General features: G+C 61.6%; 53 protein-coding genes (2 of these 53 running past the window's edge). 22 read left to right on the top strand and 31 right to left on the bottom strand.

The genetic code is table 11. The features are described from left to right. The 11 genes from mcpP to OGV19_RS08955 all read left to right on the top strand — a co-directional run. Window positions 1–1,370: the 3' portion of a methyl-accepting chemotaxis protein McpP gene (mcpP, locus tag OGV19_RS09005; protein ID WP_264313063.1), read on the top strand. The gene continues 265 nt to the left of window position 1, outside the view; only the last 1,370 of its 1,635 coding nucleotides appear in the window; the start codon falls outside the window, past its left edge; the stop codon is at window positions 1,368–1,370. A 114-nt stretch (window positions 1,371–1,484) separates the two neighbouring features. Further along, window positions 1,485–2,051 (top strand): nicotinamide riboside transporter PnuC, encoded by a 567-nt coding sequence (pnuC, locus tag OGV19_RS09000; RefSeq protein WP_264313062.1) that lies wholly within the window; start codon window positions 1,485–1,487, stop codon window positions 2,049–2,051. Continuing rightward, window positions 2,048–2,599 carry an ATP/GTP-binding protein gene (locus OGV19_RS08995; protein ID WP_264313061.1) on the top strand — a complete coding sequence of 184 codons (552 nt, stop codon included), beginning with the start codon at window positions 2,048–2,050 and terminating at the stop codon, window positions 2,597–2,599. Before pnuC ends, OGV19_RS08995 begins: the two co-directional genes overlap by 4 nt. 298 nt (window positions 2,600–2,897) lie before the next feature. Further along, complete coding sequence (locus OGV19_RS08990) at window positions 2,898–3,335, top strand: functional amyloid chaperone FapA (RefSeq protein WP_264313060.1); 438 nt, start codon at window positions 2,898–2,900, stop codon at window positions 3,333–3,335. Between the two features lies 1 nt (window position 3,336). Beyond that, a complete protein-coding gene (locus tag OGV19_RS08985) occupies window positions 3,337–3,909 on the top strand; it encodes a fibril amyloid subunit FapB (protein ID WP_264313059.1) in 573 nt (190 codons plus the stop codon). A gap of 51 nt (window positions 3,910–3,960) precedes the next feature. Continuing rightward, window positions 3,961–5,268 carry an amyloid-like fimbrin subunit FapC gene (locus OGV19_RS08980; protein ID WP_264313058.1) on the top strand — a complete coding sequence of 436 codons (1,308 nt, stop codon included), beginning with the start codon at window positions 3,961–3,963 and terminating at the stop codon, window positions 5,266–5,268. A 64-nt stretch (window positions 5,269–5,332) separates the two neighbouring features. After that, entirely contained in the window at window positions 5,333–6,013 is a 681-nt protein-coding gene (locus OGV19_RS08975) for a fibril amyloid maturation endopeptidase FapD (protein ID WP_264313057.1), read from the top strand. Window positions 6,014–6,058: 45 nt separating this feature from the next. Beyond that, window positions 6,059–6,817: a fibril amyloid subunit FapE gene (locus OGV19_RS08970; protein WP_264313056.1), complete on the top strand. Its 759-nt coding sequence runs from the start codon at window positions 6,059–6,061 to the stop codon at window positions 6,815–6,817. A 46-nt stretch (window positions 6,818–6,863) separates the two neighbouring features. Then, window positions 6,864–8,144, top strand: a complete 1,281-nt coding sequence (locus OGV19_RS08965; RefSeq protein WP_264313055.1) for a fibril amyloid transporter FapF — start codon at window positions 6,864–6,866, stop codon at window positions 8,142–8,144. Window positions 8,145–8,282: 138 nt separating this feature from the next. Further along, entirely contained in the window at window positions 8,283–10,484 is a 2,202-nt protein-coding gene (locus tag OGV19_RS08960; protein WP_264313054.1) for an LTA synthase family protein, read from the top strand. 96 nt (window positions 10,485–10,580) lie between these two features. Then, complete coding sequence (locus OGV19_RS08955) at window positions 10,581–11,309, top strand: DUF899 domain-containing protein (protein WP_264313053.1); 729 nt, start codon at window positions 10,581–10,583, stop codon at window positions 11,307–11,309. A 47-nt stretch (window positions 11,310–11,356) separates the two neighbouring features. On the opposite strand, the gene ureG is transcribed toward OGV19_RS08955, so the two are convergent. From ureG to xerC, 9 genes are all read right to left on the bottom strand, one after another. Next, window positions 11,357–11,980 (bottom strand): urease accessory protein UreG, encoded by a 624-nt coding sequence (ureG, locus tag OGV19_RS08950; protein WP_010953755.1) that lies wholly within the window; start codon window positions 11,978–11,980, stop codon window positions 11,357–11,359. 11 nt (window positions 11,981–11,991) lie between these two features. Beyond that, on the bottom strand, window positions 11,992–12,666 hold the full coding sequence (locus tag OGV19_RS08945; RefSeq protein ID WP_264313052.1) for an urease accessory protein UreF: 675 nt from the start codon (window positions 12,664–12,666) through the stop codon (window positions 11,992–11,994). Beyond that, window positions 12,666–13,211 (bottom strand): HupE/UreJ family protein, encoded by a 546-nt coding sequence (locus OGV19_RS08940; protein ID WP_264313051.1) that lies wholly within the window; start codon window positions 13,209–13,211, stop codon window positions 12,666–12,668. The genes OGV19_RS08945 and OGV19_RS08940 overlap by 1 nt, the downstream gene beginning before the upstream one ends. Before the next feature lie 18 nt (window positions 13,212–13,229). Beyond that, on the bottom strand, window positions 13,230–13,733 hold the full coding sequence (gene ureE / locus OGV19_RS08935) for an urease accessory protein UreE (protein WP_264313050.1): 504 nt from the start codon (window positions 13,731–13,733) through the stop codon (window positions 13,230–13,232). Between the two features lie 10 nt (window positions 13,734–13,743). After that, complete coding sequence (ureC, locus tag OGV19_RS08930) at window positions 13,744–15,447, bottom strand: urease subunit alpha (protein ID WP_264313049.1); 1,704 nt, start codon at window positions 15,445–15,447, stop codon at window positions 13,744–13,746. Continuing rightward, window positions 15,444–15,761, bottom strand: a complete 318-nt coding sequence (locus OGV19_RS08925; RefSeq protein ID WP_264313918.1) for an urease subunit beta — start codon at window positions 15,759–15,761, stop codon at window positions 15,444–15,446. The genes ureC and OGV19_RS08925 overlap by 4 nt, the downstream gene beginning before the upstream one ends. 19 nt (window positions 15,762–15,780) lie before the next feature. Then, on the bottom strand, window positions 15,781–16,083 hold the full coding sequence (locus OGV19_RS08920; protein ID WP_264313048.1) for an urease subunit gamma: 303 nt from the start codon (window positions 16,081–16,083) through the stop codon (window positions 15,781–15,783). 10 nt (window positions 16,084–16,093) lie between these two features. Beyond that, the gene (locus OGV19_RS08915; protein ID WP_264313047.1) at window positions 16,094–16,927 is read right to left on the bottom strand and encodes an urease accessory protein UreD; all 834 of its coding nucleotides are present in this window, start codon (window positions 16,925–16,927) and stop codon (window positions 16,094–16,096) included. A gap of 246 nt (window positions 16,928–17,173) precedes the next feature. Beyond that, window positions 17,174–18,088: a site-specific integrase gene (gene xerC, locus OGV19_RS08910; RefSeq protein WP_264313046.1), complete on the bottom strand. Its 915-nt coding sequence runs from the start codon at window positions 18,086–18,088 to the stop codon at window positions 17,174–17,176. Between the two features lie 215 nt (window positions 18,089–18,303). Between xerC and OGV19_RS08905 the strand changes: the two genes are divergently transcribed. After that, window positions 18,304–19,485 carry an NnrS family protein gene (locus tag OGV19_RS08905; protein ID WP_264313045.1) on the top strand — a complete coding sequence of 394 codons (1,182 nt, stop codon included), beginning with the start codon at window positions 18,304–18,306 and terminating at the stop codon, window positions 19,483–19,485. Here the strand turns inward: OGV19_RS08905 and OGV19_RS08900 are convergent. From OGV19_RS08900 to OGV19_RS08860, 9 genes are all read right to left on the bottom strand, one after another. Next, window positions 19,482–21,743, bottom strand: coding sequence for an ATP-dependent DNA helicase (locus tag OGV19_RS08900; protein ID WP_264313044.1), 2,262 nt, complete (start codon window positions 21,741–21,743; stop codon window positions 19,482–19,484). The genes OGV19_RS08905 and OGV19_RS08900 overlap by 4 nt on opposite strands. After that, a complete protein-coding gene (locus tag OGV19_RS08895; protein ID WP_264313043.1) occupies window positions 21,740–23,389 on the bottom strand; it encodes a VRR-NUC domain-containing protein in 1,650 nt (549 codons plus the stop codon). The genes OGV19_RS08900 and OGV19_RS08895 overlap by 4 nt, the downstream gene beginning before the upstream one ends. Before the next feature lie 116 nt (window positions 23,390–23,505). Beyond that, window positions 23,506–24,813, bottom strand: a complete 1,308-nt coding sequence (locus OGV19_RS08890) for an MFS transporter (protein ID WP_264313917.1) — start codon at window positions 24,811–24,813, stop codon at window positions 23,506–23,508. Between the two features lie 99 nt (window positions 24,814–24,912). Continuing rightward, the gene (locus OGV19_RS08885; protein ID WP_264313042.1) at window positions 24,913–26,130 is read right to left on the bottom strand and encodes a fumarylacetoacetate hydrolase family protein; all 1,218 of its coding nucleotides are present in this window, start codon (window positions 26,128–26,130) and stop codon (window positions 24,913–24,915) included. Between the two features lie 26 nt (window positions 26,131–26,156). Continuing rightward, window positions 26,157–27,227, bottom strand: a complete 1,071-nt coding sequence (locus OGV19_RS08880; protein ID WP_264313041.1) for an Ldh family oxidoreductase — start codon at window positions 27,225–27,227, stop codon at window positions 26,157–26,159. 16 nt (window positions 27,228–27,243) lie between these two features. Continuing rightward, the gene (locus OGV19_RS08875) at window positions 27,244–28,824 is read right to left on the bottom strand and encodes an aldehyde dehydrogenase (NADP(+)) (protein ID WP_264313040.1); all 1,581 of its coding nucleotides are present in this window, start codon (window positions 28,822–28,824) and stop codon (window positions 27,244–27,246) included. 35 nt (window positions 28,825–28,859) lie between these two features. Continuing rightward, window positions 28,860–30,401 carry a D-arabinonate dehydratase gene (locus OGV19_RS08870; protein WP_264313039.1) on the bottom strand — a complete coding sequence of 514 codons (1,542 nt, stop codon included), beginning with the start codon at window positions 30,399–30,401 and terminating at the stop codon, window positions 28,860–28,862. Between the two features lie 164 nt (window positions 30,402–30,565). After that, window positions 30,566–31,531: a LysR family transcriptional regulator gene (locus tag OGV19_RS08865; RefSeq protein ID WP_264313038.1), complete on the bottom strand. Its 966-nt coding sequence runs from the start codon at window positions 31,529–31,531 to the stop codon at window positions 30,566–30,568. A 34-nt stretch (window positions 31,532–31,565) separates the two neighbouring features. Further along, window positions 31,566–32,513: a LysR family transcriptional regulator gene (locus tag OGV19_RS08860; RefSeq protein ID WP_264313037.1), complete on the bottom strand. Its 948-nt coding sequence runs from the start codon at window positions 32,511–32,513 to the stop codon at window positions 31,566–31,568. 101 nt (window positions 32,514–32,614) lie between these two features. On the opposite strand from OGV19_RS08860, the gene OGV19_RS08855 reads away from it, so the two are divergent. Next, window positions 32,615–33,928: an L-fuconate dehydratase gene (locus OGV19_RS08855; protein ID WP_264313036.1), complete on the top strand. Its 1,314-nt coding sequence runs from the start codon at window positions 32,615–32,617 to the stop codon at window positions 33,926–33,928. 66 nt (window positions 33,929–33,994) lie between these two features. Further along, window positions 33,995–35,296, top strand: coding sequence for an MFS transporter (locus OGV19_RS08850; RefSeq protein WP_264313035.1), 1,302 nt, complete (start codon window positions 33,995–33,997; stop codon window positions 35,294–35,296). 46 nt (window positions 35,297–35,342) lie between these two features. On the opposite strand, the gene OGV19_RS08845 is transcribed toward OGV19_RS08850, so the two are convergent. The 3 genes from OGV19_RS08845 to OGV19_RS08835 form a co-directional block, all read right to left on the bottom strand. Beyond that, the gene (locus OGV19_RS08845) at window positions 35,343–36,707 is read right to left on the bottom strand and encodes a GntR family transcriptional regulator (RefSeq protein WP_264313034.1); all 1,365 of its coding nucleotides are present in this window, start codon (window positions 36,705–36,707) and stop codon (window positions 35,343–35,345) included. Next, on the bottom strand, window positions 36,707–38,089 hold the full coding sequence (locus OGV19_RS08840) for a hypothetical protein (RefSeq protein ID WP_264313033.1): 1,383 nt from the start codon (window positions 38,087–38,089) through the stop codon (window positions 36,707–36,709). Before OGV19_RS08840 ends, OGV19_RS08845 begins: the two co-directional genes overlap by 1 nt. A 492-nt stretch (window positions 38,090–38,581) precedes the next feature. Next, window positions 38,582–39,607: a zinc-dependent alcohol dehydrogenase family protein gene (locus OGV19_RS08835; protein ID WP_264313032.1), complete on the bottom strand. Its 1,026-nt coding sequence runs from the start codon at window positions 39,605–39,607 to the stop codon at window positions 38,582–38,584. Window positions 39,608–39,811: 204 nt separating this feature from the next. Here OGV19_RS08835 and OGV19_RS08830 point away from each other — a divergent pair, with 204 nt between their 5' ends. The 3 genes from OGV19_RS08830 to OGV19_RS08820 all read left to right on the top strand — a co-directional run bounded on the left by OGV19_RS08830 (window position 39,812) and on the right by OGV19_RS08820 (window position 42,363). After that, entirely contained in the window at window positions 39,812–40,726 is a 915-nt protein-coding gene (locus OGV19_RS08830) for a LysR family transcriptional regulator (RefSeq protein WP_264313031.1), read from the top strand. 151 nt (window positions 40,727–40,877) lie between these two features. Then, entirely contained in the window at window positions 40,878–42,149 is a 1,272-nt protein-coding gene (locus OGV19_RS08825) for a tyrosine-type recombinase/integrase (protein ID WP_253102484.1), read from the top strand. Further along, window positions 42,046–42,363, top strand: coding sequence for a DMT family transporter (locus tag OGV19_RS08820; protein ID WP_262923577.1), 318 nt, complete (start codon window positions 42,046–42,048; stop codon window positions 42,361–42,363). Before OGV19_RS08825 ends, OGV19_RS08820 begins: the two co-directional genes overlap by 104 nt. A gap of 459 nt (window positions 42,364–42,822) precedes the next feature. Here OGV19_RS08820 and OGV19_RS08815 read toward each other — a convergent pair whose 3' ends face one another. The 6 genes from OGV19_RS08815 to proV form a co-directional block, all read right to left on the bottom strand. Then, the gene (locus OGV19_RS08815; protein WP_253105212.1) at window positions 42,823–43,968 is read right to left on the bottom strand and encodes a succinylglutamate desuccinylase/aspartoacylase family protein; all 1,146 of its coding nucleotides are present in this window, start codon (window positions 43,966–43,968) and stop codon (window positions 42,823–42,825) included. After that, on the bottom strand, window positions 43,965–45,080 hold the full coding sequence (locus tag OGV19_RS08810) for a Rid family hydrolase (protein WP_253105215.1): 1,116 nt from the start codon (window positions 45,078–45,080) through the stop codon (window positions 43,965–43,967). The genes OGV19_RS08815 and OGV19_RS08810 overlap by 4 nt, the downstream gene beginning before the upstream one ends. Before the next feature lie 131 nt (window positions 45,081–45,211). After that, entirely contained in the window at window positions 45,212–46,021 is an 810-nt protein-coding gene (locus tag OGV19_RS08805; RefSeq protein ID WP_253105218.1) for a maleate cis-trans isomerase family protein, read from the bottom strand. Window positions 46,022–46,074: 53 nt separating this feature from the next. Then, entirely contained in the window at window positions 46,075–47,094 is a 1,020-nt protein-coding gene (gene proX, locus OGV19_RS08800; RefSeq protein WP_264313030.1) for a glycine betaine/L-proline ABC transporter substrate-binding protein ProX, read from the bottom strand. 77 nt (window positions 47,095–47,171) lie between these two features. Further along, the gene (gene proW, locus OGV19_RS08795) at window positions 47,172–48,272 is read right to left on the bottom strand and encodes a glycine betaine/L-proline ABC transporter permease ProW (RefSeq protein ID WP_264313029.1); all 1,101 of its coding nucleotides are present in this window, start codon (window positions 48,270–48,272) and stop codon (window positions 47,172–47,174) included. 85 nt (window positions 48,273–48,357) lie between these two features. Further along, on the bottom strand, window positions 48,358–49,602 hold the full coding sequence (gene proV, locus OGV19_RS08790; RefSeq protein ID WP_264313028.1) for a glycine betaine/L-proline ABC transporter ATP-binding protein ProV: 1,245 nt from the start codon (window positions 49,600–49,602) through the stop codon (window positions 48,358–48,360). A gap of 181 nt (window positions 49,603–49,783) precedes the next feature. Between proV and OGV19_RS08785 the strand changes: the two genes are divergently transcribed. The 4 genes from OGV19_RS08785 (at window position 49,784) to OGV19_RS08770 (ending at window position 53,064) form a co-directional block, all read left to right on the top strand. Then, window positions 49,784–50,710 carry a LysR family transcriptional regulator gene (locus OGV19_RS08785; protein ID WP_253105235.1) on the top strand — a complete coding sequence of 309 codons (927 nt, stop codon included), beginning with the start codon at window positions 49,784–49,786 and terminating at the stop codon, window positions 50,708–50,710. A 316-nt stretch (window positions 50,711–51,026) separates the two neighbouring features. After that, window positions 51,027–51,410, top strand: coding sequence for a hypothetical protein (locus tag OGV19_RS08780; protein WP_264313027.1), 384 nt, complete (start codon window positions 51,027–51,029; stop codon window positions 51,408–51,410). Between the two features lie 285 nt (window positions 51,411–51,695). Continuing rightward, window positions 51,696–51,926 carry an integrase gene (locus OGV19_RS08775; RefSeq protein ID WP_264313026.1) on the top strand — a complete coding sequence of 77 codons (231 nt, stop codon included), beginning with the start codon at window positions 51,696–51,698 and terminating at the stop codon, window positions 51,924–51,926. Between the two features lie 553 nt (window positions 51,927–52,479). Further along, entirely contained in the window at window positions 52,480–53,064 is a 585-nt protein-coding gene (locus OGV19_RS08770; RefSeq protein ID WP_264313025.1) for a nucleotidyltransferase family protein, read from the top strand. A 111-nt stretch (window positions 53,065–53,175) separates the two neighbouring features. Here the strand turns inward: OGV19_RS08770 and OGV19_RS08765 are convergent, their stop codons facing one another. The 4 genes from OGV19_RS08765 to OGV19_RS08750 form a co-directional block, all read right to left on the bottom strand. Further along, window positions 53,176–53,559: a VOC family protein gene (locus OGV19_RS08765; protein WP_264313024.1), complete on the bottom strand. Its 384-nt coding sequence runs from the start codon at window positions 53,557–53,559 to the stop codon at window positions 53,176–53,178. A 93-nt stretch (window positions 53,560–53,652) separates the two neighbouring features. Beyond that, window positions 53,653–54,771, bottom strand: coding sequence for an S-(hydroxymethyl)glutathione dehydrogenase/class III alcohol dehydrogenase (locus OGV19_RS08760; RefSeq protein ID WP_264313023.1), 1,119 nt, complete (start codon window positions 54,769–54,771; stop codon window positions 53,653–53,655). 48 nt (window positions 54,772–54,819) lie between these two features. Beyond that, entirely contained in the window at window positions 54,820–56,145 is a 1,326-nt protein-coding gene (locus tag OGV19_RS08755; RefSeq protein ID WP_264313022.1) for a zinc-binding metallopeptidase family protein, read from the bottom strand. A gap of 10 nt (window positions 56,146–56,155) precedes the next feature. Next, entirely contained in the window at window positions 56,156–57,184 is a 1,029-nt protein-coding gene (locus tag OGV19_RS08750; protein WP_264313021.1) for a ring-hydroxylating dioxygenase ferredoxin reductase family protein, read from the bottom strand. A gap of 427 nt (window positions 57,185–57,611) precedes the next feature. On the opposite strand from OGV19_RS08750, the gene OGV19_RS08745 reads away from it, so the two are divergent. Continuing rightward, on the top strand, window positions 57,612–57,671 hold the 5' end (the start) of the coding sequence (locus OGV19_RS08745) for a Rieske 2Fe-2S domain-containing protein (protein ID WP_264313020.1). The gene runs 1,044 nt beyond the window's last position; 60 of the gene's 1,104 nt are visible here — the first part of the coding sequence; its start codon is at window positions 57,612–57,614; the stop codon falls past the right edge of the window.

The following is a 57,671-nucleotide window of genomic DNA, read 5'->3' as shown; positions in this document are numbered from 1 at the left end:
ACCACGACGACTACTTCTGGATCAACGACCTGGGGCCGAAGATGATCATGCATCCGGCCAACCCCAAGCTCGACGGCCAGGACCTGTCAGCCATCCGCGACCCCGACGGCTTTGCCGTGTTCAACGAAATGGTCAGCCTCGCCCACAGCCAAGGCGCCGGGCCGGTCAACTATCGCTGGCCCAAACCCGGTGCCAGCGAACCGGTGGCCAAGACCTCTTATATACAGCTGTTCAAGCCGTGGGGCTGGGTCATCGGCTCAGGTGTGTACATCGATGATGTGCAAGCCGAATTTGCCCGGCAGTTGCGCGACGCCTCGCTGGTTGGCCTGGGCATCGCCCTGCTGATGGCCCTGGTGGTCATGCTGATTGCCCGCAGTATCGCCCGCCCCTTGCAGGAGGCCGTGCAGGCCATGGGGAACATCGCCAGCGGCGAAAGCGACCTGACCCGGCGTCTGGACACCCACGGCCGCGATGAAATCACCCACCTGGGCGAGCACTTCAACCGCTTCAACGGCAAGCTCCAAGGGGTGGTCGGCCAACTGCAGGGCGCCGCCCACGACCTGGCCCGGTCCGCCGGGCATGTCGGCGACAACGCCGGCGCCGCGCAGCAGCACAGCGCCCAGCAGTCGCAGCAGATGGACCAGGTCGCCACCGCCGTCAACGAAGTGACCTATGCCGTACAGGACGTGGCCAAGACTGCCGAGCAGGCGGCGGGGGAAATGCGCGCGGCACAAGAACAGGTGCAGCATGGCCAACAGGCCATTCACGGCAGCCTCGAACAGATCGATCGCCTGTCACTGACCATCGACCAGGCAGTCCAGGTGATTCGTGACCTGGCCGGGCACAGCACGCGCATTGGTGGCGTGCTCGACGTGATCCGCTCCATTGCCGAGCAGACCAATTTGCTCGCCCTCAACGCGGCAATCGAAGCAGCCCGCGCCGGCGAGCAAGGCCGTGGCTTTGCCGTGGTCGCCGACGAGGTACGCCTGTTGGCCCAGCGCACCGCCCAGTCCACGGCCGAGATCCACACCATGATCGAGCACCTGCAAGGCCAGTCGGATGCGGCAGTGCGGGCGATCGACACCAGCAGCGAGGCCTCGCGCCAGACCGTCGAGCAGGCCCGCGAGGCCGGCGCCAGCCTGGATGCCATCAGCCAGGCGCTGCACAACCTCACGGCGCTCAATGCGTCCATCGCCAGTGCTACCTTGCAACAGTCGCATGTGGTCGAAGAGATCAACCGCAATGTGCTGGACACCGCAGGCTTGTCCCAGCAGACCGCTGAGGCAGCGCGCCAGTCGAGTGATGCAGGGGTGGCACTGGGCCGGTTGAGCGAAGAGCTGGAGCAACTGTTGCGCCAGTTCCGGGTGTAATCCCCTGTAGGAGCGGCCTTTCGCGACGCAAGGCCGCTCCTACACCCGTACTACTCCTTCGATTATCGACAAGCTACAATCGCGCCCCTCTTCTCGCCTCTCCAAGGATCGCCGATGTCCGGCCTTGAACTCATCGCCGCCGTACTCGGCGTCACCGCTGTCTGGCTCACCGTCAAGCAGAACGCCTGGTGCTGGCCGATCGGGCTGGTCATGGTATCGATTTATGGCTGGCTGTTCTTCGAGGTGAAGCTGTACTCGGGCATGTTGCTGCAAGTGGCCTACGCCCTGTTGCAGTTGTATGGCTGGTGGCAATGGAAGCGCCCAGGCCGTGCGCACGATGCCCGTCAGGTGACACGCCTGCAAGCACGCGCGCTGTGCACCGGGCTCGCACTGGGCGCACTGCTCAGCCTGACCCTGGGTGCGGCCATGGCCAACTGGACCGATGCCGCCCTGCCCTGGCTGGACGCCACCCTGACCGGCTTCAGCCTGGTCGCGCAACTGTGGATGGCACAGAAGCGCCTGCAATGCTGGCCGTTGTGGTTTGTGGTAGACATCGTCTATGTCGGCCAGTACCTGCATCAGCAGCTGTATTTCACCGCCGGCTTCTTTGCAGTCCTCACCCTGATCGCAGTGCGCGGCTGGTTGGAATGGCGCCGTGACCCCGCGCTGGTGCACGCATGAAGGTGCTGGTGCTGTGCGGGCCGGAATCCAGCGGCAAGAGCTGGCTCAGCGGTGTGCTGCAGGCGCACTTCGGTGGGGTGGTGGTCGCCGAATACGTGCGTCATTTCATTGATCAGGAAGGCCGCGATACGTGTTACGCCGACATCCCAACCATCGCCCGCGGCCAGCTTGAGTGGGAAGACCGCGCTCGCGCGCAAGCGCCTGAGCTGTTGATCCTCGACACTCACCTGCTCAGCAACATGCTGTGGAGTCGCGCCCTGTTCGACGACTGCCCCGCCTGGCTGGAACAGGCTTTGCTTGCCCGGCACTACGACCTGCATCTATTACTGAGCCCGCAAGACGTGGACTGGGTTGCCGATGGCCAGCGTTGCCACCCTGATATCAGCGATAGACAGCGCTTTTTCGACGACAGCCTGCGCTGGTTGCAGCGGCACCAGCAAAGGGTTCAGGTGATTAATGGCAATTGGCCGCAACGCCAGTTGCAGGCGCTGCAAACAGTCGCTACGCTGCTTGATAGCGATACGCCAGCCTGCCCGACTGAGTGTTAATTCACTGACACACTCAGGTGGGTGATAGCCCCCGCAAATGCGGGGGTTCCCCCCATTTCGGGGGCAGTGTCAAGTCAGTGAAACACCCTTGCAAAAATCCCTCCAGGCTGGGCCCACACAGGCTTCGGCCCCTCAGCGCTCGATGATCTGTATCAGCCTTGATACAGAAAACGCGGCACACGGCCAGTGCATTCGCATAACCATTTGATTTAAAAACAAAAGCCAAACACGGCACAGCTTCTGCTCTCTTCTTCGCATCGCTGAATCGGACCAGCACGCCAAAGAAGGAATTGCCGTCGTGGGGATACTTGATAAACGCGTCTATCGCCTCTTGCTACTCGGTTGCGTTCTAGGGTCAGGGCTGACCCAGCCTGTTCAGGCCGAAAACGGCATCATCATCATTACCCGCGATGTGCAGACGCGCAACGCGACCATCCCGCCGATGATTCCCGACCCAAGCCCGACCACCGTCAATGCCAACCCCTCTGCGCAGATCCTCAGGCAGACCCATGAATTGAGCGATGGTGACTTTGCCAGCATCAGCAGCGGTGCCGGCATCAGCGCCCTGGTCAATCAGCAGACCAACAACCTGGGCGGCAATCTGACCCATCAGACGCAGCTGCCCAACCTCGCCGGTGGACGTGGTTCAGGTTCAGGCAACGGCATCTCCAACATGGTCAACTCAAGCGTCCAACGCGGCCTGGCCCCACTGCAAATCCTGACCGGAGGCAAGTGAGATGAGGCACACCCTGCTGCTTCTGGCCACGCTCTGCAGTGCGCCAGCCTTCGCTCAATCCCCCGTGATCAACAACGCCGACATCGACAGCTCGGGCAGCCGTTACCAGGGCAACCTCACGGTCAACCAGGCGGCCGGCGACCTGCAGCAGCAAGCCAACGCCCGGGCCATCGCCGTGGGCCATGAGGCCAGCGCCACCACACAGATACGCCAACGGCTCGGCACCCCTGTCGACGGCGCCATGGATGCCACCTCCAGCATCCAGGGTAACGCTTTCAGCCAAGGCAGCGGCGCTCTGGGGGTCAACCAGAGCGCGGGTGCCGGCACCCAGCAAGCCAACGCACTGCGCATCAGCCTCAGTACTCAACCGCAAAGCATCGACGACAGCGTCCTCATGCAACAGAACGTGGCGCTGCTCAACAACTCCGATCCAACTGACGCTGCACCCGGCCATCGCCAGGTCACCACCAGTGACCAGGCATTCACCGGTAGCCGTGGGGTGATTCAGTTGAATCAGAGTGCCGGGGTGGGAAACCGAATGGCCAACACCTTGAGCATACGGGTCGCGGATTGACCCAAACAGTTAAGAACAACACTTAACCTAAATAAAGTACGGAGAATCACCATGAAACCCTCGATGGCAATAAAGCCTCTGGTTTTCGCAATTGCTGCGGTCATGGCTGTTGCTGTACAAGCTGGGCAAAACGATCGGCGCAATGACCATCACAATGGCCACCATAACAACGGTCATCACACGCCTCCACCCACCAAGATCCCTGTGTATGCAACGGCCAATGCCCTCGATAGCCAGAGCAGCACCGACAACACCATCACCAACCAAGGCACCATCAATGAAGCCGAAATGAGCAGCTCGGCGACCGGTGCCAGCGGCAACGTTGGGGTCAACGTGGCAGCCGGTAATGGCAACCAACAGGACAACGCTGCAGCCATTGCCAACGCATCTTCCGAGTCGAGCCTGGATAACAGCTTCGTGTTCGGGACTGCCGAAGCAACTGCCGATGTCCGCCAGTTCAGCGATGGCAACCGGGTGGACAACTGGTCTACCCAATCCTCTGCGGTGATGAGCGGTTCGGGTGATGGCGCCTCCGGCAACGTCGGCGTCAACATTGCGGGCGGCGACCTCAACCAACAGAAAAACACCATGGCGATCGCCAACACCAATGCGCCATTGGGCAACGCCACCGCCACCGCCTCTGCCGAGCAGAACGGCCCAGGCCTGATCGTGAACAACAGCGCCGACCGCACCTACCGTGTGGATACGCTGACGTTTACCACTACGGCCAGCGGTAACGCCTCTCGCGAAAAAAATTCGAACCTGAGCGTCGACAAGAGCTCTTCTTCGAGCTTCAACGTCAGCGGCTCTAACAGCTGGGATGCCAGCGGCTCAAAAAGCGCCAACGCCAGCGGATCTCGTAGCAAGGATTCGAGCTCGAGCTACACCGCTTCTCTGACCGCAACCCTGGACGCTGCGGCTAATGCTTCGCACACCGTCACCACTGATGATGGCCGTCGTGAGCGCACTCGCAGTGAAACTGTCGATGCTTCGCTCAACGCTTCGCTCGACGCAACCATCGACAAATCGCACGAGAAATCGTCCAGCTCTTCGTTCGAGAAGTCCTATGACTCTTCGTTCGAAAAAGCCTTCGACTCCTCGTTCGAAAAATCGGGCAGCAAATCCAAGGAATCGTCCAAAGATGTCGTGAAAAGCTACAGCGAAAGCAGCTCTTACGACCTCAGCAACACGGTTTCCTTCCAAGTGCTGACCCCAACCGGCTGGGCCAACCCTGTGACCAACACTGCAACCCTGAGCGGTTCGGTGAACGGTGGCAGCGGCAACCTGGGCGTCAACGTGGCTGCCGGTGTGGGCAACCAGCAAAGCAACTCGCTGGCCATCTCCAACACCTCGTTCTAACGGCTGTAGCCTGGAGGCCCCCTGCGGGGGGCCTTTTTCAACCAGAACAAGAAGGCACCCGATCATGCGTATTTTCGCCTTGGCGTTTTTGCTGTGCCTGGCCAGCGTGAGCGAAGCTGCACAAATGCCACTGTCCGTGCTGCCGGGCGGCGCGGTGGTGTTCAAACCCATCCAGAGCGTACGCGAGCGCAAGTTCGCCGACCTGGTGCAACAGAAAACCGACTTCAGCTGTGGCGCAGCCTCGCTGGCAACCATCCTGCGTCAAGCCTACTGGCTGGACGTGGACGAACAACAGATCATCGAAGGCATGCTGGCGCACGCGGACCAGGACCTGGTACGCACCCAAGGCTTCTCCATGCTCGACATGAAACGCTACGTAGAAAGCCTGGGGATGCGCGCCCGTGGCTACCGGGTGGCGCCGGATACCTTGAACAGCATCCGCATTCCGGTCGTGGTCCTGATGGACATCCGTGGCTACAAGCATTTCGTGGTCATGCAAAAGGTCGACAAAGGCTGGGTGTATATCGGTGACCCGGTACTGGGCCACAAGCGCTTCAAGGTCGAGGACTTTCTCAAAGGCTGGAACGGCATCATCTTCGCCGTGATCGGCCAGGGTTATGACAAGAACAACGCCTTGCTCGACCCGCCTCTGCCACTGACTGCCAAGGGCCGCGTCAACAATTTCGCCCCGGTGCAGGATGCAGAGCTGATGGACTTCGGCTTCATTAAAAGTGACTTTTTCTAACGACTCTTCTAACGATTTGGGAGCACGACGCTCCGGGAGCATCCAATGAAGACTCCATTCTGGCTAGCCGTGGCATGCCTGGCCGCCAGCCTGCCAACCCATGCAGAGACGTTCAAGCCCATCGAGCTGAAGGATCAAGAGTTGGCGAACCTGCGCGGTCGTTATGTGATGCCGGGACGGATCGTGAGCTTTGGCATCGTCATGACCAGCACCTGGCAAAATGCCAAGGGTGACGTGATCGGGGCGTCTTCCACGCTGCAAGTGCAGCAGAACACCGTCAAACCACAGTTCTATGTGTCGATGATTGACGAAAAAGGCACGGGCGCCGCGCAATCGCAAAGCGCCAGCAGCGTGGCCGGCACCGGGACGGTCACCGGCGGTAGCGGGCTCAGCAGCACCGAGGGCGTGACCCAGGTTGTGCGCGCAGCAGGTGACAACAATACCGCCTACAACAATGTCGATATCAACGTCACCAAGGCCAACCAGGCGCCAGCAGCGCAGCCGCAGGGCCAGGCCCTGACCGCAGGCTCGACCTTGGTCGGCGAAAACGGCGCGGGCGCATTGAGCGTTTCGTCGACCGGCGTGGGTGTGCAGCTCAACATCACGGCCGCCAACAACCAGGGCAGTACCGTGCAACGCCTGGCCCAGGGGGGCCTGATGCAGAACGCAACGTTGCTCGGCAATGGCAACCAGGTCAGCAACCTCACTTCCCTCAATGTTGTCATGCGTGAAAACGTGCCTACGGCCGCATCGCTGAACGGTAGCCTCGACCAGCTCAAAGGTCTTCGCACTCTGGGATACTGATCTACGCTCAGTCTCATCAAAAGTAGTCGGAAGGGACGGCAAATCCATGCACCGATCGTTAACGTTCAGAGCTTTTGTCTGTTTGACTACCTTGGCCCCAGCCACATCCCTCTATGCAGCTGTCGATCCGCAGGTCGAAGCACTCAAACAAGAACTGATGGCGTTGAAACAGCGCTATGAGGCACAGCAACAAGCCTTGATGGTGCTTGAACAACGCGTTCGCCAGGTCGAGGAGACACCTGCGGCGCCTGCCCCCAAACGCCTCACCAGGTCCCCGGCCGAAACGGTCCAGGGCGGCCAGACCGTCGCTGCAGGGGCGCCAGGCACCACCGGCAGCTCCTATGGCCAATCGCTCAAGGACGGCTCAGAGCCCGCGCAAAGCGTGTCCAACCTGTATGACGAGGCCAGCGGCTTTTTCGGCGGCGGCAAGTTCAGTTTCGAAACCGGCGTCACCTACACCCACTACGACACCCGCGCACTGGTGCTCAATGGCTTCCTTGCGCTGGACTCGATATTCCTCGGCAACATCAACCTCGACCGTATCAAGGCGGACAACTGGACCCTGGACCTGACCGCCCGTTACAATCTGGCGCAACGCTGGCAGTTCGACATCAACGTCCCGGTGGTCTACCGCGAATCGACCTACTCATCGGGCGGTGCAGGGGGTGCGGCTCCGGTTACCACTGACGAAACCGTCACCCGTGACCCAGAAATCGGCGATATCAACGTGGGCGTCGCCTACAAATTCATGGATGAGTCGGAGAACTGGCCCGATGCGGTGGCGACACTGCGGATCAAGGCGCCAACCGGCAAGGACCCATATGGCATCAAGCTGCGCGAGGTACCGGGCAACGACAACTTGTCGGTGCCAGAAAGCCTGCCGACAGGCAACGGCGTCTGGGCGATCACGCCGGGCATCTCGCTGGTCAAGACCTTCGACCCCGCCGTGCTCTTCGGCAGCCTGTCCTACACCTACAACATGGAGGACTCGTTCAGCGACATCAGCCCCCAGGTCAACAGCAAAGTGCCGGGTGACGTGAAACTGGGTGATTCCTGGCAAATTGGCGCCGGTATCGCCTTTGCCTTGAACGAGAAGATGAGCATGTCGTTCTCCTTCTCCGACCAGTTCGCCCGCAAAAGCAAGATCAAGCCCGATGGCGGCGACTGGCAGTCGATCAGCAACAGCGACTACAACGCAGCCAACTTCAACATCGGCATGACCTTCGCGGCGAGCGACAACCTGACCATTGTCCCCAACCTTGCCATTGGTCTCACCGACGATGCGCCAGACTTCTCCTTCAGCCTCAAATTCCCTTACTACTTCTGACCCGTACCCTTCAGCCGGGCTTGCGCAAGCAAGCCCGGCTTTTGGTTACCAGCCTTGTAGCCGACCGCGTTCCCCGCCTCAGCCTGTTATCATTGCGCACAGATGCATGACGATTTAATGGCAAAAGGGAAGTTTTCTGTGAAGAACCTGTTCGACCACCCACGTACCCGGCTCGCCGCTTTGGCGGGCTTGGTGCTGGTGATCCCACTGGGTACGCGCGCCATGCTGGGTTGGTCCAACCCGCTCGGTTATCTGTCCGACCTCGCCCTCGGCAGCCTGCTGGTCTTGCTGCTGCACCGCCGGCCGTGGTGGCTGGCTTTACCGGTCTTGCTGGCCTGGGCCGCACTCTGGGTGGCCTCGGCCGAGCTGGTGAGCGCGGTGGGCAGGTTGCCCACCAGTGCCGACCTCGGCTACCTCGCCGACCCACAATTCATGGAGAATTCGACCGGCGGCGGCCTGGCCCACGGCTGGTTGCCCGGTGCCCTGGCGGTTGGCCTGCTGGCCTGGTTGCTCAGTGTCTGGCGCAGCCGCGGCCAACCTGCCTCTGCCTTGCCGCGCAAGGCCTGGGCGATCCCACTGCTGCTGTTTGGCGTGCATTGGGGCAGCCAGCACCTGGCCCCCTCCGACGCCGACCAGTGGCGACAATACAACCTCTCCCATCAGCTGCTTTCTGCCGGTGTCGGCAACCTGCAACGCCAGGTGCAGGGCTGGTCGGGCCAGGAGCACGTGATACCGCCGCTGTCCAGCAGCGGCCTGACCCAATCCGACCTGCACGGCCAGAAGCTGCTCAAGGCACCGGGCAGCGCCCGTAACCTGTTGGTCATCACCGTCGAAGGCATCCCAGGCGCCTACATTCGCCCCAACCGCCAGGCACTGCACAGCCGTTTCGACGAAGATCTGATGCCAAAGCTCAGCCATTGGGCCGAGCGTGGCATGAACACCCCGGACTACGTGCTGCATACCCACCAGACCATCCGTGGGCTGTACGCGATGCTCTGCGGCGACTACGACAAGCTGGCCAACGGCACCCCCAAGGGCGTCGAACTGCTGACCCAGAACGAACGCAACCAGGCCTGCCTGCCGGCGCAGTTGCGCCAGGCCGGTTTCACCACCCACTACCTGCAAGGTGCCGGCCTGCGCTTCATGGCCAAGGACCGCATCATGCCGCACATCGGTTTCGACTCGGTGCACGGCCTGGAATGGTTCCGCAACAAGAACTACCTGGACTTCCCGTGGGGCAAGGACGACCGCGCCTTCTTCGAAGGTGCCCTGGACTATGTCGGGCAGCTTCGCAAACAGGACAAACCCTGGATGCTGACCCTGCTCACCGTGGGCACCCACCAGCCCTATTCGGCACCGGCGGAGTACCTTGAGCGCTATGACACACCCAAGCAGGCGGCGGTAGCCTACCTGGACGACGCCATCGGCGCGTTTCTGGACAACCTCGAACGCCAGGGTGTGCTCAAGGACACCCTGGTGGTGGTAACCTCCGATGAGTCCCACGGCATCGACGGTGTACGCCTGGCGTCTTCCTGGGGCTTCAACCTCACCCTGGCGCCGGAGCAGGCGCAACTGCCGCACATCAAGCGTGGCACCTATGGCCATATCGACCTGACCACCTCCCTGCTCGACTACTTCGCCTTGCCGATCCCGGTCGCGCTCGGCGGTCGCTCGCTGTACCGCGATTACGACAGTGGCCGCGAGATGATCTCGTACACCAACGGTATGCTGCGCTACCACGACGGCCAGGGGGTGTTCACCGAATGCGATTTCCAGCAACGCTGCCGGCGTTATGCCAGCGAGGGGTTCATCGCCGACCAGGCACGCTACCTCGGCCCCGGTGCAAACATGCTCGGCCAGCAAATCGTCAGCCTCGCCGGTGTACTCGACCAGTCGCTGTTGCAGACGCCGCTGAACCTGCGCTACCAGTTCGGCGGCCCTTCGCCGATACAACTGCGCAAGCGCATTCACGATGACTGGGCCGACAACCTGATCGGCGCACAGTACCTGGAAATGCCCGAGGGTTCGCATACCCGGGTACGGGTCAAGGTGCGTTCACTGGATCCCCGGCGCGCGGCCTATATCAAGCTCAAGGCCAAGCAACTAGAGCAGGACGTACCGCTGGGGCTGCCTGAAGAGATCCGGGTGACTGCGGACCAACCGCTGGAGATGGAGTTCGGCTTCGATAACCCGACCGAGCGCAAGGCGTTTTCCTTCCATTTGCTGGGGTACGGCGGCGGTGCGGTCGAGGTCAGTGACTTCAGTGTGATTACCGCGTTGCCAGGGGATAACGAAGCGTCGGATGAGTTGGCCGAAGGGCATATTGCTCATTCGGGCTGACGGCAAGCCCACCGTTCATCGCTCGGCCATCGCTGCCTGTCGATCCGGCCGAGCCCTGCTCGACTAGTGCTGAATCCCTTAGGTGGAGTCAGCACCATGAGCACGCGTGAAAACAGGCATGAGGTGGTACCCCGCAGCCAGTGGCTGGCCGCACGCCGGCAACTGTGGCTGCATGAAAAAGCCTTTACCCATCAACGCGACGAACTGGCCGCAGCCCGTCGTGCCCTGCCCTGGGTCAAGGTTGAACACCCTTATCGCTTCCAAGGGCCGGAGGGCACGCTGAGCCTGGCCCAGCTGTTTGCCGGGCGCAGCCAGCTGCTGCTCTACCACTTCATGTTTGCCGAAGGTTGGAGCGAAGGGTGCCCGGGCTGTTCGTTCCTGGCCGACCATTTTGACGGCGCGAACCTGCACCTGGCACACCACGACGTGTCACTGGTGGCGGTATCACGGGCGCCGTACGCCGAGTTCCAGGCGTTTCGCCAACGCATGGGTTGGCAGTTCCCGTGGTACTCGTCCGCAGGCAGTGGGTTCAACGAAGACTTTGGCGTCAGCGTGGGCACCGAGGGCCTTCGGCAGTACAACTATGAACCCTATGAGGGCAACGAAAGCGAGCTGCCTGGGCTGAGTGCGTTCTATCGGGACGAAGACGGCAGCGTGTTCCACACCTACTCGACCTATGCCCGGGGGCTGGACATCCTGGTCAATACCTACAACTTCCTCGACATTGCGCCCTTGGGGCGTAACGAAGCCGGAACCATGGACTGGGTGCGGCACCATGACCGTTATGAAGGGCAGCCCGATAAAGCGCATTGCTGCCATGACTGAGAAGGTTTTGCCTGCCTTGGGGCTGCTCTATGCAGCCCCAGGTTTTTTTAACCCCGTACGCCAAGCATCCCGCGTTCGACGATAAAATCGATCACCGCCTGCAGCCCTTCGCCCTTCTTCAGGTTGCTGAACGTCCAGGGCCGCTGTGGGCGCATGCGCTGGGTATCGCGTTCCATCACCTCCAGCGACGCGCCGACATAAGGTGCCAGGTCGGTCTTGTTGATCACCAGGAAGTCGGACTTGGTAATGCCGGGCCCGCCCTTGCGCGGGATCTTTTCACCCTCGGCGACATCGATAACGTAGATGGTCAGGTCGGCCAGCTCCGGGCTGAAGGTGGCACTGAGGTTGTCGCCACCGCTCTCGACGAAAATCACTTCAAGGTTGCCAAACTTACGCGCCAGGGCTTCTACCGCCGCCAGGTTCATCGAGGCATCTTCGCGGATCGCCGTGTGCGGGCAGCCACCGGTCTCGACGCCGACAATGCGCTCGGGCTCAAGGGCGCCCGCTTCGGTGAGGATGCGCTGGTCTTCCTTGGTGTAGATATCGTTGGTCACCACAGCGATCTGGTAGTGGTCGCGCATGGCCTTGCACAGGGCTTCGAGCAGCGCGGTCTTGCCAGAGCCCACCGGGCCGCCGACACCGACGCGCAGGGGTTGTTGATAGCTTTGCATGAAGGCAGTCCTCAAGATCGGAACAAACGGGTGTATTGGGTTTCATGACGCGATGACGCGATGGCCAGCAAGGGCAGGCCACCACCAAGTTGGTCGTCGCCCAGGGCCAGTGCGTGGTCAAGTACGGCGGGCAGCGCCTGGCCAAGGTCACGCAGCAAGGTTTGCGCCGCCTGCTGGCCGAACGGCACCAGCTTGACCCCGGCCATGACCGCACCCTCAAGCCAGGCAAAACCAAGGCCCAGCGCCAACTGACGCAACGGGATCGACCAGTAGGTGCCGAGCCAGGCCATGCCGCCCAACTGGCTAAGTTCGAGGCTGGCACGCCAGGCGGGGTCCTGCCCCAGCTGCCAGCCATCGAGCAGACGTGCCAGCGCCGCGCCACGCTGTTGTTCTTCCAGGCGCAACTCGGCGGTTTCGCGGTTGGCCAGCAGAAAGCGGCTCCAATGGCTGAAGGCTTCAGCATCTGCCGCCTGGCAGGCACGATACAGGCGCGCCAGCACCGGCCAATCGACCCCGCCCAGGGTGTCGTGCAACTGCTCGCGCTGCCAGGCGCTGAAGCTAGCGATATCCCGTACCCAGCCCGCTTCGACCGCCCACTCGAGGCCTTGCGAGTAGGTGAACCCACCTACGGGCAACCCGGGGCTGGCCAATTGCAGCAGGCGCAGCAGCGCCAGGTCGCTGTCCATCAACCGGCCAGTACCAGTGCGGCGCCGGCCAACAGGCCACCACCAAAGGCCTTTTGCAAGCCGCTGTGACGGCGCAGCAGGCAACCCACCGCGAACCCGGCCAGCAGCAGCAGGCCACTGACGGTGACAAAGCCCGCACTAAACTGCCAGAACGCGCTAGGCGTGGCCTCTACGCCATGCGCCCAACCGTGGAACAGGGCGAACACCGGCATCGCCAGTGCCAGCATCAGCTGACGGCTGGGCAGCAATATGCCTGCGGCAGCCACCAGCAACGACACGGCGATCATCGCCTCCATGCCCAGCACATCGCCAAACAGATGGCCGCACACGGCGCCGGCAAACATCGCCGCCAGGGTCGCCAAGGGCAATGTCAGGTTACGTCGGGTCAGCGCAGCGAGCACGCCGGTACCCAGCAGCATCAGCAGGTGATCAAGGCCGGTCAGCGGGTGCAACAGGCCGTCCTGCAAGGGGTTGTTATCGTGGCCAGGGTGGGCGAAGGCCGGCAGGGCCAGCATCAGCAGAAACAGGGCGAAAGTCTTTTTCATCGGTTGCTCCAAGGCAGTTCAGGAATGGGCAGGCAGGCGCACGAACGGGTGGTCGTGGCCATGGCTGTGGCTATGGCTATGGCTATGCGGCGCGCTCTGGTAGGCGCCCGCCTCGGGCTCGAACGGTGCCTGTTCGGTGTCCACCGTCAGGCCCAGGCCACGCAGCATGTCGTCAAGCACGTAGTCATGCTGGTAGCGCAACAGGCCGGGCTCGATCTGCAGCGGCACATGGCGATTGCCCAGGTGGTAGGCCGCCCGCGCGAGCAAGTGCGGGTCAGCGCAGCGCACCGTCGAGACCGTCTCGGGCGCGGCCACTACACGGATGACCTGGCCGCCATCGGCATCGGCCAGCAGTTCACCGCCACGCAGCAGGTGGCCACGTGCGAGCATCAGGCCGGCGTCGCGGCCATCGTCGAGGGTTACCCGCAAACGGCTCTTGATGCGGCTATCCACAGCCAGGGTGACGGTGCCGGTTTCGACACACGAGCCGGGTTCGGTGACCCGGCGAGTCAGGACTATCATCTGTGCTCCTTCAGAACAGGAAGTAACGCTGGGCCAGCGGCAGTTCGCGGGCCGGTTCGCACACCAGCAGCTCGCCATCGGCACGTACCTGGTAGGTCTGCGCATCCACCTCGATGACAGGCTGCAAGGTGTTGTGGACCATGTCGGCTTTGCGCACTCGCCGGCAGCCATGGGCCACGCCGATCAAGCTGCGCAGGTTCAGTTGCTCGGCCAGGCCGCGGTCCATGGCGGCCTGGGGCAGGAAGGTCATCCGCGTGGCATGCCGCGCTGCACCCAGGGCGCCGAACATCGGCCGGTAGTGCACCGGTTGTGGCGTGGGGATCGAGCCGTTGATATCGCCCATGGGTGCGGTGACGATCATCCCGCCCTTGATCACCAGCGCGGGCTTGACCGCAAAGAAGGCCGGTGCCCAAAGCACGAGGTCGGCCAGCTTACCCACCTCGACCGAGCCCACTTCGTGGGCGATACCGTGGGTCAGCGCCGGGTTGAGGGTGTATTTGGCGATGTAGCGCTTGACCCGGAAGTTGTCGCTGTAGCTGTTGTCCGGCGCCAGTGGCCCACGGCGCAGCTTCATCTGGTGGGCGACCTGCCAGGTACGCAGCACCACCTCTCCGACCCGGCCCATGGCCTGCGAGTCGGACGAGGTCATGGCGAAAGCGCCCATGTCGTGGAGGATGTCTTCGGCCGCGATGGTTTCGCGGCGGATGCGCGACTCGGCAAACGCCACGTCCTCGGCGATGCTCGGGTCCAGGTGGTGGCAGACCATGAGCATGTCCAGGTGCTCGTCGACCGTGTTGACGGTGTACGGCAAGGTCGGGTTGGTCGAGGACGGCAGCACGTTGGCCTGCCCTGCGGCGCGGATGATGTCCGGCGCATGGCCACCGCCCGCCCCCTCGGTATGGAAGGTATGGATGGTGCGGTCGCCGATGGCTGCCAGGGTGTCTTCGATGCAACCGGACTCATTGAGGGTGTCGGTGTGGATGGCCACCTGGATGTCCATTTCCTCGGCCACGCCCAGGCAGCAGTCGATGGCTGCCGGGGTCGAGCCCCAGTCCTCGTGCAGTTTCAGGCCCACGGCACCCGCCGTGATCTGCTCGCGCAAGGCCTCGGGGCGTGAAGCATTACCCTTGCCCAGCAGGCCGATGTTGATCGGCAGGCTGTCGGCGGCCTGGAGCATGCGCGCCAGGTACCACGGCCCAGGCGTGCAGGTGGTGGCGTTGGTGCCGGTGGCCGGCCCCGTGCCGCCGCCAATGAACGTGGTGACGCCGCTGGTGAGCGCTTCTTCCACCTGTTGCGGGCAGATGAAATGGATGTGCGAGTCGATACCGCCGGCGGTGACGATCTTGCCTTCTGCGGCGATCACTTCGGTGCCAGGGCCGACCGGCACCGTGATGCCAGGCTGCACGTCGGGGTTACCAGCTTTGCCAATCGCGGCAATACGCCCGTGCTTGACGCCGATGTCTGCCTTGACGATACCCCAGTGATCGATGATCAACGCATTGGTCAGCACCAGGTCCATGGCCTCGGCCGCCAGCATCTGGCCCTGCCCCATGCCGTCACGGATGACCTTGCCGCCGCCGAACTTGACCTCTTCGCCATACACCGTGAAGTCCTTCTCGACCGCCACCCACAGCGCGGTATCGGCCAGGCGCACGCGGTCACCAACGGTAGGGCCGAACATGTCGGCATAGGCCTGGCGAGAAATACGGCTCATGCCCTGCCCTCCAATGCGCCCATCACCTTGCCCTGGAAGCCATAGACTTCGCGCTTGCCGGCATAGGCCACCAGTTGCACGGTGCGTGCCTGGCCCGGTTCGAAGCGCACGGCGGTGCCGGCCGGAATGTCCAGCCGATAGCCCAAGGTGGGCGCACGGTCGAACACCAGTGCGTCGTTGACTTCGTAGAAGTGATAGTGCGAGCCGACCTGAACCGGACGGTCGCCGTGGTTGGCCACGCTGACGCTCACCGTCGTGCGGCCGCTGTTGAGTTCGATGTCGCCGGCGGCGACCTGGATTTCACCTGGGATCATGCGGGGCTCCTGGCCGGTTTCAGACGATGGGGTCATGCACGGTCACCAGCTTGGTGCCATCCGGGAAGGTCGCCTCGACTTGCACGTCGTGGATCATTTCGGCGATGCCCGGCATGACCTGCTCGCGGCTTAGCACTTCACGGCCCAGGCTCATCAGCTCGGCCACCGTGCGGCCATCGCGGGCGCCTTCCAGCACTGCGGCACTGATCAACGCTACCGCTTCCGGGTAGTTGAGTTGCAGCCCGCGGGCCAGTCGCCGCTCCGCCAGTAGCGCGGCGGTGAACAGCAACAGTTTGTCTTTCTCTCTCGGGGTCAGCTCCATGGCGCTTCTCTCAGGTAGCCCAGATACGCGGCGGGCATGCAGGCAGGCCGAGGACGGCCGGGCGCAGTACATGCCAGAGGCGTTGCAAGGTGTGTTGCAGGTGTTGGTTGTCGTGGTCGAGCAGACGGATCACCAGCAGCGACCCGATCAGGGTCGCGCCGGCGGGGTTGTCCAGCTCATCGAGCAACCCCCGGATGTCATCCAGCAACGCCGCGTCGGCAGGTGTGGCGCAGAAGGTGGCCACCAGCGGGTGCCCGGCGAGCTTGGCCAATTGCCCGCCTTCGATGCGCAGGCGCTCGTACAGGCCGGGGTCGTCGGGCAGTTCGATGTGCAAGCGGCTGTCGAGGGCACCCTGATCGAAACGCTCGTTCATGACCGGACGCCCCAGGCACAGGGTTTCCCAGGCCAGCAAGCGGGCGCCCGGCGCCAGGGTGAAGCGGCTGTCGAGGCTGGCGCGGGCACCTGCGAAAAAAATGCTGTCTTGGGGCAGCCATTCCAGGGTGCTGTCGGCGGCGAGGTGAAAGCGTTGGGCCAGCCGCGCGGTCGGGCCAATGCTGCGGTAGAACTTGCTGGCGCCGGGCATGGTCAGCAACGCATGGCTGCCAGGTTCAAGGTGGATGTCGAGCTCCAGCCGGTCACCCGCGACGATGCCACCGGGCGGATGCAGCACATAGACATGGCACGGCGCGCCCTCAGGATAGAAAGGGCGCTGCACCAAAAGAGGTCCGAAATGCCGCCGCGCACCAAGGCGGGTCACACGGTCGCGTTGGATAAAACGCAACTGCAGGTGGGCACTCCAGCCTGCATCGTCTTGTTGTTGTTCGATCTGCTCCGCGAGCGACATCCTGCGGCCCCTGATATCTGTGGCCTGCTGGCCGTTTAGAGGGTCAGGCAGGCGGCGCTCAAGGGCTGCCAGCCTGACCACTCGATCAAATTCGCAGGCTGGACAAAGCAGGTTGCGGGCCAACTACGCAGGTGAACGAAGATGAAATCGTCAGCGCAGCCGCTCTGGCATCAGGCACACGGGGCTATGGCGCACAAAGCGAGGGCGCGCGAAGGCCCTGTTTCGGTGCCGGGTCAAAAGCCAGTTTCAATAATCGAAGCGGTCTACCGCCCGCCGCCGCTCGTTGTCATCCCGGCGGTCGTAACTGGCGGTGGTCTGGATATTGGCGTGGTGCGCAAGCTTCTGGGCAATCGACAGGTCGTGCTCTTCGATAACCCGGGTGATGAACGCGCGGCGAAAATCATGGGGCATGATCTTCACGCCCACCTGAGCACCGCGCTGTCGGGCAATGTAGTAGATCGCATGTTTGGTGATGCGTGCGCGGGTGATGTGGTTGCCGCGGCGAATGCGGTTGAACAGAAACGCATCGTCGGATGCCCCCTCCGGCAAATCCTCGCGGCGCAGGTCCAGCCACGCCTGCAGCTTCTCGAACGCCCACGGCGGCGCGTACTTGATCAGTTGCCGGTTGCCCTTGCCCAACACCTGCAGGCTGCGGGCTTCGAAGTCCACCTGGTCCAGGTCGATGTCGACCGACTCCGACTTGCGCATACCGGTGCCATACAGCAAGGCAATAATCGCCGCGTCGCGAACGCCTTGCGGCCGGGGGTCGGCGGCGCACACATCCATCAACTCGCGGATCAGGCTGCGCCGCAGGTTGCGCCCCGGAGGCAGGCGGCTGCCGGTGGCCGGCTTGACCTCGCGAATTCTCAGCAACTGCTCATGGTCGATCAGGCCCTGACGCCACGCCTCGTTCATCACCCCACGGATGGCATTGACGTACAGCGATGAGCTGTTGGGGGCATAGCCGTCTTCGCGCAGCGCTGCGACCAGGGCGATCACGTGGCCGGGGTCGAGCCGGTGCCAAGGCACATCGACGATATTGCAGTCGGCAAAGCCCAGCCGGTCGGCGGCGTCCTGAAGGATGTAGCGCATGGTTTGCTGGCTGGAGGGGGCCAGACGGGCCATGTACTGCAGCAGGGGATTTTTCGAGAGATCGGTCACAACGTGAATCCTGTAACGACGCTTGGACCGGTACGGGGACAGGCAAAGCGCAAAGCGAGTCAATACGACATACAAACAAGTGCAAATGACAACAGCAAAGCGAGGTCATTCGGACTAGGCGCAGTGCCATCACCTTGATATTCAAGGGGTTTGAAGATGGCACGAATCGTGATCTTACCCCAATTGAAGCCCACTGAACGAAAGAAGGACCGCCCATGCTCGTGCAACCGATCGATGCTCGCCCGCGCCAGGCCGTCTGGGGCCTGGGTTTTCGCCCATTCTTCCTGGGCGGCACATTGTTTGCGCTGGTCGCCTTGCTGCTGTGGGCCGGCGTACTGGCCGGTGTGCTGGCCCCAAGCCCGCCCGGCGGTATGCTTGCCTGGCACCGGCATGAAATGCTGTACGGCTTTGCCGCCGCCATCGTCGCAGGCTTTCTGCTGACCGCCGTACAGAACTGGAGCGGCATCCCCGGCGTGAGTGGGCGAGCGTTGCAGGGCGTGTTCCTGCTCTGGCTGCTGGGCCGGGCGAGTTGGTTCCTGCCACTGCCAGGCAGTGTGCTGGTGTTGGTCCAAGGCAGCTTCCTGCCCCTGGTGGCCTTCGCCCTGGCCCGCCCGATCGTGCAACGCCGCTTGCGCAACAATTACCCCATCATCGGCCTGGTCTTGCTGATTGCCGCCTGCCAATGGCTGACGCTGGCAGGCTGGCTGCGTCAGGACGAACTGTGGCAACGCCGAGGGGTGTTTGCCGGGTTATGGCTGGTGGCGGCGATGATGACCATGCTCGGGGGACGGGTCATTCCCTTCTTCACGCTTCGAGGGCTGGGCCACACCAGCCCCACCCCTGCCCGTCCGTGGCTGGATCGCGCTTGCCTGCTATTGAGCGTGGCGGTACCCCTGGCCTTTGCCACTGGGGCCGCCGACACACCACATGCCGGCCTCGGCATGCTGTTCGCCGGCCTGTTCGCCCTGCACGCTACCCGCCTCGTGCTCTGGCATGACCGAGGGCTGTGGCGCGTACCACTGCTGTGGTCGCTGCACCTGGCCTACGCTTGGATGGCAGCGGCTTGCCTGGGCATGGCACTGTGGCATGCCGGGGTAGCTGTCAATTTGAGCCTGGTGACCCATGCCTTGACCATCGGCGCCATGACCGGTTTGATCGTGGCGATGATGGCGCGGGTCAGCCTCGGGCACACTGGCCGGCCGCTCAAGGTGCCGAACCGCGTTGTCGGGGCCTTTGTACTGCTGCAACTGGCGGCGTTGGCGCGCGTCGTGTTGACGCTGTTCACGCCACTGGGGGTCAGCCTTTCCGTCCTCTGCTGGAGCCTGGCACTGCTGCTGTTTCTCTGGCATTACCTGCCGATCCTGCTTCGGCCAAGGGTGGACGGGATGCCGGGTTAATCCAGCGCCGTCTGCCACCAACCGGGGAACATCTGCTGCACTCGCGGTTCGGCGAAGCGTTCGTCGATCAGCACCAGCACGCCTTGGTCTTGATCACCACGAATGACCCGGCCTGCGGCCTGAATGACCTTTCGCACACCCGGATAGAGGTAGGCGTAGTCAAAACCTGCGCCAAACTGACGCCCCAGGCGCTGCTTGAACTGCTCGTTGACGGGGTTGACCTGGGGCAACCCGAGGGTAGCGACAAACGCCCCGATCAAACGGGTGCCGGGCAAATCCACGCCTTCTCCGAAGGCGCCACCCAGCACCGCGAAGCCAACCCCGCGGCCGTGGGCCACGAAACGGTCGAGAAACGCCTGACGCGCCGCTTCGTCCATGCCAGCTGCCTGGGCCCAAAGGGGAATGTGGCCATGCCGCTCAGCCAGCAAGCCGGCCACCTGTTGCAGGTATTCAAAGCTGCTGAAGAACGCCAGGTAATTACCGGGCATGCGTTGATACTGCTCGGCGATCAGCTCGACGATCGGCGCCAGCGAGGCCTGGCGCTCTCGGTAACGGGTGCAAACCTGGCTAGCGATACGCACCTCAAGCTGTTCGGCGCGAAACGGCGCCGCCACTTCTAGCCAGGCCGTGTCAGCCGGCATGCCGAGCAGGTCACTGTAGAAATGCCGAGGGCTCAGCGTGGCGGAAAACAGCGTCACGCTGCGCGCCGCCTGCATGCGCGGCGCCAGCAGCCGCGCCGGGTTGACGTTGCGCAGGCACAGGGTCGCCAGCCGCCGCTTGCGCAGGCCTTCGCGCTGGCTGATGTCGAAGATGAAATGCTCGTCGAACAGCTCAGCCACCCGGCTGAATTGCAGCGCCTGGTAGAAGAACTGCAGCACGTGCACATCCACCTCGGCAGGTGCCTGGTTCAAACGTTCCTGGATCAGCCCGATGCACTGCTGCAAGGCGCGTATGAAGGCATCCGGCAACTGTTCGCTAGCCTGATACGGCGCGCGCTGCTCTTTGTACAACGCGTTCCACTGCCGGTTGAGGCGGTCCAGCGCACTGACCAGCCCCTGCGGCTTGCGCTGGCGCAAGGCAAGCAACTGGCCTTGATCGAGGCTGGCGCTGTACATGCCGCGACCGCGCTCGACCAGGTTGTGCGCTTCGTCCACCAGTACCGCCACCCGCCATTGGTTGGCCTGGGCCAGGCTGAACAGCAAGGCATGGGCGTCGAAGTAATAGTTGTAATCGGCCACCACCAGGTCCACCCAGCGGGCCATTTCCTGGCCCAGATAATAGGGGCATACCTGATGCGCCAAGGCCACCTCGCGCAGGCTGGCGCGGTCCAGCAAAGGCAGCCCCGCTGCCGCCTCGCGCGCGGCGGGCAGGCGGTCGTAGAAGCCTTGCGCCAAGGGGCAGGACTCACCATGGCAGGCCTTGTCGGGGTATTCGCACGCTTTGTCGCGGGCAATCAGCTCCAAGGTGCGCAAGGCCGGTTGCGGCGTGGCATCGGTGATCTGGCGCATGGCATCGAGGGCCAGCGCCCGGCCTGGCGTCTTGGCCGTCAGGAAGAGCACTTTGTCGAGCTGCTGCGGCACCATCGCCTTGAGCAGCGGGAACAAGGTACCCAAGGTCTTGCCGATACCGGTACTGGCCTGGGCCATCAGGCAGCGGCCGGTGCTCACGGCCTTGTACACGGTCTCGGCCAACTGCCGCTGGCCCTGGCGAAACTGTGCATAGGGGAACCCCAGCGCCTGCAAAGCGCGGTCACGCTCGGCCAGACGCCCTTGCTGACGCTGGGCCCAGAGCAGAAAGCAGCGGCACTGGGTTGCAAAGAAGGCTTGCAGCTCGGCGGCACTGTGGCGCTCGCTGATCAGCGTCTGGCCGTCGCTGTCCACTTCCAGGTACACCAGGGCCACCTCGATGGCGGGCAATTGCCGCGTCTGGCACATCAGCCAGGCGTAGACCTTGGCCTGCGCCCAGTGCAACTGACGATGGTTGGCGGGCTGGCGCGAGAGGTCGCCACGGTAGGTCTTGATCTCTTCCAGGCGATTGCAAGTGGGGTCGTAGCCGTCGGCGCGGCCACGCACCCTGAGGCTTTCGAACTGGCCTTCGAGGGCAATTTCCGACTCATAGCCAGCCGCGCGCTTGGCCACCACCCGCTGATGCCCCTCGATGCCTTCCTGGGCCGTGGGCGACGGGGTAAAGCGTAGGTCCAGGTCGCCGACCTTGGCACTGAACTCGCACAGGGCGCGCACGGCCACGCTGTAGCTCACGCCGCCTCGCTCCAACGCACATGGCACACCGCCACGGGCAAACCCTGCGCGCGGCAGAATTCCAGCCAGCGCAGCTGATTGTCTTGCAGGCGGTCGCCCGGCCCCTTGACCTCGACCATGCGGTAGCCGCCCTGCTCGGGCCAGAACTGGATCAGGTCGGGCATCCCGGCGCGGTTGTTGCGGATGTCCTGCAACAGGCGCAGGAAGCACTGTTTCAGATGCGCGGGCGGCAAGCAGGCCAGTGCCTGTTCGAGCAAGGTGTCGCTAAGCATGGGCCAGAACACGAACGGCGACTGCAGGCCTTGCTTGGCGGCATAGCAGTCGAGAATGGCCTGGCGGTGGCTGCCATCGTCGAGCCGCCCCAGGCAGCGCTCGAACAGTGCGCTGCGCCGTTGCTGGAAGTCGCTGTCGTGCAGGTCCTGGGGCGCAGCCTGGAACGGGTTGAAAAAGGCGCCCGGTACCGGTGCGAAAATCGCCTCCCAGCACAACAGACCGAACAGGCTGTTGAACAGCGTGTTTTCCACGTAATGGGCCTGCCCTCCGGCCTCGGCCAAGTGCTGGCGCACCGCCTCTTCCACGCCCAGGGCAGCCTGTTCGCGCGGCAGTTCAAGCTCGATCAATTGCACGTGCTCGGCACGCTGGCGCCGTTGCGGCGGGCCGCCGAGCTTGCGCGCCAGGCGCGGCAGCATGCGTTCGAGCGCCTGCACCTCCAGCGCGTTGGCCGGGGCCGCCGCCAGTTGCAGCGCGAGCGCATGGGCCTGAGGCCACTGTTCGCTGCGTTCCAGTACACGCACCTGGCGGATGCGCGCCTGGGCGTGGCTGCACTGGCTATAAACGGCCATGGCCTGGTCCCAGTCGCCCTGGCGCTCGCATTGCTGGCCCAGGGCGAACAGCAGGCGCGCATGGCGCCGGGCCAGCCAGGGGTTGTCACTGTGCAGGCCCGCCATGGCATCCAGGATCGACAGCGGGTCATCGCCCTGCTCCAACCGCTCGGCGCACTGGTGCAAGGCCATGGCCAAGTCGACCTCGGCGCGCTGGCGCAGGGCCCGCGAATCGGTGCTGAAAGGCACGTGTTCGTAGCGCAGCAAGCCTAGGTCGGCGAGCACGAAGTCCGACCAGTCCTGGTACAGGTTGCCAAAGAACAACAGGCGCATGCGGTCACACAGCGGTTGCAGGCACCACTGGAGAATGCGCACGTCGCTACCGGGAAACCACTGCGCCAACGGCCTGGCCGTCAGCCCCAAGGGTTGAAGTTGCGCGAGCAGGTCATGTTTGCTGGCGCGTGGCCGGCTCAACTGCCCGGCGAAGCACTGCGCAAGCTCGTCCTTGCGCAGCAGGGCGAACAGCTGCTCCAGTTGCAGTTGCGCAGGCTCCCGGACCCAACCCAGCGCCTGCAACGGCTGCAAGGCCTGCGCGGTATCACCGACCTCGGCATACGTAAGCTTGTCACTGCGAAACAACTCGCCCTTGCGCATGACCATGCGCACCATCAAGGCCTGCGCCCGCGCGTCCAATTGCGCAAACGCCTGGATGAACGCCAGCTCCTGTTCGTCGAGCAGGTCGTCATAGCGCTGCTCGACCCAGAGCAGCACCTGGCGGAAGTTGTGCAGGTAGTAGAGCGGGTCGTCGACGGAATGGGCGATCACGAGGCGAAGTCGGGCAGTGAATGTGGGTACTGGTTATACATACAGACAGCCGCAACTGACAAGTGCCGTAGGTCCAGTTGCGCTGCCAGGCCGCTCCTACAAGGGCTAATCCAGGGCTATTCGGTAACTCCGACCATCGCCCCCGCCTCGGCCTTGGTACTGCCAATTGGCGCCTTCAGCAGCAGGAAGTACGCCACCGCCGAACACAGTGCCACGATCGCACTGATCATGAAGGCCGTGTTGAACGAGCCCGAGTACTGGATGCTGAAGCCGGTGACAATCGGTGCCACGGAGCCTGCGATGTAGCCGCCGAAGTTCTGGATCGAGCCAAACGACGCCACCCGTGGGCTGTCGACGATGGTGTTGACGATCATCCATGCGGTGGCACTGGCCATGTTGATGCTGAACAGCGCCAGGCACAGCAGGATCACACAGCCGGTCAGGCCGCTGACGTAGGACAGCGGCAAGGTGAACAACGCCGCCAGCACCAGGCCGGTGATGACGCTGAACTTGCGACTGCCAAGGATGCTCATGCCGCGTTTGACCAAGAGGTCGCAGAAGCGTCCGGCGACGATTGTGCCCGCCGCGCCAAAGCCGTAGGCCAGCGATACCACCCAGGCGGTCTTGTACAGGTCTAGCCCGTGTTCACGCTCGAAGTAGCCGGGCAGCCAGGTCAGGTGCAGCCAGAGCATGTAGATCACGCCCATGAAGCCCAGTACCGCACCCCAGGTGCTGCGATGCTTGAACAGGTCGAGCCAGCCAGCAAAGTACGAGGCCTTGGGTGCCTGCGGGTTTGCCGCGAGTATCGGTTGCTGGTGCTCGTTCGGCAGCGGTTTGCCTTCAGCGGCGAGCTCGGCCAGGTACTGCGCCTTGCTCTTGTAGAAGGTCAGCCAGCACACCGCCAGCACCACACCGATCAGGCCGGTGATGATGAACATGCCGCGCCAGCCGAAATTGACCATGAACAGGGTCAACAAAGGTGGCGCCAGGCAGGGGCCCAGGCACGTCGAGGACCAGACGATACCGGTCGGGGTACCCCGCTCGTTGGCGTCGAACCATTCGGACAAGGCCTTGGCCGCCGAAGGGAACATCGGCGCCTCGCCAATCCCCAGCAACACACGCAATCCCATGAAGCCGGCAAAACTGTTGACCATGCCGAAGGTGGCCTGGGCCACCGACCAGGCCAGCAACGAGGCGCCCAGGGCGATCTTGCTGCCCAGGCGGTCGATGATCATGCCCATCGGCAACTGGGCAAAGGCATAGGCGATGGAGAAGGCCGACAACAAAATGCCCATCTGCGAGGGGCTGATCATCATGTCTTTCTGGATCGAGGTGTTGGCAATCGACAGCGCACTACGGTCCAGGTAGTTGACGATGCCGATCAACAGCAGGAAGACAACGGTGAGGCGCTGATACTTCTTCATAGGGTTCATTTGATGGCCTTTATTATTATTGTTGCAGCGCGGTCAGCGCCTTGGCGATCCGTCGATCCTGTTGCGTTCATCCCTGGAGTGCGACAACCCTCAAGGTTGCCGCGCCGTCACCGCCGCCTCCAGCAGGCCGCGCCGGCTCAGGCTGTCAATCAGCGCACGCAGGCCGAAGCCCCACTGCGGCGCCTGGTCGCTGGTGGTCACGCGGTTGCACAGGGTGCCCAGTTGCGCGTTGCTGATGGCGACCAGGTCGCCTTGCTTGTGGGTAAAGCCATTGCCTGGTTGGTCGCGGTCCTGCTTGGGCGCGAACAAGGTACCGAGAAACAGCACCAGCCCGTCGGGGTACTGGTGGTTTTCGTTGAGGGTTTGCTGCACCAGGTCCTGTGGGTCGCGGCTGATCTGGCGCATGGAGCTGCGGCCAGAAAGGATGAAGCCATCCTGCCCTTCGACACGCAGGTCCACTTCGGCGTTACGCACATCGTCCAGGCTGAAGCTTTCGTCGAACAGGCGCAGCAATGGCCCCAGCGAGGTGGAGGCGTTGTTGTCCTTGGCCTTGGACAGCAGCAAGGCACTGCGCCCCTCGAAGTCGCGCAGGTTGACATCGTTGCCAAGCATGGCGCCCTTGATGCTGCCGTCGCTCGATACCGCCAGTACCACTTCCGGCTCTGGGTTGTTCCAGCTCGACTTGGGGTGGATACCGATGTCGGCGCCATGCCCGACCGCCGACAGTGGCTGCGCCTTGGTGAACACTTCGGCGTCTGGGCCGATGCCCACTTCCAGGTATTGCGACCACAAGCCCTGCTCCACCAAAACCTTGCGCAGCGCTTCGGCCTGGGCAGAACCTGGGATGATCTGCGAGAGGTCCGCACCGATGCGGCTGGCCAGGGTATCGCGGATGGCATCGGCCTTGGCCGGGTCGCCTTTGGCCTGCTCTTCCACGACCCGCTCCAGCAGGCTGGCGGCGAAGGTGACGCCGGCGGCCTTGACTGCTTGCAGGTCGATCGGAGCCAGCAGCCAGGGCAAGCGTGCGTCACGTTGGCTGGGGTCGCTGTTGCCGAGCAGGGCCGGTAGCTCGATCAACGCCTCGGCCAGCGGCAGAGCGCGCAGGTAAGCCACCGGATCGGCCACTTCGAGCAACGCTGAAACGGTCGCCACATGGGCGCTGATATCGTGCACGGCGCCGGCCTTGACCAGTACCACGGCTGGGCCTTGATCCGGCAGCCAGACCCGCCCGACCCAACTGCCGGTGTCGAACACGGCGAGGTCGTGGCTCAGTTGCAGCGGTGGGTTGGCGTTCGATTGGTCTGTCATGTGTGCACCCTTGTTGTCATTGTCATTCATTGGGAAAGCGCTTGCGAAAGTGCCGTCAGCTGCAACTGCCCAGCCAGCTGGTCAAGGTCAGCGACCACGTGCGCCGACAAGCTCACCCCCTCCTCCAAGGCTTGCCGGCGCAAGGCTAGGCCGGCCTGCCCAGGCAGGCGCACCGGGCGCGCGGGGTCTACCGGGCGGCTGGCGAGGATCAGTCGGCCAAGGAAGCTGGTTTCGTCCGTGAACGCTTGCAGGCCGCCGAAAAAGCGCGGGTCGATGACCACAGCGGTGGCCGAGGCGCCCCACTGCTCTGGCGCGTCCTTGCGGCCATGCCCGGCCAGGCCCGAAGTCAGCGCCTCGACCAGAATCGCCAAGGCAAAGCCCTTGTGGCCAAAGGCCTGGCCGCCCAGTGGCAGGATGCTGCCCTGGGGGCTGGTGAAGAAGTCGCTCGGGTCGTCGCTCAGGTGCCCATCGTTGCTCATCAGCACCGGGTGCGGCAGCCGGCTGCCAGCATCACGGCACTGCCCCACCAGGCCGAGGGTGACCGTGGACATGCTCACATCCAGCAGAATCGGCTCCCCTTGGGTCGGTATGCCAGCGGCAATCGGATTGGGCGTGAACACCGGGTCCACGCCGCCATGGGCACAGACCAGCCCCACCGATGGGTCGGAGGAGTACACCATCGCCACCAGGCCACGGTCGGTGTAGGGCTTGAGGTAAGCCGCCAGGCAGCCGATGTGCGCAGCCCGGCGTACTGCCGCGATACCGATGCCCTGTTCACCGGCGCCTTTGGCCGCGCAGTCGAGGGCACGGCTGACGCAGTACGGGCCAAGCACGTAGTGGCCGTCGAACAGGCTGGAAACGCCACTGTCCGACACGTGCTCCAGCGCCTGGGCCTGCGCCTTGACCTGGCCGCTGAGCATGCCGCCGATATAGCGGCTGACCAGGTTCAGGCCGTGGGTGCGATGGCCCAACAGTTCACCTTCGAGCAACACCTGGGTCACCACCTGGGCGACCTCGGCATCGGCACCGGCGTTTTCAAACAGTTGCTCGACGAACGCAGTGAGCGCCTGCACATCAAAGCGTCTGGTTTGCGTCATGCCTGTCACTCCGCGGTCAGTTCAGGGCAGCGGTGCTTGGCTTGCCGTCCACCAGGCGCTGGATGCCCAGCGGGTTGGCGTTCTGCAAGGCCGCGGGCAGCAACGCGTCCGGTACGTTCTGGTAGCACACCGGGCGCAGGAAGCGGTCGATGGCCAGGGTCCCGACCGAGGTGCCGCGCGCGTCCGAGGTGGCCGGGTACGGGCCACCGTGGACCATGGCGTCACACACCTCGACACCCGTGGGGTAACCATTAAGCAGCACGCGGCCGACCTTCACTTCCAACTCACCCAGCAAGTAGCCGTAGGCCGCAAGGTCGGCGTCGTCCGCCAGCAAGGTGGCGGTCAGTTGGCCGCGCAAGGCCGCGACTGCGCGTGACAGCTCGGCTTCATCGGCCACCTGGACCACCACCGTGCACGGGCCGAAGACTTCCTCCTGAAGCAGCTCGTCATGCGCCAGCAGCAGGCTGACATCGGCCTCGAACAGGTGCGGCTGGGCCTGGTTACCCTGTTGCGCCTGGCCACTCAACAGCTTGACCCCAGGGTGGGCAATCAAGGCCTGAAGGCCCTTGCCATAGCTGCCCAAGGTGCCGGCGTTGAGCATCGTCTGCGGCGCTTGCTCGGCCATGTGCCCGGCCAACTGCTCGACAAAGGCACTGAACGCCGGCGAGCGAATGCCCAGGACCAGGCCCGGGTTGGTGCAGAACTGACCACAGCCCTGCACCACCGAAGCGGTGAGTTCCTTGGCCAGTTGTGCGCCGCGAGAGGCCAAGGCCTGTGGCAGTACCAGCACCGGGTTGATGCTCGACATTTCGGCGAACACCGGAATCGGCTGCGGCCTTGCCGCCGCCATGTCGCACAGCGCACGCCCACCCTTGAGCGAACCGGTGAAACCCACCGCCTGGATGCCGGGGTGCTTGACCAGCGCCTCGCCAACCCCGCCACCGAAGATCATGTTGAACACGCCGGCCGGCATGCCCGTGCGCTCAGCGGCACGGATCAGTGCTTCGGCCACCCGCTCGGCGGTGGCCATGTGGCCGCTGTGGGCCTTGAAGACCACCGGGCAACCGGCCGCCAGGGCCGCTGCGGTGTCGCCACCAGCCGTGGAGAACGCCAGCGGGAAGTTGCTGGCACCGAACACCGCCACCGGGCCTACGCCTATGCGGTACTGGCGCAAGTCCGGGCGTGGCAAAGGCGTACGGGCAGGCAGCGCCTGGTCGATGCGGGCGCCGTAGAAGTCACCACGGCGCAGCACCTGGGCAAACAGGCGCATCTGCCCGCTGGTGCGCCCGCGCTCACCCTGAATACGGGCAGTGGGCAGGGCCGTTTCCTGGCAGGTCAAGGCAATGAAGTCTTCGCCAAGGGCGTCGAGCTCGTCGGCAATGGCCTCCAGGAACTCTGCACGGCGCACCGCTGGCAGGTTACGAAACAGCGGGAAGGCTGCGGTGGCCGCGCCCACGGCGTTGTCGACTTCGGCCAGGGTGGCCTGATGGAAGCCGCCTGGCAGGCGCTCGCCGGTGTGGGCGTCAACGCTGTAGACCAGGGTCTGGCCCAACGCGCTGCGCTGACCGGCGATGAAGTTGTATCCGCTAACGTGCATAAAGGGTTGCCTCACATTCAGGAATGGGCTGTCGATCAGGTCACGGCACCGATCTGCCAGGGTACGAACTCGTTCTGCCCGTAGCCGTGCTGTTCGCTTTTGCTGCGCGCGCCGGACGCGATGCGCAGCATGTGTTCGAAGATGTACGCGCCGCGCTCTTCGATGCTGGTAGAGCCGTCGGCGATGCCACCGCAGTTGACGTCCATGTCTTCTTCCTGGTGCTCGAACACCCGGTTGTTGGTCGCCAATTTGATGGACGGTGCCGGCGCGCAGCCATAGGCCGAGCCGCGGCCAGTGGTGAAGGCGATCAGGTTGGCACCGCCCGCGACCTGGCCGGTGGCCGAGACCGGGTCGTAGCCCGGCGTGTCCATGAACACCAGGCCGTGGGCCCGTACCGCTTCGGCGTACTGGTAGACGTCGACCAGGTTGCTGGAACCGGCCTTGGCCACCGCACCCAACGATTTCTCGAGGATGGTGGTCAGGCCACCCGCCTTGTTGCCGGCCGAGGGGTTGTTGTTCAGTTCAGCGTTCATGCGCTGGCAGTAGTCTTCCCACCAGTGGATGCGCGCCACCAGCTTCTCGCCGACTTCGCGGCTCACGGCGCGGCGGGTCAGTAGGTGCTCGGCGCCATAGATTTCTGGCGTTTCGGAAAGAATCGCGGTGCCACCGGCCGCCACCAGGCGGTCGACGGCATTGCCCAAGGCCGGGTTGGCAGTGATCCCCGAGTAGCCATCGGAGCCGCCACATTGCAGGCCTACGATCAGGTGGCGCGCACTGACCGGCTCGCGTTCGACCTGGTTGGCTTGGGCCAGCAGCGCCTTGACCTGCTCGATGCCGGCGGCGATGGTCTTCGAGGTACCGCCAATCCCTTGAATGGTGAAGGCGCGCAGTTGTGTGCTGGTGGTCAGCCCCTGGGTCTCCAGCAGGCTTTCGATCTGGTTGGTTTCGCAGCCCAGGCCGATGATCAGCACGGCGGCGAAATTGGGGTGTACGGCGTACCCCGCCAGGGTGCGGCGCAACAGGCCCAGGGCCTCACCGGCGGGGTCCACCGCGCAGCCGGCGCCGTGGGTCAAGGCCACCACGCCATCGATGTTCGGGTAGTCAGCCAGCGCTTCGGGGTGAATGTCGCGGCGAAAATGGTCGGCCACGGCACGGGCCACGGTCGCCGAGCAGTTCACCGAGGTGAGGATGCCAATGTAGTTGCGGGTGGCTACCCGGCCATCGCCACGCACAATGCCCTGGAACACCGCCTCGGCGCCCGGCGTGCTACGGGCATCGACGCCAAAGGCATAGTCACGGGCAAAATCGCCCATCTGCACGTTGTGCACGTGTACATGGTCGCCAGCGTCGATGGCCTGCGAAGCAAAACCGATGATCTGGCCATAGCGGCGCAGCGGCTGGCCCTGCTCCACGCGCTGCGTGGCGACTTTATGGCCCGACGGGATCGTCTGGCGCACGGTGATCGCCTCGGCGTCCAGGCGCAGGCCTTCAGGCAGGGCCTGGCGGGCGATAAGTACGTTGTCCAGCGGGTTGAGGCGGATGACGGCAAGGTCACCGGATCGGGCAATCAGTTGCATGGGACCTCTCAGGGCGGTGCGGCTGACTTCTTGTTATGGCGACGCCCGTTCGATGCCGGGCGAATCTGCGACCACTGTAAGAAGCCTTGCGCAACATTCCCAATGAGATGATCCGATCACGCGATAACCCAGAGTTATCAATACCGCCTATCGGCTACGATTTATCAATCGCTTGTTATGCCCTGTGCGGCACGTCGTTGCTGCGCGAAGTCGAGCAGAATATCGACGAACTCACGCGCCGAAGGGGTCAATGGCTCATCCTTGCGGGTGACGATGCCGTACTCCAGCGCAGGCAGGTGCAAGGGGCTCTGCAGCTCCTTGAACTGGCCGCTGTTCAGTTGGGCGGCAACCATGGACCTGGGCAACATGGCGATCATCGGGCCTGATTGCAGCAACTGCAGGAACATCGGCATCGAGATGGTCTCGACGCTGTCGGCGGGTGTGGCAATGCCGGCAACCCTGAAGGCCTGTTCCAGGCGGTTGCGGATCGGCGTGCCCACCGGGTACAGCACCCACGGCCAATCACCCAGTGCTTCCAGTGGGGTGCTGGCGAGGTCATTGAGCGGGTGGCGGCTGTTGACCACCAGGCTGAAGGGTTCGGGCTCCAGGGGCTGGTAGTCGAACAACTGGCTGAAGCGCTCTTCGGTGAAGCGGCCGATCATGATGTCGAGCTTGTTCTGCTCCAGCATGGCCAGCAGATGATCACTGGAGTGCTCCACCACCTCGATCGACAGCAGCGGGCTGCGCGCCTTGATGGCGGCAATGGCCTGAGGCAGCACCACAGGGGTGGCCGCAAAAATACCGCCCACCCGGATAAACCCGTGGCCGCCCTTGCGCAGCCGGTTGACCTGGTCGACAAACTGCTGCGAGTCGCCCAACACCCCCTGGGCGTAGCGCACCACATACTCGCCAAGCTCGGTAGGCGGCATGCTGCGTGGCAGGCGCTCGAACAAGGCGAAGCCGAACTGCTCTTCGAGGTCGCGCAGCATCTTGCTCAGGGCCGGCTGGCTTAGGTTCATCCGGGTGGCGGTGGCGTGCATGTTGCGGGTACGTGCCAGGGTGTCGATCAGCACCAGGTGCTTGAAACGGACCCAGTTGCAGAAGCTGGAATGGGTAATGTCCGACGGCATCAGAGGGCAACCTCGAAAAGGTCCAAAGGCATGGCTATTGTGTGCGCAGGTAGTGCAGCAGCCGGTCCAGGGCCACGGAGTGGGGCCGCGAGCGCAGGGTCAGCAAGCCCAGGTTGGCCATCGTGATCGGCAGCTCCACCGGCAGGATCGCCACCATGGCGTAGCGCGCATAATGCTCGGCCACATCATTGGGCACCACCGCAATCATTTCGGAGGCTTCCAGCATCGCGGTGGTGGCCAGGATCGAGGCGGTTTCGACGATGTCCAGCGATTGCACCATGCCGCCCGCCTGCAAGGCACTTTCGACTCGACGGCGCATGGGGCTGCCGATGGGGTGCAGGATCCAGGTCAGGGCCACCAGGTCTGCCAGTTGCAACGCCTTGGCGTTGGCCAGGGGGTGACCGGCGCGGGCGATTACGCGCATCTGCTCACCGCCTTCGAACAGTTCGATGTTCAGGTCCTGGCTGTCGCTCTGGTCCGGCAAACGCCCAACCACCATGTCGAAATCACCGCGCAACAGGGCGGGCAACAAGGTGTCGCTGGTGCCGACTTCAAGCGAGATACGCACCTTGGGGTGGTCGCGCTTGTAGGCCAACACCGCCTTGGTCAGCAAACCGGGCACCGGCCCCATGACACTGCCCACCCGTACCAGGCCCATGGCGCCGCGCGCCAGCTCGGCGATCTGTGCCTGGGCATGCTCGAATTCATGCAGCGCGTTCTGGGCATAGCGGATCATCACCTCGCCATACAGCGTCGGCTGCATGCCACGCGGCAGGCGCTCGAACAGGCGCACGCCCAGGCGCTCTTCCAGCTGCTGCAAGAGCAAACTGGCCGCCGGTTGCGTGGTGTGCATGGCAGCGGCGGCGCGGCGCAGGTTGCCGAACTCGCCCAAGGCGTTGAGCAAGGTGATCTGGCGGCTGGAAATTTTCAAGGTGCCTAGGTTTTGCGCCAGTGCTGGGCTGTCTGCGGGCATCTTAGACATATCAATTCCGATATCCCTACTTAGGAATTGGCGATTATGCCTATATCGCTCGACAACCTACAGTCGGGTCTCCCACTGCCTGACCAGAACAAGAGTCCGCCATGAGCATACGCATTACCCACCTGAGCGTTCGTGACATTCGCTTCCCGACTTCGCTGTCGCTGGACGGCTCCGACGCCATGAACAGCGCCCCCGACTACTCGGCCGCCTACGTCGTGTTGCACACCGACGCTGCTGCCCTCGAAGGCCACGGCCTGACCTTCACCATCGGCCGTGGCAACGAGATTTGCGCGGCGGCGGTGCAATCGCTGGCACCGATGATCGTTGGCCTGACCCTGGAAGAAATCACCGCCGACATGGGCGCGTTCTGGCACCGCTTCACGGTCGGCGACAGCCAGCTGCGCTGGCTTGGCCCAGAAAAAGGCGTGATCCACCTGGCCACCGCCGCCATCATCAACGCCGTGTGGGACCTGTGGGCCAAGCACGAAGGCAAACCGGTGTGGAAGCTGTTGGCCGACATGACCCCAGAGCAACTGGTGCGCTGCCTGGACTTCAGCTACGTCACCGACGTGCTCACCCCCGAAGAAGCCATCGCCCTGCTCCGCCGCCAGGCGCCAGGCAAGGCCCAGCGCGAAGCGCAGATGCTGCGCGAAGGCTACCCCGGCTACACCACCGCACCCGGCTGGCTGGGCTACAGCGAAGAAAAAATGCGCCAGTTGGCGCGTGAAGCCGTCGCGGACGGTTGGACCCACATCAAACAGAAAATCGGCGCTGACCTTGAAGAAGACATTCGCCGCGCCAGCATCCTGCGTGACGAGATCGGCTGGGAACGTACCCTGATGATGGACGCCAACCAGGTCTGGAGCGTCGATGAATCGGTGGCCAACATGCGCCGCCTGGCCGCCTTCGAGCCCCTGTGGATCGAAGAGCCCACCAGCCCCGACGACATCCTCGGCCACGCCGCCATTCGCCAGCGCATCGCCCCCATCGGCGTGGCCACCGGCGAGCACTGCCACAACCGGGTGATGTTCAAGCAGATGTTCCAGGCCGGCGCACTGGATTTCTGCCAACTGGACGCCGCCCGCCTAGGTGGCCTGAACGAGGTGCTGATCGTGCTGCTGATGGCCGCCAAGTACGATGTACCGGTCTGCCCGCATGGCGGCGGGGTCGGGCTGTGCGAATATGTGCAGAACATCGCCTTGTTCGACTACATCGCCGTCTCGGCATCGCTGCACAACCGGGTGCTGGAATACGTCGATCACCTGCACGAACACTTCCTCGACCCGGTGGTGATCCGTCGCGGTCGCTACATGCCGCCGCAGCGCCCGGGCTACAGCATCGAAATGCACGCCGATACCCTGGAGCGCTACCAGTACCCCAATGGCGCAGTGTGGCTCGACATCAACCGTTCCTGACTGACCCAACTCGGTGTGCCGCGGCTTGCGCGGCGCACCGCCAGCACTTTTCACGGGGAAAAAACAATGACAATCCTCACCGGCGCGACAGCGGCCACCGCGCCTGCCGTCGCCACCGAACAGCGCCTGAACGGCCTGTTGCTGCGCAAATTGATGCCACTGCTCATCGTCGTCTACGTGATGAGCTTTCTCGACCGCACCAACATCGCCCTGGCCAAGGCCAGCATGGGTATCGACCTGGGCCTGTCGGCGGCGGCCTACGGCCTGGGTGCCGGCCTGTTCTTCCTGACCTATGCCCTGGCCGAAGTGCCGAGCAACCTGATCATGCACCGGGTGGGCGCACGGTTCTGGATCACCCGCATCATGATTACCTGGGGCCTGCTCTCGGCGGGCATGGCGTTCGTCCAGGGGGAAACCTCGTTCTACATCATGCGCCTGCTACTTGGGGTGGCCGAGGCCGGCCTGTTCCCTGGGGTCATGCTGTACCTGACGTACTGGTTCGACCGCGAACAGCGCGCCCGTGCTACTGGCTACTTCCTGCTGGGCGTGTGCCTGGCCAACATTCTCAGCGGGCCGTTGGGCGGCGCCCTGCTGGAAATGGACGGCGTGCTGGGCTGGCACGGCTGGCAATGGCTGTTCGTGCTCGAAGGCCTGCCCGCCGTGGCCCTGGCCTATGTGGTGTGGAAGAAGCTACCCGACGGCCCCGCTTCGGCGCCGTGGTTGTCAGCTGCCGATGCCCAGGACATCGAGCGGCGTCTGGCTGCCGAAAGGGCTGCGGCGCCGCAACAGAGCAAGCTGGGGCAGATGTTTCGCGACAAGCAGATCTGGTTGGCGATTGCGGTGTACTTCGTGCACCAGATCACCATCTACACGGTGATCTTCTTCCTGCCAGGCATCATCGGCACCTATGCCGCGCTGTCGCCCTTCCAGGTCGGGTTGCTGACCTCTGTGCCCTGGATTGCCGCCGCAATTGGCGCCGCGACATTCCCACGCCTGGCGACCTCGCCCAGCCGTTGCCGCACCCTGCTGTTTTTCGGTTTGCTGACCATGTCGGCCGGGCTACTGCTCGCTTCGCTGTCCAGCTCCTTCATCGGCCTGATCGGTTTTTCGCTGACCGCGCTGATGCTGTTCGTGGTGCAGTCGATCATCTTCGTCTTCCCTTCCAGCCGCCTGAGCGGTAACGCACTGGCCGCCGGCCTGGCCTTCGTCACCACCTGCGGGCTGTTTGGCGGGTTTGTCGGGCCGTCGGTGATGGGCGTGATCGAACAGGCCACCGGCAGTACCCGCAACGGCTTGTGGATCATTGCTTCGATGCTGGTAGTGGCGGCGTTGATCAGCACCCGTTTGCGCCAGGGGCAGGAGCAGTAGGACGACGCGCTTAAGGTACGACGCGTTGCGTGTGGGGCGGAGCCTCTCAACCATCCTGCCCCACCGGCCGACCGCAGCGCAGCTCCAGCGCCTGGGCAAGCTTCTCCAGTGCCTGTTGCAGCGCATCGGGTTCCTCACCCACCCACGTCAGCGCCAGGTATTGCTGATGACGCACCTGCGTGCCGTGTTGCCCGCCAGGGACCACACGCAAGGCGGTGCCTGACAACGCTGCCACCACGCCCTCCAAGGCTACTGGTCGGTGAGGCCGCAGCCACAGGGTCCAGCCACCATCAGGCAGTTCAAAAGCCACTTGTTCGCCCAGTTGCAACTTGAGTTGTCGGCAGAGGAACTCCATGCGCCACTGCAGTTCCGCGCGCAGCCTACCCGACTGCCTTTCGATTTCACCTTTGCCGAGCATCACGGCCAGCGCCTGCAGTCGCAAGGGTGCAAGCTGAAACGCGCGCTGGGCGAAGGCTTCGGCCAGCGCGGCATGATGCCCCATCACATAGGCGTAAGGCGCTTCACCCCCCACCGTTGCATCAAACGAACCCATCACCAAGAGCCAGCGCGGGTCGACGCAATCGCGTAAACGCGCAGTCGGCGGCCCGCTGAAACACAGCTCGCTATCCAGGTCGTTTTCCAGCAACCACACCGGGTAATCGCCCAGCAGTTGGCCAATCTGCTGCTGATCTTGCGGCGACATCAGACGGCCCTGGGGCGTGCTCAGGCATGACGGCATGACCAGCATGCCCACAGGCTCGGCACTGAGCACCCGTGCCAGCGCCTGCAGGTCCGCCGCGCCACACGCGTTCAGCGGTACCTCCAGCACGCGCATGCCGCAACGCTGCAGGGCGCGCAGCACCTGCCAGCAGCACGGCAAGTGCACCAGTACGGTGCCCCCACGCAGGGCCAGGGCCGCCAGCAGCACTTCCAGCAACGCCTGCACGTCGGGTGCGAGATGAACCTCTTCGGCACGCCAGTAATGGCTGGATGAGCGGGTATAGCGTTCGGCCAACGCATTGCGCAGCCGGGCACTGGCGACCTCTTCCAGCGGGGCAGCGCCACGCGCCCGCTGGCGTGCCAGGCGCCGCTCGTGGCTGAACAATGAACGCTCCAGCATGGGGTAAGGCGATACGTTCATTGGCCCCGCCGCCGCCGGCAGAAGCTGACCCCCGGCAGGTATATCAACGCGCACGAAGTACCCTGACCTCGGTACGCAATGCACACGCCCCTCGTCCTCTAGCAAACTGTAGGCGCTCTGTACCGTGGCCAACGAGACGCGCAAGCGCCGGGACAGCATGCGCAACGAAGGCAAGCGCCATGGCGCTGGCCCTTGCGCCTCGTCGATCAGCGCTTCGAGGTAGTGATACACCTTCCGATAGGCGTAGTCGCCAAGTACCGATCGGCCCATCAGGGCAATCCCCCTAGGCCAGGTTGTCCAGCAACGGAAGCGGGCGGCAACAGTTTCAGGTGCACATCACGCCGGGCCAGGTTGGCCATCAAGCGCCTGGACGCGGGCTGCAGACGCCCCGCATAAATCGCCCGCAGTTGAACAAGCGGCAAGCCACTGGTATTCACCAACCAGTCCTGCACCGCATCGGGGCAAGGTTTACCTTGCAAGGCCCGATGCAGGTAAGGCAACGCCACCAGCATGTCGGAATGGCGGCACTTCAGAAAGCGCTCAAGGCCTTTGCCCTGCCTGGTAAAGGGGCTGAACAGCAGGCACACCAGTTGCGTCTGGCTCATGCCGTAGGCTTTACCCAGAGGCACCGAGCCTGGTTCGCGCTGCCCGCCTCCATCGCAAGGGCTGGCCAAGCGCAATGCTTGTCGATGGACCATTGGCTGGCTGCAACGCCTACGCAATTCGTCTAGTTGTGCCAGCGCCCGCGGGTCGACAAATGCCGCCAATGGCCAGGCGTCCAAGGCCGCGTCAAAGCGACAGCCCAGCATGAGATCGAGCTGCTCTTCCTCAAGCAGGTGCGGCAGCAAGTCATCGATCGCGATGACCCGCAACGGAGCCCCCTCGGCCTCCACGTTACTCATAACGTCCACAGGCTCCAGTGGGCACCCGGCAACCCCATGCAACCTGCCCAGCCCGTTGGCCAGTGTCGCCAGGCACTGGTGCAGGACATGGGGGCCGCGCTCCCCTGCCTGGCACAGGCTACGTCGGGCCCAGGCAAGGTAACGCCGACGCTGGCGTGCAGGTACGGCGGTAATCAGCACATCCGCACGCGACTGCGCCTGCAGCGCAAGGCCCACGGCACCCGCCAGTTCCAGGTGCAGCCGGCTGCCCAACAGGGCTTCGGGCCTGGCATCGACCACATGCCCGAACATCAGCATGGCATTGCGTGCCAGTGCCCAGCGCTCGGTGGCAGCCGAAGGCCGCCGGCTGAAAGGCACGACCTCGCAACCTTCGGTCATCTGCAGTTGCACCCGCGGGTCATCCTGCATGAACAAGGCATTGAAGCTGCGCTCATGGTTGTCCAGCGCGGTGCCGCCAGCGGCTGGCAGGCTGACGACCAGTACCCGCAACTGAAAGGTCACAGGCGCGCGCAAGGCGATACTCAACTGGGCCGCACGCAGGATGGCCAGCAGGTGGGCACTGCGGCGGTCATTGCCTTGCACTACCAGCAAACGGAATGTCCCGATGTATTCGGGGCCACCGGCAGCAACCAGCAACCGCTGAATCAACAACTGCAACGAAGCGCGCTGCGCCTGGGACATATGGCTCAACAAACGCTCAAGCACTTGTTGGTAGATATAGTGCATCGCCTGGTCGTGAATAGTACTCACGTAATCACCTCATCAACTTCATGCATTCATTACACGGCCAACTGCACATTGCGCAACGCGTCGACCCTGAAGAATTTTCTTACAAACCTTGGGAAGTAACGACGTGCCATGCCCTGTCGCCAAGCCATCGAAAAGAACGCCCCACACCGACCATCGGCTGCGGCCATATGCTGCCCTAGCTCGGGCATAGCCATGCTCATTCCACGCTCCTTGCGCAAACTATCACCTGGCCATTATCGAGCGTTGAACATCGAATAGAAGATACAGATAAGGGTAAAAAAACCATTCAGCCACTGTGTGAATACACAATGAACAGAGCGCTCCTAGCATTCAACTTTAATTATCTTCCGAGATATTACCGCAACAATCGGCAAACTATTAAAATATGTAGTCCATGTATTCTTTCATTGTAGGAAGCATCTGAATCTTCTAAATCGCACACACAAAAAACCCGGGACACTGCCCGGGTTCCTGTTGTCTTCAAAGGCTACATCAAGATGCTTGCGCCATATCCAGCACCACCCGCCCGCCACAGGGGCATCCATCCATGTAGCGATGCGCCTCGACCACCTGATCGAACGGATACACCTTGATGATCAGCGGGGTCAGCAACTGGTCGGCGGTGAACTGGTTGATGTCCCGCAGGGCGCGCTGCAGCGCGACCTGGTCCTGGCTGATGCCCAGTTCCGGCTTGCCGGTAAAGTTACCGATGCAGTGCACATAGAACTGGATGTTCTTCTGAAACGCCGCACATGCCGGGAATGGCGTCTGGTTGCCCCCTTGCAGGCCGTACAGCACCAGGCTGCCACGGGGTGCGAGGACATCGCCGAGCAGCGACATCTGCGGCCCCCCCATGCCATCGAGGACCATGTCCACGCCGCGACCGTCGGTGTACTTGCCGACCTGCAGCAGCAGGTCCTGTTCCTCGGTGACGATCACCTTGTCCGCCCCCAGGCCCAACAGGTATTCCCGTTGCTCAGGCTCCTTGGTGGCAGCAAATACTTTGAGCCCCAAGGCCTTGCCCAGTTGCACGAACGCAGGCCCCGCGCAATGGCTGGCATCGGTAACCAGTGCGGTCTGCCCGGCCTTGGCACGGGCCAGGTCGACATAAGCGAAATAGGCGATCAGCAGCGGCGTGTAGTGCACGCTGGCCTCGATCGGCGTGAGAATATCCGGGTAGCGGGTGATCGCTGTACGTGGCAGCACGATCACATCACCGTACACCGGGTGATCATTGGCACTGGTGGCCGGGAAACTGGCGACCCGGTCGCCCACCGCAATGTCCTCGACCCCTTCGCCGACAGCCATTACCACCCCGGCCATTTCGTGGCCGATCCCCGCCGGCAGGCGGGCCTGGGACGGTGCCAGGTTCTGACGCCAGAGCACGTCATACCAGCTGACGCCGATCGCCTCGACGCGGATCTGCACCTCGTCGGCGGCGGGCGACGGTTCGGCCTGCTCCTCGCAACGAAGCACATCGGCTGCACCGAACTTGTGGAAACGGATCATGCGGGACATCGCATACCTCGCCTTGTGAACCTCTATTACCACGGACTTTATCCGGGCTTTGGCCGTTAGACCATCAGTGGTCATTAATAGTCGACATGCTTGTCATTGATTGGGCACCTGACATTCATATGAATTGGCCCCCGGAAATCGGTGCAGGGTAACAGCCTTTGGCCTTAAGATTCACCCCTGCCCCACTTTAGGCGAAGCGCACCGATGAATCGAAACGACCTGCGTCGTGTAGACCTCAACCTGCTGATCGTGTTCGAAACGCTGATGCACGAACGCAGCGTGACCCGTGCTGCCGAGAAACTGTTCCTCGGCCAGCCGGCCATCAGCGCAGCACTGTCGCGCCTGCGCAACCTGTTCGACGACCCGCTGTTCGTGCGCACCGGCCGCAGCATGGAGCCTTCGGCGCGAGCGCACGAGATCTTCGCCCTGCTCTCCCCGGCGCTGGACTCGATTTCCACCGCCGTCAGCCGCGCCGCCGAATTCGACCCAGCGACCAGCAACGCGGTGTTTCGCATCGGCCTGTCGGACGATGCCGAATTCGCCTTGCTGCCGCAGCTGCTCAAACGCATCCGCGCCGAGGCACCGGGTATCGTGCTGGTGGTGCGCCGGGTCAACTACCTGCTGATGCCGACGCTGCTGGCCTCCGGCGAAATATCGGTGGGGGTCAGCTACACCAGCGAGCTGCCTGCCAATGCCAAACGCAAGGTGCTGCGCCGCAGCAAGCCGAAACTGCTGCGTGCCGACACCGTGCCCGGCAGCATCACCCTGGACGATTTCTGCGCCCGGCCACACGCCCTGGTGTCGTTCGCCGGTGATCTGTCCGGTTTCATCGACGAAGCGCTCGAAGAAATTGGCCGCAAGCGCCACGTGGTGCTCGCGGTGCCGCAGTTCAATGGTCTGGGGAGTTTGCTAGCCGGTACCGATATCGTTGCCACGGTGCCGGATTACACGGCGGATGTACTGACGGCGGCCGGGGGGCTGCGGGCCGAGGACCTGCCGATGGAGGTGCGCAGTTTCGAGCTGCACATGGCGTGGCGGGGGGCGCAGGATAATGATCCGGCGGAGCGGTGGTTGCGGTCGCGGATACAGATGTTTTTTGGGGATCCCGATAGCTTGTGACTGACTTCCATCAAGGTCCATAAATACCAATAGAATCATCACTTTATCCTGACCCTACGTCCAAGGCCGTCCGTCGTATTCCGCTCATTCCCAATACGCTTGCGGGTATATTTTTGGGTACTTTTTCCATTTCGAAAAAAAGTACCCGCACATGACGACTTCCCTCCCCACGCCTGCATTGCGGCGTAAACTCAGCGATGCCTTCTTGCGTGCCATTGCTGAACCCGGCAAGTACGCCGACGGCGAGGTACCCGGTCTTTACCTGCATGTTCAGGCCTCGCAGAAGTCGAACAAGCCTGCCGCGAAATACTGGCGGATGAGGTATCGCCTGAACGGCAAGGAAAACGTGTACGCGATCGGCCGTTATCCCGACATTGGCTTGAAAGACGCCCGCGACTTGGCCCGCGCCGCGCGCCAGAACGTAGCTCATCACGTCGCCCCGCTGAAGGCCAAACGCAAGAAAATCGCCGATCAGCTACTCAATGAGGAACGCACATTCAGTTACGTCGCCGAACAGTGGCTGGCCTTCAAGTCGCACGACCTCGTGAGCAAATCCCTCGCGGGCTTTCGCGGCGCTTTGAACAATCACATCCTGCCCACGATCGGCAACATTCCCGTCAGCGAGATCAAACTGGACCATATCATCGAGATCATCGCTAGCCTGCGCCGAGCACGCACACTGGCCATGGCCAAGCGCGTGCGTACCATCATCCGTGCCGTGCTCGGTTTCGCTGAGGGGCGTGGCTGGGTGGAGCGTAACGTGGCCCTGAGCAACACCGAAGAGCTCAAGGTTCGCCATGTGGTGACCAGTAATCCAGCGATCGAACGACCAGCCGATTTGGGTCACCTTCTGCTTCGTCTGGATGAGCTCAGCCCGAGCAGCGTGAGCACTGCAATGCGCTTGCTGGTCATGCTGCCGGTTCGCCCCGGCGAGCTGGTGAAAATGCGTTGGGAAGACATCGATCTGGTCAGCGCCGACTGGCGCTATGTCGTAGGGAAAACACGCCATCTGGATAAGAGCAAACACATCGTGCCACTGCCGGAGCAAGCGCTTGTGCTGTTGCGTGAACTACATGGACGGCGGGTGGTGGATGGAGCGGGCAATGGCTGGGTCTTTGTATCGCCGGTCTACCCAGGCTATCCAGTTGACGCCACATCCCTGGCCAAGGCCTACCAGCGTATCTGGCCGGAATATCGCATCACTGCGCACGGTTTCCGCGCCACCTACCGTACTATCGCTCACGAGCATTTGGGCATCGATCCGATTGTGCTGGAGTTGTCGCTTTCTCACCGTATGCCAGGCGCTCTGGGCGCAGTGTATGCGCGCGCGCAGTTGCTGCCGCAGCGACGAGAAGCGGCGCAGCATTGGGCGGACTACCTTGATCGGCTTCGAAAAATTTCCAAACATACAACAGCAGAGTAGTTATCGGGAAAGTACAGATCCTACTTTGTCTTTACTGACGATGGCCCTGCGGGTCCTGCCCGTTGGCACCGCCTATGCGGTGTGGACCGGCATCGGCGCCGCAGGCACGGCCCTTGTTGGCATGTATTGGTTGGGTGACGGGGTTTCGTTCTGGCGGCTCTTCTGGATTGGCTTGATCTTGGTGAGTGTCGCCGGATTACACTGGAGCGCCTAATCAGGTCGAATCAACTTTCATACTTTATGAGAAATGAAAATAGTCGACGGTTGTTTTGAAGTGTCAGCAGCGGTTCATACTCTAAACAGAAAGCTTTGTGTCGATTTCTGTCTGTCGCAATGGGCAGCTAAGGGGCGATAGCGGTCTGTCGTGAATGGCAGCTCTCGATAGCGGCCACTTGCGAGCGGCAGCTTCCGACCCACAGCGGTCTCTCGCGAAGGGTAGCAATCGGCCAGAAGCGGCCCTTCGCGTGCGCAGTTCCATTGGGCTCGATTCCGCTGTCTTCCAATGCGTGGCCGTCGCGGCCGATAAATACCCGGTGGCATCGATTTTGGCGAGTGAATTGCCGACCACATTGTAAGGGAGACGCAGAAGGAACTTGGCTTGTCGATCCATGGCAATGTGCTGCTCCAGTGGTAACCGATGCGACGCCACTGGCGATCAACGCCCGCCCAAAGATCATGCGTCCAACAGGGGGCGGTTGTTGTCTCGATCCACCGGCACAGTGCTGCTGGCTATTAATGCCAATCGCTGCCCAGGGCGTACCAGCCCAGGCGCTTGACGGATGATGAGTACGCCATCGATATCACTACGGACAAGGCTACGCTCACCGATGTTGTCGCTATCCAGATGCACCACCTGGGCAATAACGTCGCCTTCACTGACCTGCTCGCCCGGGCTTTTTTCATAGATCACGATGCCCGCCGCCGGGCACGGAATATGAGAAGCGGCTGCCAGTGGGAAGGTCTGAATGCGCAGCCGTTGGCCGCTCACAGTCGTTGGTGTCAGGTCACTGACAATACCCTCTGTGGCCATGAAGGCTAGAAGTCCTGCCGCATCCGCCTGCGCCAGGCGGTCGTTGATATCGGCTTTGCCTCGCAGTTCCAACGTTGCCGAGAATCCGCGTGCACCTGAGGTAATGGCATCATTGATCTCCAGCTCGTGCCAGGTACTGCAAAAGACGTTTTCAAACGCTTGCCCGCCAATATCGTCAGGCTCCAGTAAAACAATCGGAATGTTCATCGCGGCCGCCAACCTGAGCGACTGTTCCTCCTGAGTCTGTGAGGCATAGAGATGGGCAACGCAGTCAACATCGCAATGCAGGTCCAGCACGATGTCGTGCTGCATCGCCATTTTCATCAGCTCAAGCTTCAGGGTTGCCGTTGGGGTCGCGGGCGCCATGGATACAAGGTACGTGGCAAGACAGTCCTTCCATTGCGCACTTGAGCGCCTGGTCCCCGCTTCGATTTGCTCGCGGACAAAGCGGCTGCAATCCGGGAAGTTGCGATTGAAATTTTCCCCATTCGCCAGATCGAATCGGCCCAGCACGCTATCGAACAAACGCTGCGCCATACCCAGCGGGTTTGCATAAGGGACGACAGTCACCTGACCGCTAATTTTGCCCAGTTCATCCAGTTCCTTTAATCGGACCAGCAGATGCTGGAGCGCCAGAAGCCCGGGGTGCTCGTCAGCATGCAAACCCGCCTGCAGGTAGATGCTCTTGCCTGAGTTCGCCATACCGAAGGTGTATACCGTTAAATGCGGCGCACAGCCTGGGGAGAGTGCAGGAAGTGGGATTGATCGCCTAGTGATCGAGCGGCTCATCGCACGAATCTCCCGAGCACATCAATGCTGACCAGGCTTTGCGAGTCCCGCAATGCCTCGACAGGCAGCCCCGTCGAGGCTGGCCCAGGCTGGGCGTAATACGCATTGCGAACAGTCATGTTGTCATGCAGGTCCGCCGGGCTGCTGCCTCCCACGTAATGGGTCGTGACCTTACACACATGATCAAAGCTCAAACCATGGCCAAGCAGAGCATTGTTCAGGGCGATCATCGCCTTGCGGGTTTGCTCCGGCAGAGTCATGGCGTTGTTGCCAACCCTGACCCCCGCCCAGAAAAAATTACCTTTTTGCCGCAGCGTCAGAGTCAGGTCGCCAACACGGCGGGCGCTAAAGACTGAGTTACGCTGGCTACCCGAGCGATGGGCGAAGGTCATCTCTCCCACCAGCGCTGTACCCGCAGGCAAGCGGGTGATAGCCGCAGCCCCCGGATCGCTGACCAGCCCCTTGGCGACGAAGGCGTCGAGCGCAGGTCCGGCGTGGTCCGGGCAGATAAACCAATGATCCGCCAGCAGTTCATCAGCCCCGAGGTTTACAGCCGCCAGAGCTTCGACCAGTTGCCCGGCACGCACGGCCTGTTCGGCCCCCTCGCCCGCCTCGGTAACGACCTTGACCCACACCAACTCATCGAAATCCGTGATCCGGATTTCAAGCCCTGCCTTCTCAATTACTGTGCAGCGCAGGAAGTGCCGGGACTCGGCGGCATGCACATCGATTTCAATCAACATGCCGCTGTAATAGAAATACGGAACCGCGATGGGCTGGATTATGACGTCCGTGCCGAACGCCTGTTGCAGCAGCACCACCATCTGTTGTTCGGATTCGGTACTTTGCTCGACGTAATACACCACCAACTTACCCACCACCGGCGCCTGCAAGCGGGCTTTGGACAGGATGGTCTGGATCGACTGCACGACATGCCGAGTCTGCGCGAGCAAATCGTTTTCGTGGGCCACCTGACCGCATTCGTCGAGCGGGCACTGGCCACAGGTCCATGCAAATCCGTCCTTCTGAACCAGCAAGGAATAGGGATGCTCGATTTTCATCTTCCACAACGAGCCGAACGGTAAACGGTACTGGCTGGATTGATCGTTCATAAGCTGACACTCAGGTTATTGAAGGCTGGGTGAAGGCAAAAAAAGCTCGACCTTGCCCGTGTGGCATCACGTAAGTGGTGCCGCATTGGAAGAGCTGAAGGTTGTCCGCCTGACGCTGAACAGCGGACGAATCAGTCGATCAGCCGTTGCTGGAACAACAGGCCCAGGTCATTGGCTGTTGGGGCAGCACCAGCGATCTCTCGGCATTGCCAGGCAATCGCCTGATTGCTGGTGACGACCGGCTTGCCGGTGCGCCGTTCGAGTTCCTCAATGACCGGACTGACACAAATACCCGTGCAGGAAATGAATATGCCGTCGGCATCTGGGCTGTCTGCCTCCAGCGCGGCGTCGAGGAAGGCCTGGGCGGGGGTGCGGAACATGTCGTCGGCATCGCGCTGACCAAAGGTCCTGGCACTGACGATCTCGAGGCCAGCCGAGTCCAGGGTCCGCGCCACCAACTGATTGATCGATGGCACGTAAGGGGTGACCACGGCCAACCTACCCAGATCCAGTGATCGCAGCGCCTTGAGTACCGCACCGATCGGCGTGACGACGGGCACGCCAGGCCGCACTCGATGGATCAGTTCGGCCACCCTCTCTTGCCCCAGTACAATGGTGCCGGAGGTACAGCCATAGACGATTGCATGCAGCCATTGTGCGTCGGGCAAGAGTGCAGCGGCGCTGGTGATGTTGCAGGCAACGGCGCTCAAACCCTCGATGGTGGTCTCGCCGCTGAACGCCATGCGCCCGGTGTAGAGCGAAGCCTCGGCCGGACAGAACGCCAGCAACTCCTTGGCCATCACCACTTCGACCGACAATTCCAGCAAACCGATGGCTGGCGAGTGAATCGGCCCCTGCAAGAAGCCCGGCGGTGGCGCCAATGGCCACTCCCCCTGCTGCAAGGCCTGTTGTGCCTGGCTCGTGCTGCTCAATGTTTTCATCGCGGTGGTATCCCAATCGAGAAAGACAGAACGTGTTCAGTTGCAGCCCAAGCTCACTGCCCCGCCTGCAAGGATGGCTTTTCGCCGGCACTGCGGGCTGCCGCCAGCCAATCGTTGTAGGTCTTCTGATGGGACTTGATCCAAAGGGCGACATGACGCTCGATGTCGGCCGGCGTTTTCTCGCCGCTGAACAGGCGGTTGTTCTGCGCGTTGATGTCATTCACGTCGATGTTCACTAACTGGAAGAATTTGCCCGCCGCCGGATTGGCTTCAACGAAGGCCTTGTTCGCCACCACGTGCTGGGTGTTGACCGCGTAACCGTAGTATTTACCGATGGGCTGAGGCTCGCCAGCGGGCGCCGGCACTTCCAGCCAGATCACGTCCTTGTCCGGTACCAGCAAGGCGCTGACGTAGTACGGAGTCCACGTGTAGTAGAGGACCGGCTTGCCCTCCTTGTACCGTGCAATCACATCGGCCATCAGCGCCGAATAGGCACCGGTCTTTTGGCTGACGGTTGTCTGCAGACCGCTGCTCTTGAGCAGGTTCTCGATGATCTTTTCGCAGGCCCAGCCCGGCGTGCATCCGGTCAGGTCGGCCTTGCCATCACCGTCGGTATCGAAAAGCCTGGCAATCGAAGGGCCCTTGAGCTGATCGATGTTAGTGATGTGGTGCTGGTCTGCGGTCTTCTTGTCGATCAGGTAACCCTGCTTGGCATTGGCCGACAAACTGCCCGCGCGCACCAACTTCGCATCGCCGCCGGACTTCTCGTAGAAGTCGTTGTGCAGAGGCTCCCAGCTGCCGGCCAGGAAGGTCGCGTCGCCATTGGCGATGGCAATGTGCGCGGTGGCGTATTCCACTTCCCGGGCCTCCTTGACGTCGTACCCCAGGTCTTTCAAGCCGCGCACCACCAGCTGATTTTGAAACGACACACCTTGATCGGTACTTTTCACAGGGATCACGGCCACACCCTTGCCCGGCTGCATCTCCTGCGCGGCACCGGCCAGGGAGGTGCAAGCGATGGCAGCAAACAGCGAAACCGCCAGCAGACGCTTTGAAAATTCATGGCATTTCATTGTGGATACTCCGTTGAAAAACCTGGGTCTAACGCAGAGCCCGACAACACAGGCTCACGCCCCATGCACTCGGCTGCTCACTGCTTTTGCAGCCAGCCTTTTCTGTTGTGGACAACACTGCTTTTGTTCGAAAGCCTGCTGGCGTGGCCCAGCGATTGCGTCATCCTGTCAAGCACGATCGCCATCAACACGATCCCCACGCCACCCACCGCCGCCAGACCCAGGTCGAGCCTGCCGATACCCCTGAGCACCATCTGGCCCAGCCCGCCGACGGCAATCATCGAGGCAATGACCACCATCGACAGCGACATCATCAGCGCCTGGTTGACTCCCGCCATGATGGTCGGCATGGCCAGCGGCACTTGAACTTTGAGCAGTATTTGCCAGGGCGATGCACCGAAAGAGCGGGAGGCTTCGATCAGATCGGGACGGACCTGGCGAATGCCCAGGTTGGTCAGGCGCACCAGTGGCGCCAGGGCAAAGATGATGGTGACCAGGACGCCGGGAACGTTGCCGATGCCAAACAGCATGACCACGGGCACCAGGTAGACAAACGCGGGGGTGGTTTGCATTGCATCGAGGATCGGCCGCACCAGGCCTTGCAATCGGTCACTGCGGGCACAGGCAATGCCCAGGGGCACGCCCACAACAATGCAGAACAGCAATGAGGTCAGCACCAGAGACAGGGTGACCATCGCCTCCGACCAAGCGCCGATCAATCCGATCAACACGAATGAAGCCACGGCGCCGACCGCCAGCCGATAACCATTGGCGCGCCAAGCCAGCACGCCGATCAACAGCAACATGATCGGTGGCGGCACCGCCTGCAAGGCCAGGTCCAGGTTGCTCAGGGTCTGGTCGACCGGCACCCGGATCGCTTGAAAGGCCGGACGAAAATGCGCAACCACCCAATTCAGCCCGCTGGTGACCCATTGATCCAGCGGAATCACCGCCTGATCGCTGAACGGCCGCCAGGGATCAAACCGTGCCTGTTGCTCCTCAGCCGTCGAGCCACTGAGAAAATCCCCGGCTGGCCGGACAATCTCGGCTGCCGGAACCTCATGAGATGTCGAGGCATCTGCTGGCGCCGCCTGGGCCAGAGTCGCCAGCGAAGTACACGCAAGGGCAAGGAAACAGGCCCTGATCCACGGATGTTTTTTATAGTTATGACGTTTCATGGTGTTTCCCGTTCGGTGATATCAGCGCTCTACAAAAAAAACGGGGCGCGCAGCCAGACGGTCTGGGTGGGCCGCCGTACAGGGTTCAACAACAGGTATCGGGTTCATTGACCCCGACCAGGGGAGTTTCGGCCGCCAGCGGCTTGCGCCCCAACAGTTCGAAGACACGGGAACGGCTGATTGCGCCGCAGAACTGGCCGTCGGGATCGACGACCGGCAAATCGTGCCGGAAGTTGGCGAGGGTGTTGTACAAGCTGCAGACCGATGCCGTCGAAGCCACGCTATGGGTCGCTCCCAGCAGCGCGCACAGCAGATCGGCCTGGCCCTTGAGTTCAATCCCGGCGTCCAGCGAGGCGATGGAAACGATGCCGAGGAACTTGCCTTGCTCGTCAACCACGTAGCCAAACTCCAGGTCATTAGCCAGCAACCGGGCGCGGGCTTCCTGCAGGCTGTGCCGACTGGCGTCGAGTAGGGATTCAGCGGGCATGTCGGACACATCCAGCGCCGAATAGACATGGGTCACATCGACGTTTTTAAAGAATGACCGCACATAGTCATTGCGCGGCTGCTTGACAATCTCTTCCTTGGTGCCAACCTGCACCACCACGCCATCCTGCATGATCGCGATACGGTCGCCGATGCGGAACGCCTCTTCGATATCGTGGGAAATGAAGATGATGGTACGCTTGTCATTGCGCTGAAGCCTCTTCAGTTCGTCCTGCATCTCGGCGCGAATCATCGGGTCCAGTGCAGAGAACGCTTCGTCCATCAGCAGCACCGACGGATCGCTGGCCAGCGCCCTGGCTAGGCCGACCCGCTGCTGCATGCCGCCGGACAATTCATGGGGGAAGCTGTTGGAGCGCGTGCCGAGCCCGACTTGCTCCAGCACCTTCTGCGCCTTCTGGTTGCGCTCGGATCGCGGCTCTCCCGCGAGTTCGAGTCCGAAAGCCACATTCTGCAAAACCGTCAAATGGGGCATCAACGCAAACGACTGAAACACCATGCTGATGTGCCGCCTGCGTAGCTCGCGCAGTTGCGATTCGGACATCGAGGCAATATCGACCCCATCAAACAGCACCTGCCCGCAGGTCGGATTAATCAGGCGGTTGAGCAGGCGAACCAGAGTCGACTTGCCTGACCCGGACAGCCCCATCACCACAAAGATCTCGCCTTCGTACACGCTGAAAGAGGCATTGTTGACGGCCAGCGATTGACCGGTCCGGGCGAAAGTTTCCGTGCGTTCCCGCCCCTCTTTCACCAGGCGAATCGCCTCGTCAGGACAACCTCCAAAAACCTTGAACAGATTTTTGACTTCAAGTTTGCATTTCATGGGTCACTCCGTCTTCGGGTTTTCGACTGTGTCCATTGCAGGTCAGAAGTGCGAGCACACCATCGTTCACTTCATGCCTTGAGCAAATAGTACGACTGGCCAGTCCCCGCCGGAAGGGCAGCTGTATTTATGCTGCTGATAACGCTATGTTATGAGAAGTGTCCCGTTACGAAGCGCAATCATGACCTCCAGACGTCACCTCCTCGGCTCCATGAACCGGCTCGTTGCCTTCGAAGTCGCCGCCCGGCGCTGCAACTTCACCCGGGCCGCCGAGGAACTGCTGATTTCCCAACCAGCTATCAGCCGTCAGATCAAGGAACTGGAACACACACTGGGGGTGGCGCTGTTCGTGCGCTTCGGCACGCGCCTGGAACTGACCGAGGCTGGCAGAAAACTACTCAGTTCGGTGACGGTAGCCTTCGAAAACATCGAGCACACCGCGCTGACATTGCGCCCGGCGGTGGAAGACAGTGCGGTGGTGCGGCTACGTACCAGCGTTGCCGCCTCCAACTGGCTATTGCCGGCGCTCAGCGACTTCTACGCCGCAAACCCGGACGTCCTGTTGCAGTTGATCTGTATCGACGAATCGCCATCGGTGGATATTGCGGATTTCGACATCGAAGTGCGATTCGGTAGCGGAAACTGGAGCGACGGTGTCAGTTATCCATTGCTCGATGAAGTCATCCTGCCCGTCGCCAGCCCGGAGTTCCTGCATCAGCATTCGATCAACAAGGTCGAAGACCTCTGCAACGTACCGCTGTTACAGCTGGCCACCCATCACAGTCCGTTGATGGACTGGAAGCAATGGTTGCCGATCAAGGCGTTGGATAAACCCGCCTCGACGTTGTTGAGGTATTACTCAACCTATTCAACGCTACTGGATGCGGCCGTTTACGGCCATGGCGTGGCACTCGGCTGGAAGTACTACGCAGCCGAAGCGATCGTACGGGGGGACTTGTGCCCGATGTTGTCATTGAGGAAAACCAGCCGGCTCAAGGAGTTTTTGGTGGTCAACCGCCAGCATATGAGTAAACCCCACGTGATCAGAACCACCGACTGGATCAGAGCGTACGCAGAGTCCACCCGGATCAGGTTCAGTGATGTATGAGAGGGGTCGACACTTAAGTTCCCGTGACGGCCGTAGAGGGAAAGTCGAAGGTCGGATCGTTCAGAGATGCCGGATCGGTGTCCGGCGGGTCGGCCAGCAAGGCAAGGTTTTGTAGTTTTGTTCGGCCGACCTCCGCTTTGTCCGTTAGCCGCCCTCCACCAAGGGACAGCTTTGGGTCGGTAGCGGTCAGTCGCGAAAGACTGCTAACGCCCGATAGCGGGCCTGTAAACGGCATATAATCCGCCGTAAAAATTCCTTACAAACCAGCACGTATTGATCCCGATGACCCAGCCATGCGTGCGACTGGTCAGATCGTATGCAAGTGACCGGTCACGTCGAATGCAAACGGCTGGTCAGCATCAATGAAAATCAGTGGTCAAGTGCGGTGCAATTTCCCACCCAGGTATTCATCCTTCCCGGCGAGGGTACGCTTGAGCAGTACCGGACACCTATACTCAAACCAGAGAACGGCGAGCAGGTAAAAGCCGCCACCCGGCAACAACCAACTCAATGGGCCAACGGCTGCCTGGGCACCTTTCAGCTCAGGGGCGGCTTGAAGGAACGTGGCAATCAGGCCGCCCACTGCAGCCAGCTTGATACCTGTGGAAGATTTCATTCGCGACCAGAACGACCAACTCGTCATCTGGCGGAAACGGTGGTACGTCATCTCTTGCCGTGTGTTGCGTCGTTCGACGGGTGATGGCCTGTAGAGATCCTCATTCGGATATTGATCGAAGAACCAAGATATCCAACTGAACTCACGCCACCATTGGCGACGTTGCTCACGTCGATGCTCTTTCTCCGACTCAATCATTCGTCTCGCCGACACATCTCATCTGTGAACAGGAATCCTATTCGGGGCTTCTCGTTCAGGTCGTTTAGCTCGCGCCGTCTCAAGAAAGAATCTAATGGCGAGCTGCTGTTTCCCGGTCGGAACGCTGGCCGGCCACTTTCTAATATGGCCGTGCTGCAGAAGATCCGAGGCATGGATGAGATATCGCTGAAGAATGACGGGCCAGGCTGGCGCAACGAAGCTGGCGAAGTCATCACCATGCATGGCTTTCGTTCAAGCTTCAGAGACTGGGCCGCCGAGACAACCCTCTTCGCGAACATCGTTCCGGAGATGGCCCTGGCGCATAAAATCAGTAGTGCGACAGAAGCAGCGTACCGAAGGGGCGACCGGCTGGAGAAACGAAAACAGCTTATGGAGGAGTGAGCTTGCTATGCACTGTCAAGTTGCAAATCGACCTGACAGTAGCATGGGGCAGATGGAAATGACTTCTAGAAGGGAACGAGGCTCGCTTCTGGCTTCCGAACCGTTGAAGTGAAAGGGGTTTTAATCATCCCAGAAACTGGGATAGTCTTGATTCTTGACCCATTCACCACGGCTTTCAATAGGTGCGCACTCGATTATTAAACCCGGAGACCGCAAACTGGTTAGTTCGCTAGCCCCCTCAAATGGTTCGTCCCGGACAGCGCGTCGCACTGATCGCAAGTCAAAAGGGGGCGTCTTTCTGGGGTGGTATATATTCGTTACTGGGTGCCTAGCCTCCAGAGCATCGACATAGATAAGATACTCAACGCCCAGTATCATCGCAGCTGCACCTAGCCTCCCGCTCTGGCGTAGTTGCGCTAGTGCCAAGTTAGTGCAGTGCAGTGGGTTAAATTTGCCGCTCACAGTTAAATTTCACGAGATCTTTTCGATAACACCAGACATTTTCCACACGACTGAACTACTCCGCCTAGCGGGTGCACAACGGTGAAATAATATGAAAACGCCCCAAGTTACGCTACCTACTCAGTCGCCTACGATCATTATTCTGGCTGCGGGATTGGGAAGTCGTTTTCTTCAGTCTGGAGGCGACACACACAAGCTTGAAGCCCCGCTGAACGGCATTCCAGTCTTGGATCGTGTACTGCGCACCGCGGCCGACTCTAAACTTCCTTATCACATCGTGCACCAAGTAGCTGGTGAGGTTGTTGGTATGGGTGAGTCTATTTCACGAGGCGTGAGAGCGACGGAACACGCAAATGGGTGGCTCATTCTGCCAGGGGATTTACCGTTGGCCACTGCAAATAGTTTGCTGCAAGTGGCCCAGAACTTAGCCTCATGTCCGGTGGTGGCGCCCGTTTGGTGTGGACAGTGGGGGCATCCTGTCGGCTTTGGTCCAGAGTGCTTCGATGCATTAATAGCGCTTCGAGGTGATTCGGGGGCAGCCTCTATTGTGAAGAAATATCAACAGGCGGGTACTGCCCTAATGCTGCTCTTGGACGATCAAGGAATCGTCTTAGATATCGACACAGTGGAGGACTTGACACAGGCTGAAGAGATACTTAAATCCCGCAATAAATGAGTAATAATCCTCTACTGATAACGACAGTAGGATTCTACTAGGCGATTGATAGTCTGATGGATATAAAGATCCTAGGTGAGGCCGACCGAGAAAGCCGGCCCCGTTCTAAACTCAAGCGGGCTTGAAGCAATAGGCCGCTAGTTTGTTTCCGTCCAGATCACGGGCATACGCAGCATAGGCATTCGGAGCCCAACCACGTAGGCCTGGCAAGCCTTCGCACGTGCCGCCAGCGGCCAATGCAGCGGCGTGGAAAGCGTCGATTGCAGCACGGCTTGGTGCTTCGAAACTGACAGTGACACCATTGCCAACACTGGCAGGCGCACCGTTAGCTGGCTTCATGACGAAGAAAGACGGTGCGTTCTCGCCCCAGATAGAACCATTGTCTCCGAGATCAGCGATACGTTTCTGGCCAAGCTTACCTAGTACGTTGTCGTAGAAGCTGCGGGCTTTGTTCAAGTCGTTGGTGCCAACTGTAACGTGAGTAAAGACACTCATTTTATAGCTCTCTTTGATAGAAACGAGGTGGGTTTGCGTTGCAGTGTTGCCAGGGCACGTTCGCCCTGGCGATTCATCGCTAGATCTGCTGACTTAGCAATCGAAATGAATGACTGTGCGGATGCTTTTGCCTGCGTGCATCAACTCGAAGGCCTGGTTAATGGCTTCTAGCGGCAGGTTATGGGTAATGAAGGTATCCAGCGGAATTTCACCGTTCTGCGCCTTCTCGACATAGCTCGGCAACTCTGTACGACCTTTGACTCCACCGAAGGCAGAGCCACGCCAGACGCGTCCGGTGACCAGCTGAAATGGGCGCGTGGAGATTTCCTGGCCAGCACCGGCCACACCGATAATGGTCGATTCGCCCCAGCCTTTGTGACAGCACTCCAGCGCCGCGCGCATCAATTGCACATTACCTACACACTCAAAGGAGTAGTCCACACCACCGTCGGTCATCTCCACAATGACATCCTGTATGGGTTTGGATTGCTCCTTTGGGTTAACGAAATCGGTGGCACCCAACTCGCGGGCTATATCGAACTTGGCCGGGTTGATGTCGATTACAATAATCCGGCCGGCCTTCGCCATCCTGGCACCGATGATCGCTGCCAGACCGATGCCACCGAGTCCGAAAATGGCGACGGTGGCCCCCTCCTCCACCTTGGCGGTATTGAGCACTGCACCAATGCCAGTGGTGACGCCGCATCCAAGCAGACAGGCTTTCTCCAGCGGAGCATCCTTGGGGATTTTCGCGAGGGAAATTTCCGGCAGGACTGTGAATTCGGAGAAGGTCGAGCAGCCCATGTAGTGGTAAATCGGCTGCCCCTGGTAGGAAAATCGAGTGGTACCGTCCGGCATCACCCCTTTGCCTTGGGTGGCACGGACCGCCTGGCACAAATTGGTCTTCCCTGAAGTGCAGTATTTGCACTGACCACATTCGGCGGTATAGAGCGGAATGACGTGATCGCCTACCGCGAGCGAAGTCACGCCCTCACCTATCGCTTCGACAATTCCTCCACCCTCGTGCCCCAGGATGCAGGGGAAAATACCTTCAGAGTCATTTCCTGAAAGAGTATAGGCATCGGTATGACATACCCCTGTGGCAACGACACGAACCAGAACCTCTCCAGCCTTCGGTGGTTCAACATCCACTTCAACGATTTGCAGTGGTTGGTTGGCCGCGAAGGCTACGGCGGCGCGTGATTTGATCATTATCTTAATTCCTTATTACAAATGTTGCTGTGCGAAGAAGAGGCCCGGTTAAAGCCCCAGCTCGTGGCGCGACCGGGTCAAGGTATCGATCAGTGCGTACATGATCTTTTTCGCACAGGGGATCAGATCAGGAATGTAAGTTGCGCCCATCCCGCCAAGCCCCTCAGTGACGGCCAGTGGCGCCCCATCGGCGGGCCACGGCCAGCCGATTCTCGCCGTGGGAATACCAAATCGACGCAACGCCGCACCGTCAGTTTGCCCACCCAGCAAATCAGGCACTCCATGCGGGCGACGCTCGATATGTTCCCAACCACGCAGGCACGACTGGATGATCCAGTTCTGCGGATCTGTGGTACCGCCTGGCACTGATCCGTACATTTCCCAGTCGAGGACTAACTCTGGTCGCTGTGCCTCTAACTCACGGACAAACGCCCCAAATTGAGCCTTAACGGCTGCTGGACTAGTCCGCGGATTGATCCGCACGTCGAAGAAAATCTCGGTGACCGCCGATGGAAATGCCGGGCGCTCCGGATCGCCGCCACGCACACCGGCAATCCAGCCGTGAGGCTTTATCTGCCCAGAGGTATTGTGCTCGGCGTAGTCGATAATCCACTGTTCAAGGTCCTGGATGACTGTCGCAGCCGGGACGACCGAACTACGGAATCCAGGTGTACCGCGCGGCACTCCGGCATAACCTAGGGTGCCGTGAACGCGCAGTTTGAACCAACCCATGCCAGGTTCTTCATGGTAAACCCAGTTCCATGGTTTCATAACCACCGCAAAATCCGGTGCAGCACCCCGACTCAGCATATGGACCACCCCGTTGGACATTCCAGCATGCTGGCGTGCGGACAGATCCACTGGCATCCCCCCGTCAGCCATACCGACGAGAAGGTCACCAATCAATGGCACCTCGGCTTCAATCAACGCCGTAGCGACTTCTGTAAGGGTGGCGACCATCGCTTTGGGGTTGGAGGAACCGAGGCCGAAAACCCAGTCGTCGACCTTCTGTGCAGAAGGTCGCATATCTGCCTCATAGGAACCGCCGGTAAGCAGCTTCTCAGAACTGTCTCCCTCCAAGTGGGTGTCAATCGGTGCATAAAGCAGCACCGCGGCACCGCCACCACTCCCTCGCAACTCACCTAGCACATTGCCGCTGGAGAAGCCCATCGGTTGATAGCGCGCTTCCATCCCGATCTTCTTGAGGTAGCCGACCATGTGTTCACTAGCCGCACGCGCCGCGCCAGTGGGACTGTGAATGTCAGTGATTGCCAGTAGAAGATTTTGCAGGCGCTGTGGATCAATCTTTGCGCAAGCTTGTTCGTACCATTTCATCTGTTCCGGCGAAAACGGCGCAGGCTTGGTCAGTTGCATGGAATGCTCCTTAGTGGCTGGCGACAAAAAGTTCACTGAAGATGTTCGCAGGGTCGACGCCCAGCTCTATCAGACGTGTCGTGGCAGCATTGATCATCGGTTGAGGGCCGCATAGATAAGCGACGGTATCTGCACTGTTTACGTCGCCTTCGCACAAGGCGCTTACAGGGCTGCCTTGATGCATTCCTGGCTCCGGCTCGCGGTCAACGCAAATGCGTGCTTCGAGACTCGGTAACCACTGCTGACGAAGTTCAATTTCGTCGAGGCAGAACAGCGCATCAGGTGTGGCACAGCCAAAATTCAACAACATCGGTGGTTTTCGCCCACTGCCCTGGTGCAGGGCGTCAATCATCGACAAGATCGGTGCTAGGCCAGTACCACCGGCAATAAAAATGTGCGGAGCACGCCGTTTTTCCTCACGCAGGAAAAAGGCGCCGTAAGGTCCGCTAAGGGTCAACACGTCCTCCACTTGCGCTCGCTCCTCCAAGTAGCTCGACATAGCGCCGCCCGGCAGGAGACGGACTAGCAGTTCAAGTTTTGGCATATTGCTGAGGGTGCTGGACGGCGAATAACTGCGCACCACGCCAAAACCTGGCACCTCGACCTGAACGAATTGACCAGGACGGAAATCGAGCCATTCGCCGTCAGCCAGTTCCAGCGACAGACGCATCACATTGCTAGCAATCCGATCGACCGAATCTACGAACGCGTGTACCTCTTTTGCCACACTGGAGCCGACTTCACTGCTGTAGCCCAGTTCGAAAGTACAGTCCGATCGTGCCTGGCATACGCAGAGCAGGCGCTGGCCAGCTGTATACTCGCTCGCCAGGAGAGTCGAACTGGCTCCCGCACGAGTGACTGCATCACCTTCAGACAATTGTGCGATGCAGCTGGAACAGCTACCCGACTGACACTGATATAGCAGAGGGACGTCAGCTGCGAGAGCAGCGTCGAGAATGGTACTTTTCGCTGCAACATCGAAACTGCGACTGACGCCATCGGCGAAGTTCAGCGTGACTTGATGAATCTGCTCTTTCATAACGTGGCGACTCCAAATCGGACATCTATTATCAGCGCCCGTAGCTGACGTGGTCGAGCCGACGCAGAGATACTTTTCCGGTCGCTATGCTCATGACCCGATCTTAAAAATTCCGCTGAATCACAGCACTCCCATGGATTACGGGCTTATCCCAGCAGCGCAAAATCCTGTCCGGAAGCGGTCCGCTTAATAGAGGCCAAGCAGCTACCCGTAAGACCCGGCACTGGAGCAGGATTTTGCGCTATCGGGATAAGCTGGTACCCCATGGGAGTGCCACCTCATCGACCGCTTTCTATGATCATTTCACGCGCATGACCGGAAGATCGCCTTCGGCAAACAAAACCTTGTCGAGGAAGACGCTGACATTTAGGAGTCGGCAAACAATTGGTCGCCATGTGAAGCGCTAATAATAAAGAGGAGAGCCAGCATGTTTTTGTATAACTCGTGGTACGTAGCCGCCACGCCGAAAGAGTTGGCCGACGGCCAT

It is taken from the genome of Pseudomonas putida (assembly GCF_025905425.1).
Taxonomy (GTDB): domain Bacteria; phylum Pseudomonadota; class Gammaproteobacteria; order Pseudomonadales; family Pseudomonadaceae; genus Aquipseudomonas; species Aquipseudomonas putida_AF.
The sequence above is the reverse complement of the archived record's forward strand: the minus strand, read 5'-3'. Positions and strand labels throughout refer to the sequence as shown.

Bases quoted from the DNA above. Each gene is read 5' to 3' on its own strand.
- pnuC (WP_264313062.1), top strand. From the start codon at position 1,485: ATGTCCGGCCTTGAACTCATCGCCGCCGTACTCGGCGTCACCGCTGTC.
- OGV19_RS08995 (WP_264313061.1), top strand. From the start codon at position 2,048: ATGAAGGTGCTGGTGCTGTGCGGGCCGGAATCCAGCGGCAAGAGCTGG.
- OGV19_RS08985 (WP_264313059.1), top strand. From the start codon at position 3,337: ATGAGGCACACCCTGCTGCTTCTGGCCACGCTCTGCAGTGCGCCAGCC.
- OGV19_RS08980 (WP_264313058.1), top strand. From the start codon at position 3,961: ATGAAACCCTCGATGGCAATAAAGCCTCTGGTTTTCGCAATTGCTGCG.
- OGV19_RS08975 (WP_264313057.1), top strand. From the start codon at position 5,333: ATGCGTATTTTCGCCTTGGCGTTTTTGCTGTGCCTGGCCAGCGTGAGC.
- OGV19_RS08970 (WP_264313056.1), top strand. From the start codon at position 6,059: ATGAAGACTCCATTCTGGCTAGCCGTGGCATGCCTGGCCGCCAGCCTG.
- OGV19_RS08965 (WP_264313055.1), top strand. From the start codon at position 6,864: ATGCACCGATCGTTAACGTTCAGAGCTTTTGTCTGTTTGACTACCTTG.
- OGV19_RS08955 (WP_264313053.1), top strand. From the start codon at position 10,581: ATGAGCACGCGTGAAAACAGGCATGAGGTGGTACCCCGCAGCCAGTGG.
- ureG (WP_010953755.1), bottom strand. From the start codon at position 11,980: ATGCAAAGCTATCAACAACCCCTGCGCGTCGGTGTCGGCGGCCCGGTG.
- OGV19_RS08945 (WP_264313052.1), bottom strand. From the start codon at position 12,666: ATGGACAGCGACCTGGCGCTGCTGCGCCTGCTGCAATTGGCCAGCCCC.
- OGV19_RS08940 (WP_264313051.1), bottom strand. From the start codon at position 13,211: ATGAAAAAGACTTTCGCCCTGTTTCTGCTGATGCTGGCCCTGCCGGCC.
- ureE (WP_264313050.1), bottom strand. From the start codon at position 13,733: ATGATAGTCCTGACTCGCCGGGTCACCGAACCCGGCTCGTGTGTCGAA.
- ureC (WP_264313049.1), bottom strand. From the start codon at position 15,447: ATGAGCCGTATTTCTCGCCAGGCCTATGCCGACATGTTCGGCCCTACC.
- OGV19_RS08925 (WP_264313918.1), bottom strand. From the start codon at position 15,761: ATGATCCCAGGTGAAATCCAGGTCGCCGCCGGCGACATCGAACTCAAC.
- OGV19_RS08920 (WP_264313048.1), bottom strand. From the start codon at position 16,083: ATGGAGCTGACCCCGAGAGAGAAAGACAAACTGTTGCTGTTCACCGCC.
- OGV19_RS08915 (WP_264313047.1), bottom strand. From the start codon at position 16,927: ATGTCGCTCGCGGAGCAGATCGAACAACAACAAGACGATGCAGGCTGG.
- OGV19_RS08905 (WP_264313045.1), top strand. From the start codon at position 18,304: ATGCTCGTGCAACCGATCGATGCTCGCCCGCGCCAGGCCGTCTGGGGC.
- OGV19_RS08890 (WP_264313917.1), bottom strand. From the start codon at position 24,813: ATGAAGAAGTATCAGCGCCTCACCGTTGTCTTCCTGCTGTTGATCGGC.
- OGV19_RS08885 (WP_264313042.1), bottom strand. From the start codon at position 26,130: ATGACAGACCAATCGAACGCCAACCCACCGCTGCAACTGAGCCACGAC.
- OGV19_RS08880 (WP_264313041.1), bottom strand. From the start codon at position 27,227: ATGACGCAAACCAGACGCTTTGATGTGCAGGCGCTCACTGCGTTCGTC.
- OGV19_RS08875 (WP_264313040.1), bottom strand. From the start codon at position 28,824: ATGCACGTTAGCGGATACAACTTCATCGCCGGTCAGCGCAGCGCGTTG.
- OGV19_RS08870 (WP_264313039.1), bottom strand. From the start codon at position 30,401: ATGCAACTGATTGCCCGATCCGGTGACCTTGCCGTCATCCGCCTCAAC.
- OGV19_RS08865 (WP_264313038.1), bottom strand. From the start codon at position 31,531: ATGCCGTCGGACATTACCCATTCCAGCTTCTGCAACTGGGTCCGTTTC.
- OGV19_RS08860 (WP_264313037.1), bottom strand. From the start codon at position 32,513: ATGTCTAAGATGCCCGCAGACAGCCCAGCACTGGCGCAAAACCTAGGC.
- OGV19_RS08855 (WP_264313036.1), top strand. From the start codon at position 32,615: ATGAGCATACGCATTACCCACCTGAGCGTTCGTGACATTCGCTTCCCG.
- OGV19_RS08850 (WP_264313035.1), top strand. From the start codon at position 33,995: ATGACAATCCTCACCGGCGCGACAGCGGCCACCGCGCCTGCCGTCGCC.
- OGV19_RS08845 (WP_264313034.1), bottom strand. From the start codon at position 36,707: ATGGGCCGATCGGTACTTGGCGACTACGCCTATCGGAAGGTGTATCAC.
- OGV19_RS08835 (WP_264313032.1), bottom strand. From the start codon at position 39,607: ATGTCCCGCATGATCCGTTTCCACAAGTTCGGTGCAGCCGATGTGCTT.
- OGV19_RS08830 (WP_264313031.1), top strand. From the start codon at position 39,812: ATGAATCGAAACGACCTGCGTCGTGTAGACCTCAACCTGCTGATCGTG.
- OGV19_RS08825 (WP_253102484.1), top strand. From the start codon at position 40,878: ATGACGACTTCCCTCCCCACGCCTGCATTGCGGCGTAAACTCAGCGAT.
- OGV19_RS08820 (WP_262923577.1), top strand. From the start codon at position 42,046: ATGCGCGCGCGCAGTTGCTGCCGCAGCGACGAGAAGCGGCGCAGCATT.
- OGV19_RS08815 (WP_253105212.1), bottom strand. From the start codon at position 43,968: ATGAGCCGCTCGATCACTAGGCGATCAATCCCACTTCCTGCACTCTCC.
- OGV19_RS08810 (WP_253105215.1), bottom strand. From the start codon at position 45,080: ATGAACGATCAATCCAGCCAGTACCGTTTACCGTTCGGCTCGTTGTGG.
- OGV19_RS08805 (WP_253105218.1), bottom strand. From the start codon at position 46,021: ATGAAAACATTGAGCAGCACGAGCCAGGCACAACAGGCCTTGCAGCAG.
- proX (WP_264313030.1), bottom strand. From the start codon at position 47,094: ATGAAATGCCATGAATTTTCAAAGCGTCTGCTGGCGGTTTCGCTGTTT.
- proW (WP_264313029.1), bottom strand. From the start codon at position 48,272: ATGAAACGTCATAACTATAAAAAACATCCGTGGATCAGGGCCTGTTTC.
- proV (WP_264313028.1), bottom strand. From the start codon at position 49,602: ATGAAATGCAAACTTGAAGTCAAAAATCTGTTCAAGGTTTTTGGAGGT.
- OGV19_RS08785 (WP_253105235.1), top strand. From the start codon at position 49,784: ATGACCTCCAGACGTCACCTCCTCGGCTCCATGAACCGGCTCGTTGCC.
- OGV19_RS08780 (WP_264313027.1), top strand. From the start codon at position 51,027: ATGCAAGTGACCGGTCACGTCGAATGCAAACGGCTGGTCAGCATCAAT.
- OGV19_RS08775 (WP_264313026.1), top strand. From the start codon at position 51,696: ATGGATGAGATATCGCTGAAGAATGACGGGCCAGGCTGGCGCAACGAA.
- OGV19_RS08770 (WP_264313025.1), top strand. From the start codon at position 52,480: ATGAAAACGCCCCAAGTTACGCTACCTACTCAGTCGCCTACGATCATT.
- OGV19_RS08765 (WP_264313024.1), bottom strand. From the start codon at position 53,559: ATGAGTGTCTTTACTCACGTTACAGTTGGCACCAACGACTTGAACAAA.
- OGV19_RS08760 (WP_264313023.1), bottom strand. From the start codon at position 54,771: ATGATCAAATCACGCGCCGCCGTAGCCTTCGCGGCCAACCAACCACTG.
- OGV19_RS08755 (WP_264313022.1), bottom strand. From the start codon at position 56,145: ATGCAACTGACCAAGCCTGCGCCGTTTTCGCCGGAACAGATGAAATGG.
- OGV19_RS08750 (WP_264313021.1), bottom strand. From the start codon at position 57,184: ATGAAAGAGCAGATTCATCAAGTCACGCTGAACTTCGCCGATGGCGTC.